This window comes from Corallincola luteus, assembly GCF_004336975.1.
GTDB classification, from domain to species: domain Bacteria; phylum Pseudomonadota; class Gammaproteobacteria; order Enterobacterales; family Neiellaceae; genus Corallincola; species Corallincola holothuriorum.
Genome location: NZ_SJXE01000004.1, coordinates 288,358 through 332,465, shown reverse-complemented (window position 1 = coordinate 332,465; position 44,108 = coordinate 288,358). Strand labels below are relative to the sequence as shown.

At 48.5% G+C, this 44,108-nt stretch carries 46 protein-coding genes (1 of these 46 running past the window's edge); 32 read left to right on the top strand and 14 right to left on the bottom strand.

Annotated features, from left to right (window positions below):
- Positions 1-29 precede the first annotated feature (29 nt).
- The 12 genes from EZV61_RS11085 to EZV61_RS11030 form a co-directional block, all read right to left on the bottom strand.
- Entirely contained in the window at positions 30-956 is a 927-nt protein-coding gene (locus tag EZV61_RS11085) for a lipase family protein (protein WP_131415610.1), read from the bottom strand.
- 25 nt (positions 957-981) lie between these two features.
- A complete protein-coding gene (locus EZV61_RS11080) occupies positions 982-1,545 on the bottom strand; it encodes a DUF6795 domain-containing protein (RefSeq protein WP_131415608.1) in 564 nt (187 codons plus the stop codon).
- 170 nt (positions 1,546-1,715) lie between these two features.
- The gene (locus tag EZV61_RS11075; protein WP_131415606.1) at positions 1,716-2,192 is read right to left on the bottom strand and encodes a DUF6795 domain-containing protein; all 477 of its coding nucleotides are present in this window, start codon (positions 2,190-2,192) and stop codon (positions 1,716-1,718) included.
- Between the two features lie 189 nt (positions 2,193-2,381).
- Positions 2,382-3,047: a maleylacetoacetate isomerase gene (gene maiA / locus EZV61_RS11070; protein ID WP_131415604.1), complete on the bottom strand. Its 666-nt coding sequence runs from the start codon at positions 3,045-3,047 to the stop codon at positions 2,382-2,384.
- Positions 3,048-3,055: 8 nt separating this feature from the next.
- Positions 3,056-4,048, bottom strand: coding sequence for a fumarylacetoacetate hydrolase family protein (locus EZV61_RS11065; RefSeq protein WP_131415602.1), 993 nt, complete (start codon positions 4,046-4,048; stop codon positions 3,056-3,058).
- Between the two features lie 24 nt (positions 4,049-4,072).
- A complete protein-coding gene (locus tag EZV61_RS11060; protein ID WP_130565475.1) occupies positions 4,073-5,218 on the bottom strand; it encodes a homogentisate 1,2-dioxygenase in 1,146 nt (381 codons plus the stop codon).
- Position 5,219: 1 nt separating this feature from the next.
- Complete coding sequence (gene hppD, locus EZV61_RS11055; RefSeq protein ID WP_131415639.1) at positions 5,220-6,299, bottom strand: 4-hydroxyphenylpyruvate dioxygenase; 1,080 nt, start codon at positions 6,297-6,299, stop codon at positions 5,220-5,222.
- A gap of 550 nt (positions 6,300-6,849) precedes the next feature.
- Complete coding sequence (locus EZV61_RS11050) at positions 6,850-7,749, bottom strand: TolB family protein (RefSeq protein WP_131415600.1); 900 nt, start codon at positions 7,747-7,749, stop codon at positions 6,850-6,852.
- A gap of 356 nt (positions 7,750-8,105) precedes the next feature.
- Positions 8,106-8,627 carry a PEP-CTERM sorting domain-containing protein gene (locus tag EZV61_RS11045; protein ID WP_114336808.1) on the bottom strand — a complete coding sequence of 174 codons (522 nt, stop codon included), beginning with the start codon at positions 8,625-8,627 and terminating at the stop codon, positions 8,106-8,108.
- 336 nt (positions 8,628-8,963) lie between these two features.
- Entirely contained in the window at positions 8,964-9,305 is a 342-nt protein-coding gene (locus tag EZV61_RS11040; protein WP_114336807.1) for a 4a-hydroxytetrahydrobiopterin dehydratase, read from the bottom strand.
- Positions 9,306-9,368: 63 nt separating this feature from the next.
- The gene (gene phhA, locus EZV61_RS11035; protein WP_131415598.1) at positions 9,369-10,157 is read right to left on the bottom strand and encodes a phenylalanine 4-monooxygenase; all 789 of its coding nucleotides are present in this window, start codon (positions 10,155-10,157) and stop codon (positions 9,369-9,371) included.
- A gap of 195 nt (positions 10,158-10,352) precedes the next feature.
- The gene (locus EZV61_RS11030; protein ID WP_131415596.1) at positions 10,353-10,655 is read right to left on the bottom strand and encodes a nitrogen fixation protein NifW; all 303 of its coding nucleotides are present in this window, start codon (positions 10,653-10,655) and stop codon (positions 10,353-10,355) included.
- A 507-nt stretch (positions 10,656-11,162) separates the two neighbouring features.
- On the opposite strand from EZV61_RS11030, the gene EZV61_RS11025 reads away from it, so the two are divergent.
- The 13 genes from EZV61_RS11025 (at position 11,163) to EZV61_RS10970 (ending at position 23,301) form a co-directional block, all read left to right on the top strand.
- The gene (locus EZV61_RS11025; RefSeq protein WP_114336804.1) at positions 11,163-11,723 is read left to right on the top strand and encodes a hypothetical protein; all 561 of its coding nucleotides are present in this window, start codon (positions 11,163-11,165) and stop codon (positions 11,721-11,723) included.
- Positions 11,724-11,963: 240 nt separating this feature from the next.
- Positions 11,964-13,154, top strand: coding sequence for a pyridoxal-phosphate-dependent aminotransferase family protein (locus tag EZV61_RS11020; protein WP_114336803.1), 1,191 nt, complete (start codon positions 11,964-11,966; stop codon positions 13,152-13,154).
- Positions 13,155-13,255: 101 nt separating this feature from the next.
- On the top strand, positions 13,256-13,420 hold the full coding sequence (locus EZV61_RS19445) for a hypothetical protein (RefSeq protein ID WP_158537944.1): 165 nt from the start codon (positions 13,256-13,258) through the stop codon (positions 13,418-13,420).
- A gap of 190 nt (positions 13,421-13,610) precedes the next feature.
- Positions 13,611-14,012, top strand: coding sequence for an SMI1/KNR4 family protein (locus EZV61_RS11015; protein WP_131415594.1), 402 nt, complete (start codon positions 13,611-13,613; stop codon positions 14,010-14,012).
- 404 nt (positions 14,013-14,416) lie between these two features.
- Positions 14,417-14,785, top strand: coding sequence for a hypothetical protein (locus tag EZV61_RS11010; protein ID WP_114336801.1), 369 nt, complete (start codon positions 14,417-14,419; stop codon positions 14,783-14,785).
- Between the two features lie 82 nt (positions 14,786-14,867).
- The gene (locus EZV61_RS11005) at positions 14,868-15,602 is read left to right on the top strand and encodes a GntR family transcriptional regulator (protein ID WP_131415637.1); all 735 of its coding nucleotides are present in this window, start codon (positions 14,868-14,870) and stop codon (positions 15,600-15,602) included.
- Positions 15,599-16,477: a methylisocitrate lyase gene (gene prpB, locus EZV61_RS11000; protein ID WP_131415592.1), complete on the top strand. Its 879-nt coding sequence runs from the start codon at positions 15,599-15,601 to the stop codon at positions 16,475-16,477. Before EZV61_RS11005 ends, prpB begins: the two co-directional genes overlap by 4 nt.
- A gap of 119 nt (positions 16,478-16,596) precedes the next feature.
- Positions 16,597-17,730 (top strand): bifunctional 2-methylcitrate synthase/citrate synthase, encoded by a 1,134-nt coding sequence (prpC, locus tag EZV61_RS10995; RefSeq protein WP_205695373.1) that lies wholly within the window; start codon positions 16,597-16,599, stop codon positions 17,728-17,730.
- A 50-nt stretch (positions 17,731-17,780) separates the two neighbouring features.
- On the top strand, positions 17,781-19,229 hold the full coding sequence (gene prpD, locus EZV61_RS10990) for a 2-methylcitrate dehydratase (RefSeq protein WP_130565481.1): 1,449 nt from the start codon (positions 17,781-17,783) through the stop codon (positions 19,227-19,229).
- Positions 19,230-19,419: 190 nt separating this feature from the next.
- Positions 19,420-19,605: a hypothetical protein gene (locus EZV61_RS10985; RefSeq protein ID WP_114336797.1), complete on the top strand. Its 186-nt coding sequence runs from the start codon at positions 19,420-19,422 to the stop codon at positions 19,603-19,605.
- Positions 19,606-19,762: 157 nt separating this feature from the next.
- Positions 19,763-20,068 carry a high-potential iron-sulfur protein gene (locus tag EZV61_RS10980; RefSeq protein ID WP_114336796.1) on the top strand — a complete coding sequence of 102 codons (306 nt, stop codon included), beginning with the start codon at positions 19,763-19,765 and terminating at the stop codon, positions 20,066-20,068.
- A 212-nt stretch (positions 20,069-20,280) separates the two neighbouring features.
- The gene (locus tag EZV61_RS10975) at positions 20,281-22,674 is read left to right on the top strand and encodes a penicillin acylase family protein (RefSeq protein WP_131415590.1); all 2,394 of its coding nucleotides are present in this window, start codon (positions 20,281-20,283) and stop codon (positions 22,672-22,674) included.
- 147 nt (positions 22,675-22,821) lie between these two features.
- Complete coding sequence (locus tag EZV61_RS10970) at positions 22,822-23,301, top strand: FKBP-type peptidyl-prolyl cis-trans isomerase (RefSeq protein ID WP_114336794.1); 480 nt, start codon at positions 22,822-22,824, stop codon at positions 23,299-23,301.
- 67 nt (positions 23,302-23,368) lie between these two features.
- Here the strand turns inward: EZV61_RS10970 and EZV61_RS10965 are convergent, their stop codons facing one another.
- Together EZV61_RS10965 and EZV61_RS10960 are read right to left on the bottom strand one after the other, a co-directional pair.
- A complete protein-coding gene (locus tag EZV61_RS10965; protein ID WP_114336793.1) occupies positions 23,369-24,238 on the bottom strand; it encodes a mechanosensitive ion channel family protein in 870 nt (289 codons plus the stop codon).
- A gap of 143 nt (positions 24,239-24,381) precedes the next feature.
- On the bottom strand, positions 24,382-25,125 hold the full coding sequence (locus EZV61_RS10960) for a hypothetical protein (protein WP_131415588.1): 744 nt from the start codon (positions 25,123-25,125) through the stop codon (positions 24,382-24,384).
- Between the two features lie 548 nt (positions 25,126-25,673).
- Between EZV61_RS10960 and EZV61_RS10955 the strand changes: the two genes are divergently transcribed.
- From EZV61_RS10955 to EZV61_RS10865, 19 genes are all read left to right on the top strand, one after another.
- Positions 25,674-26,678 (top strand): DMT family transporter, encoded by a 1,005-nt coding sequence (locus EZV61_RS10955; RefSeq protein WP_205695372.1) that lies wholly within the window; start codon positions 25,674-25,676, stop codon positions 26,676-26,678.
- 48 nt (positions 26,679-26,726) lie between these two features.
- On the top strand, positions 26,727-28,052 hold the full coding sequence (locus tag EZV61_RS10950) for a pepsin-like aspartic protease (protein WP_131415586.1): 1,326 nt from the start codon (positions 26,727-26,729) through the stop codon (positions 28,050-28,052).
- Positions 28,053-28,161: 109 nt separating this feature from the next.
- The gene (locus tag EZV61_RS10945) at positions 28,162-28,737 is read left to right on the top strand and encodes a GNAT family N-acetyltransferase (protein ID WP_131415584.1); all 576 of its coding nucleotides are present in this window, start codon (positions 28,162-28,164) and stop codon (positions 28,735-28,737) included.
- Positions 28,724-29,515 carry an SAM-dependent methyltransferase gene (locus tag EZV61_RS10940; RefSeq protein WP_240695189.1) on the top strand — a complete coding sequence of 264 codons (792 nt, stop codon included), beginning with the start codon at positions 28,724-28,726 and terminating at the stop codon, positions 29,513-29,515. Before EZV61_RS10945 ends, EZV61_RS10940 begins: the two co-directional genes overlap by 14 nt.
- A 79-nt stretch (positions 29,516-29,594) precedes the next feature.
- Positions 29,595-29,864, top strand: a complete 270-nt coding sequence (locus EZV61_RS10935) for a hypothetical protein (RefSeq protein ID WP_131415582.1) — start codon at positions 29,595-29,597, stop codon at positions 29,862-29,864.
- Positions 29,864-31,630 (top strand): diguanylate cyclase, encoded by a 1,767-nt coding sequence (locus tag EZV61_RS10930; protein ID WP_131415580.1) that lies wholly within the window; start codon positions 29,864-29,866, stop codon positions 31,628-31,630. Before EZV61_RS10935 ends, EZV61_RS10930 begins: the two co-directional genes overlap by 1 nt.
- Before the next feature lie 122 nt (positions 31,631-31,752).
- On the top strand, positions 31,753-32,772 hold the full coding sequence (locus EZV61_RS10925) for an acetylxylan esterase (protein WP_240695188.1): 1,020 nt from the start codon (positions 31,753-31,755) through the stop codon (positions 32,770-32,772).
- A 324-nt stretch (positions 32,773-33,096) separates the two neighbouring features.
- Positions 33,097-33,825, top strand: coding sequence for an esterase family protein (locus EZV61_RS10920; protein WP_131415578.1), 729 nt, complete (start codon positions 33,097-33,099; stop codon positions 33,823-33,825).
- A gap of 50 nt (positions 33,826-33,875) precedes the next feature.
- Positions 33,876-34,472 (top strand): DJ-1/PfpI family protein, encoded by a 597-nt coding sequence (locus tag EZV61_RS10915; protein WP_130565493.1) that lies wholly within the window; start codon positions 33,876-33,878, stop codon positions 34,470-34,472.
- A gap of 51 nt (positions 34,473-34,523) precedes the next feature.
- Positions 34,524-34,718, top strand: a complete 195-nt coding sequence (locus EZV61_RS10910; protein ID WP_114336784.1) for a YwbE family protein — start codon at positions 34,524-34,526, stop codon at positions 34,716-34,718.
- Positions 34,719-34,897: 179 nt separating this feature from the next.
- Positions 34,898-35,902, top strand: a complete 1,005-nt coding sequence (gene trhO, locus EZV61_RS10905) for an oxygen-dependent tRNA uridine(34) hydroxylase TrhO (RefSeq protein WP_131415576.1) — start codon at positions 34,898-34,900, stop codon at positions 35,900-35,902.
- 37 nt (positions 35,903-35,939) lie between these two features.
- Positions 35,940-36,419 (top strand): YchJ family protein, encoded by a 480-nt coding sequence (locus tag EZV61_RS10900; RefSeq protein ID WP_114336782.1) that lies wholly within the window; start codon positions 35,940-35,942, stop codon positions 36,417-36,419.
- Positions 36,420-36,455: 36 nt separating this feature from the next.
- Entirely contained in the window at positions 36,456-36,734 is a 279-nt protein-coding gene (locus EZV61_RS10895) for a polyhydroxyalkanoic acid system family protein (RefSeq protein WP_114336781.1), read from the top strand.
- A 405-nt stretch (positions 36,735-37,139) separates the two neighbouring features.
- Entirely contained in the window at positions 37,140-40,025 is a 2,886-nt protein-coding gene (locus EZV61_RS10890; RefSeq protein ID WP_131415574.1) for a PKD domain-containing protein, read from the top strand.
- Positions 40,026-40,144: 119 nt separating this feature from the next.
- Positions 40,145-40,507, top strand: coding sequence for a hypothetical protein (locus EZV61_RS10885; RefSeq protein WP_130565497.1), 363 nt, complete (start codon positions 40,145-40,147; stop codon positions 40,505-40,507).
- A gap of 267 nt (positions 40,508-40,774) precedes the next feature.
- Positions 40,775-41,413, top strand: a complete 639-nt coding sequence (locus EZV61_RS10880; protein ID WP_165569584.1) for a phasin-related domain-containing protein — start codon at positions 40,775-40,777, stop codon at positions 41,411-41,413.
- A gap of 68 nt (positions 41,414-41,481) precedes the next feature.
- Positions 41,482-41,838, top strand: a complete 357-nt coding sequence (locus EZV61_RS10875) for a phasin family protein (protein WP_114336777.1) — start codon at positions 41,482-41,484, stop codon at positions 41,836-41,838.
- 83 nt (positions 41,839-41,921) lie between these two features.
- On the top strand, positions 41,922-43,364 hold the full coding sequence (locus tag EZV61_RS10870) for a wax ester/triacylglycerol synthase family O-acyltransferase (RefSeq protein ID WP_131415570.1): 1,443 nt from the start codon (positions 41,922-41,924) through the stop codon (positions 43,362-43,364).
- A gap of 36 nt (positions 43,365-43,400) precedes the next feature.
- On the top strand, positions 43,401-44,108 hold the 5' portion of the coding sequence (locus EZV61_RS10865) for an alpha/beta hydrolase (RefSeq protein WP_114336775.1). It continues 240 nt past the right edge of the window; the window shows 708 of its 948 coding nt (coding positions 1-708); its start codon is at positions 43,401-43,403; its stop codon lies off the right edge, out of view.

Here is a 44,108-nt window from a genome sequence, read left to right as displayed (position 1 = left end):
AGAGATGAGGCCTTAAATGATGCACAGGTTCAAAGAGTTAAGAAAGGGTGACCCACCAAAAAACGCGAAGGGCCATAAAAGCCTGCATCTTTTAGTAATGTGATAAGCGCATTGCTGATCCGCTCTTGCCAGTAGACTGAGAAGCTGACCTGATGCCGATCACTGTATTTTAAGCGCACAGGGGTTAGTTGTTTTCCTACTGAATCTATATGCATCTGGGTGTAGTCATTAAACCGCCCAGCATTTTCGATATAGCCATCCATTTTGTGCGCTGCCGGGTTGATCCCTCTGGCACCATCCAATCTGTAATCCGCTCCCGCATGAACAAATGGCCAGACTGGTACCATTGGCACTGGATCAGCACCGTGGACGCAACGGTAGATATTCTCCATTTCACCTTGCGTACTATTGGCATAGTCTTTTCGACCAACCCGTGGTGCTCCGAAGGTATAAACGCTGACGGGCACATGGTAGTTGGCTCGCAGCCAGTTGGCGGTGAGATTGGCGAGTGCGCCGCCGAGGCTATGACCAACACAATGAACAGGGCCAAGTTTTATCCCTGGAGCACTGAAATAGCTTGTCAGGTTCGACTTCATGGAACGGAAGTTGTGATTAAAACCGGCATGGATCCGCTTATTATTTGGCCCATTGGTAACACCGCAGTGCAGATCAGTCACTGCATCACGGCCTGAAGCCGTGCCGCGAATAGCGACGATGTGGTGATTTGCATAGGGAGAGTTAGGTCTACCACGGCCAATCACACCAAAGCCGGTCTTGTGATTAAACAGACGTTCAAGGATCGTACCGCTGACACCTTGGATCAGGTTGCCAGAGAAATCGAAATCATGGGCGAGTATTGGTGGAACGTCATCGGCATTGATTCCATTCTTGGCCGTACGTGATTCATACGCAAATTGTGCCGTTTGCGCCGCAAGTTTGGGGCTGAGAGAGTACATTATCGTCGTCCTTTACGAAGTACATTTAGTATGTTCGGTTGTATTCTTCAAAAATTATAAAGTCATCAGACCAACGAGCTAAGCTAGTTGCGAAAAAATCAATGTTAGAATTTTTATTATTTTTGAATTCAAATTTGACTAGTTTGGATGTCAAGTCGCAGTTAAGAGAACCCAGCTTCCTTTCATACTCTGGACGCTTTTCTATGCCATGGAATGTTGAGCGCCAAAGTTTATATTTCTGGCCACACCTCTCAGCAAAGAGCTCTTGGTAGGTGCGGCTGACATCAAACATGCTTCCAGGCTTACGGGAACGGATGTTTACCTCTGGAAATGAAAATTGCCCGTTATCGTCAGTCGTGGTGTAATCAAGGCGTTCATTCTCGTAGTAATAAGTTAAGCTACGCGTGATCTTTACGCCTGACACTGGCTTGCCCTCAAGCAGTATTTGTCCTTTGACTTCAGGACAAAGATTGACATCAAACTTCTTGAATAATCCGAACATACCGATGTTACCTGTGATGAACAAAAACAGCAGGAAGATGACGTTAAGCGTGTGGGATGGTGCTTTAAAAGTGGGGAACAGCTTCACCCTACTATCGGGGCTGCTTTCACTCCATGAACACGCCGTTTTCTGCGGTCAACTCCTTTGACTGCAGGAAGTCTACGCGAAGATATTTATCGAATCAACGTCACTGATTTATAAACCAAATATTAGCTTTTTATTAGGTTGTCGCGATGCTGTCCTATAGCGTCGTTTGACTAACTTACCCTGTCGAACTCTTCAAAGAGGTTATAGTCATCATCCCAGCGACAAATACTCGTGGCATAGTGGTCTCTATTGGTTTTTTTACTATTAGGGAACTCAAATTTGGCAGGCTTAGATTTTAGCTCACAGACAAGCGAAGCTAATTTTTGAGCGTAATCCGGACTCTTTTCTATCCCATAATACGGGGACAACCAGAGCTTATATTCTTTATCTTTGAAAGATGCGGTAATTTTTTGGAGTGTGAATTCTACGCCAAACATGCTGCCTGGTTTGCGTGAGCGGATATTAATCTCTTCTAAGAGAAAACGTCCATCTGCATCTGTCGACACGCAGTCAACTCGCTTCTTTTCATCCATAAAACCAAGGCTACGGGTGATTTTTATGCCTGCAACAGGCTTGCCCTCAAGCAGTATTTGTCCTTTGACTTCAGGACAAAGATTGACATCAAACTTCTTGAATAATCCGAACATACCGACGCTACCTGTGATGATAAAAAACAGCAGGAAGATGACGTTAAGCGTGTGGGATGATGCTTTAAAAGTGGGGGGAGCAGCTTCACCCTATTATCGGGGCTGCTATCACTCCATGAACACGCTGTTTTCTGCGGTCAACTCCTTTGACGGCAGAAAGCCTACGTTAAGTTATCTATTGAATCAATGTCACTGCGCTTTCAGCAGTAACGGCTCGGCATCGCTTTGCGCCTCGGGTGCGGCTTGTATAAATGCCTCCAGTTCGTTGCACCGTGACCAGATCTCGGTGATGCGAGGGAAGCGTTCCATACCTATGTTAAATCGCTTGGCGTTATAGACTTGCGGGATCAGGCAAATATCGGCAAACGTGGGCGTGTCTCCCACTGCAAACACGCCGCCAGTTTCTGCGAGCTGCTGTTCGATAGGCACAAAACCCTTGTGCATCCAGTGGGTCATCCATCTGTGTTTTTCTGTGTCATTTATCCCTAGGTTTTTTGTTAGGTATTGCTGCACCCGCAGGTTGTTCAGCGGGTGGGTCTCACAACAGATATCTAAGGCCAATGCGCGGCTTTGTGCACGCTTGAGCGGCTGGCAGGGTAACAAGGCGGGGGCTGGGTGACGCTCCTCAAGATATTCCATGATCGCCAATGATTGTCGTAGTACACCGTCGGGAGTGCCCAGCGTAGGAACCAGGCCACTGGCGTTGAGCGCCGTATATTGCTGACTATGTTGTTCGCCACCATGCTTAACTAGGTGAACCGGCTCGGTACGATAGCTCAGCCCCTTTAGTGCTAAGGCGATGCGCACGCGATACGCTGCTGATGAACGCCAATATGAGTACAGTGTATATTCCATGGCTACCTCTATTCTTCCTGTGGAAACGGGATCACGGTTTGTTCAATCGCGCCAAAAATTGAGCGGCCGGCGGTATCAAACATCTCGATGCGAATGGTGTCACCAAAGTTCATAAACGGCGTTGTGGGTTTACCTTCTGCAACGGTTTCCAACATCCGTTTTTCAGCTATACAGCTTGAGCCTGCGCTACGGTCATAATTGCTTACTGTGCCTGAGCCTATAATGGTGCCTGCGCACAGTGGCCGTGTTTTCGCGGCATGAGCAACTAATTCGGCAAAGTTAAAGGTCATATCTGTGCCTGCGTCCGGTTCGCCAAATAGCGTATTATTGAGGTGGCTGGTCAGAGGCCGCAGCACTTTACTTTTTTGCCAATGATCACCTAGTTCATCAGGGGTGATCGCCACAGGAGAAAAACTGCTGGATGGTTTGCTTTGGTAAAAGCCAAACCCTTTGGCTAACTCGCCGGGGATTAAATTACGCAGTGATACATCATTAACCAGCATCAGTAGTTGAATGTGGTTATCCGCATCTTTGGTCGCAACGCCCATCGGCACATCGTCGGTCACCACCGCGATCTCCGCTTCAAAATCGATGCCCCAATCGGTGGATGCCATCGGAATAGGATCATGGGGAGGCAGAAAACAATCAGAGCCACCTTGATAGATCAGTGGATCGCTCCAGAAGCTCTCTGGCATCTCGGCTCCGCGCGCTTTGCGTACCAGCTCGACATGATTAACATAGGCGCTGCCATCAGCCCAATGAAAGGCACGGGGCAGGGGTGATTCACAAGCACTTTCAACAAAGCCAAAGGTATCGGCAAGCACGTTGTCGTTGAGCTGTTGATAGACAGTGTCGAGCGCTGGCCGGACAATTTGCCAGTTATCCAGCGCTTGCTGCAGGGTGCTGGCGATCTCTGTCACGGTCACCGCTTGGCTAAGATCACGACTCACAACGATCAGTTGTCCATCACGAGTGCCGTTTTTCAAACTGGCTAACTTCATTTAGCGCTCCTTTCTGCTTTAACTTCAACCCAGTTCATTGTGATTGCGCCAGCTGTAAACATAGTCAGGGTTCTCCAGTTCTGAAGCTTTCGGTGACACTTCTAACGCATCACGGGTGTCAAGCATCACTGCCACTTCGTCGGTGAACTTGCGGCTGTATTCTTGACCAGCTTTGTACGCCTTAGGATGGGGGCCGTGGGGGAAACCCGCCGGGTGCAGGGTGACCATGCCTTGGGTGATATTGTCGCGACTGAAAAAGTCGCCCGCGTGGTAGAACAACACTTCATCGTAGTCATCGTTACTGTGATAGAACGGTACTTTCAGTGCGCCGGGGTCACTCTCAATCGGACGGGGCACAAAAGTGCAGATAACAAAGTGTTTGGTAACAAAGGTGGTGTGCGCCGACGGTGGCAGGTGATATCTGTGACTCATTAACGGGCGTATGTCGCGCCAATTCAGTTTCACCACCGAAAGATCGCCGTGCCAACCCACCGCATCAAGCGGGTTAAATGGATAGGTGATCACAGATATCTGTTGATGGCGCTTAACATGCACTTGCCAACGTTCTTCGTTTTGTTGATCTAGAAAAGTCTGGTTGATCTGCGGTGTTTTCAGTACCGCAGGGTCAAATAATGCGTGTCGACCCACCATCCCCTTATCGGGCAACTGGTAGCTTTGTTCGGTGGCCTCAATCATCAATAGGCGCATAGGCCGTTGAGGGCAGAGTCGCCACATGGTGCCTCGAGGGATCACCACATAATCACCTTCAGTCAACGTCATATGGCCATAATCGCAGAATATCTCGCCGTCGCCTTCATGAACGAATAGCAGGTCGTCACCATCGGCATTACGTACTAGATTCTCCATCGCTTCGTTGCAGTCCCATAGCCGGTAGCGGCAGTGAGCGTTGTGTAGCAAAGTGGGCGTGCGCCACGGGCTGTCGGGGGCAATACCTGTGATCTTTGCAAAAGCGAATGCTCGGGGGCGGAGCGGGCCTTCCCAGGCCAGCCAACCCGTAGGTGGATGGCGGTGATGAATATGGCTGGCAGAGCCAAAAAATCCATCGCGACCCACCTCGCGTTCATATAGTCCCTCTTCGGGAAAGTCAGCGTGGGCTTGTGCAGAGCACTGCCCCTCTGTGCGGGGAAAGTTGATCGGTTGGCTCGCCATATTACTGCTCCTTGCTCAATGTACCGCGGCGGATCTGATCTTCTTCGATAGATTCAAACAGTGCCTTGAAATTGCCCTCGCCAAAGCCTTGGTTTCCCTTACGTTGAATGATCTCGAAGAACACCGGCCCGATCACCGTATTGGTGAAGATCTGAAGTAAGATCCCATCTTTTTCAGGTGCGCCATCGATCAGGATCTTCAAGGCTTGCAACTGAGCGACATCTTCACCATGGTCGGGAACTCGGGTATCGACCTTTTCATAGTAGGTGTCCGGTGTGAACATAAACTCCACGCCACGATTTTTGAGGGTTTGTACTGTGGTGTAGATATCATCTGTGGTCATGGCGATATGCTGGATCCCTTCGCCGTGGTATTCACGGATAAACTCTTCGATCTGCGATTTGTCGTCAGAAGATTCATTTATCGGTATGCGGATCTTGCCACAGGGAGCCGTCATGGCGCGGCTTTTCAGACCCGTGAGTTTACCTTCGATATCGAAGTACCGGATCTCACGGAAATTACCTAACTGCTCATAGAAGTGTGACCATTTATCCATATTGCCACGCATCACGTTATGAGTGAGGTGATCCAGCTCGTAAAGCCCCACTTGGTGGCTTTCCATCTTGTGCTGCCAGTCTGGATAAAACTTGAAGTCTACTTCGTAGATACTGCTGTCGCCGTAGCGATCAATAAAGTAGAGCGTACTTTTGCCAATACCGTACACGGCAGGGATCTTAAGCTCCATGGCGCCCAGGTTGCCAACATACTCAGTAGCGCCATGGGCGATAGCGCGCTTTAATGCTGCCCCGGCATCGGCAACACGGAATGCCATACCGCATACGCTCGGCCCATGAATACGTGAGAACTGCTCCGCTTGCGAGCCAGGCTCTGCATTAACGATAAAGTTAAGGTCACCCTGCTTATAGAGCCATACCGCTTTTGAGCGGTGCTTTGCCACTTCGGTAAAGCCGAGTGAGCAAAATAGCTGTTTTAACGCATCAATACCGGCGGTATCCGCCGCTGTATATTCGACGAATTCGAAGCCGTCAGTACCAAGTGGGTTAAGAACTGGATCAGTCATCGGGTTGAGATTAGCCATGGGAACAGTCACCTCTTTTTAATGGGCGTTGTAATTGTTTGAACCTAAGTTAGGGCTAATTACTGCAATCTGTCGCGAAAATAGCGGAGGGAGCAAAGTGAGGCGATTTGGTTAAATGGTAAACAAATCGTTACGTCATCAGAGCCGTGCTTCAAACCCCTATATATCGCGGTTTGGCGGCGCAACGTTGTCAATTATCGTTGAAAAAGTGGCAAGTCTAAATGAGCCTAAGTGGGGAGGGATGCAAGTTCCGTGGTTGTCAGCAGTGCTAATGCCTTAGCAATTAATATCTATGCTGTGCTCGGCACGTTGCCGTTGGTTGCGCCAGGGTATTAGCTTCGGAAAGTGAGCAAGAAGGCAGGCCATGTATCTGAACGAGCACTGCCAGTAGTGCGGTGGCAACTATTACTAATAGCTTTCGCGCCTTGAAATCAAAGCAGATGCCTTGCTGGTTCAGTACTTAAACTGCGATGAAGTTGTGTATTGTTTGAGTGATGTATCGGTTGCATCGATGCAACCGACAGCTTGATGCTTACTGCAAGATCGCACTTAGCTTTATCTGATAGAGATTGCCTCGGCCGTTTTCGATACGGGTAAAAAACAGGTATTCGCCATTGGGTGACACGATCGGTGTGAACTCATGGTTTGGCGTATTTACTTTTTCGCCTAAGCTTCTCGCTTCGCTCCAGATCCCATCCACTTTTTCGGCGATATAGAGATCGCCTTTGCCGAGGCTGTCGTTGCGACCGGAGATGCTAAAAATAATGGTGTTACCATCACTAAGCACGACAGAGTCACCGATTTTGGCGTCTTTCCCATAGATATGTGCGGGTAAGGGCTTTGGTTCTTCAAATCCAGCAGGCGTCTTCTTCGCTACGTACATTTGACGTTGGTTATCGCGAAAAGAGGGAAAGTAGAGATCACCGTTGGCGGTGATTGAGGGATACAGGTCATCCGAGTCAGAACTGAGATCTGGCAGGTACTGGGGCGTTTGCCAGACACCTTTGTCTAGCGCTACACGCCAAAGATTCACTGAACTGCTAACTGCCGAGCCGGGCTTTATTGGCCGCTTGGAAACGAAGTAAATCGCTGAGTAATCTTCGTTGTAATAGGCATCGGCTTCTAAATAGCCGCCAGAGAATGGCAGTGCTACGGGCGGTTGCCATTGACCGTTCTTATAATGAGATCCCATCATGGTGCACTGACTGAAGTCGTCATGGCAGCGAGCAAAGATAACGTGATCACCCGCTTTGTTGAAGACAGTGTTGATCTCAAAATTGTCTTTGGTAGAGATGATCCCCGGCGCAAATTCTACCGCCTGCTTAGCGGCTGGCGCAGAGTGGTAAGGTGTGGGCGCTGCGGACAATGTTGAGCCAAATGTGAGAGCGGTTGCGGCAATGGCTAGTGTACTGATGCGGTTGAAAGCTCTCATCTATATATTCCTGATGCTCATTACTTATTAACTGAATTGATGCGTGCCGATAACCACATCTGATTGTTGAGGATGCAAGTTACCGTTAATGGAATTTACAGGCCACTATCGCCAAGCAAAAACAGCAATTGGAATGTCGTACCTTGTGTAAGTGGTTCTGTACATCATGCCTCTACTATCGACTAGAGAGTAGGTCTTTCACCCTGCATAACTTATGTGGTTTTTTAGTGCTGTAACAGCCGGAATGGTTGATGTAAGTGATCGGCCTGTTGCTTCTTTAGTCATCAAGTAATTACAAAGAGACCAATAAAAAAGCTCCCTTACAGGAGCTTCCATATGGCTTGAAGCGAAAACATCTATGCTTGCTTACGATGCCAACCCATTGCAGCAATAACCAGCGCGATCAGCGCAATACTTGCAGGTGCAGGAACCGCCGCGTTAGTACTAGAATTAATATCGAAAATAGCGGTGCCATTAAGTTGTCCGGCAAAGTTGAAATAGGCAGAGCTGGCGTCAAAACCATAAGAGGTGACCCCTAAGGTACTTGCCGCAGCATCATACATTAACGATGTAATGGATAAATCAGAGAGTACTGAAAGCACAAAGCCGTTAAAGCTGCCACTCGCAAAGCTGTTGCCTGAGTGTCCGACGATCACCTGAGTATCACTCACATCAATGCTTACGACACTAAATCCACTGCAGCTTGTTGGATATTCAACCGTAGCGTCTACCGTTTTAGTGCCATTGGAACAATACAAGCTGGTGTCGTTTGGGTAGTAAAAATCTGCGCCTACCGTTGCTCCCATCAAACCTGCGTGTGCAATGCCCGCCCAGCTTGTCAGCAGTAGTACTGATAATACAGAAACGAAATTTTTCATGGTTAAACATCCCTTTATTAGTATTTAGCGCCAGTAGCCCACTTCATCACTCTAGCCTTAGTCAGGCAGAACGCCTTCATTACGACAACGGTGCAATAATAAGACCATTAATTTTAGTTGTTTTAATTCAACGAACTAGAAACGAAGCACTTTGAAGGTACCGCAGCTATGTATAATTTGGTGACGTTGTGAGGGGGCTGAATCTCACGGGGACAGGGATAGCGAATAGCTCAACTAAACCCATTTTTGGATCAGCCTGATCAGGACAGTGCTAACGAATAGTACCGTCCTGATTTTTGGCAGGGGAAGCTGAGGATCGTTAACTCGACACGCCTACTAGTCGGTTGGAATTAAATCGGTCTTTGCAGCCATCACGAAATCATTCTTATGTAGTCCACTGATCTTGTGTGTCCACCATGTCACCGTGACTTTGCCCCATTCGGTTAAAATTGCGGGGTGGTGGCCATACTCTTCAGCGAGATCGCCGACACGATTACTAAAAGCCATCGCTTTCTTAAAGTTACTGAAGCTGTACTGCCGACGGAGCATCAAGATGCTGTCTTCGCTAACGGCTGCCCAATCCGGGATCTCTTTGATTAGGGCTGCTAACTCTGCGTCAGTGACTTTCGGTGCGTCGGCGCGGCATGCTTCGCAGTTAGTTTTTGCAAGATCTGACATAGCTGTTCCTGTGTCCAATGGTGATAACAAATAGCATTAGCGCCGAATGCGCGTTGCTTTAATTTACTGCGCTACGGGGGCAAATCGCGGCGGGAATAGCCCCTGTTTCTGCGCTCGGTCGACTTTAGCGATCAAGTTCATTTCAGCAATTTCGACCAGTTCGTCGATATCATCCAACACATAATAGACCGGTTGCATGATATCAATACGATAAGGGGTGCGCATTGCGTCGAGGATTTTTAACGGCAGGCGCTCGGGGTCTGGAGAGAGTAATGCACGCTCTGTTTCCCCTGGTGATGACAGAATGCCGCCGCCATAGATACGCAAGCCTTCGTCGGTGTTGACCAAGCCAAACTCGGCGGTAAACCAATATAGCCTTGCTAGATATACCCGTTGCTCTGGGGTGGCTGCCAAACCGATCTGACCGTAGCGATGGGTAAAATGGGCGAATGCGGGATTTGTGAGTAACGGACAGTGGCCGACGATCTCGTGAAAGATATCAGGCTCCTGCAAGTAGGCGAACTCTTCTCGGCTGCGGATAAAGGTGGCGACGGGAAACTGCTTGTTTGCCAGCAGCTGGAAGAACTTCTCAAATGGGATCAGTGCGGGGACCGCCACAACCTGCCAGCCGCTGGTTGCAATGAGCACACGGTTAATCTCATCCAGTTGTGGAATACGATCTGTGGGGAGGGCGAGCGCTTCCATGCCTTTAAGGTATTCATCACAGGCTTTACCAGGCATCACCGCTTGCTGCTGACTGATCAGGTCATGCCATACCTGATGTTCTTCGTCACTCCAGATGATAAGGCCATCTGAGTCTGCCTGTTTCGATACATAGCGACACTGTTTCACCGCTGTCCCCCTTAATTGCTTCGGTCTGACGTAGGGCGTCAGCCAACGCTTATAATTTGGACATCACTTTAGGAGTGATTACGCCAAACGCCCAATTTGTGGGGGATAAAGCAGCGCTGTCAAATCGTACTTTATTGTTTACTTTGTGATGTTACTTAATTGAATTAACTAACATTTTAGCTGGTGTCAGGGCTGTTAACGACGATCGCACGAGGTGCATCCATGGCAGGTGGCACGCCCTTCTAAGCGCATATAGTCGCGTTGAATATGGCAATAAGCACGCTTGAGGCAACGACGATAATCAAACCAATCAGTCGGTTGCTGTTGTAATACGTGGCCATTAAAGCGCTTGTAAACCTCTTTGCCGTGGCGCTCTATAAACGTCGTATTAAAGCCGATCTCAAAAAGAGTCAGTAGCTCGGCCATGTTACTCATGCTATTTATCTGTGCAGCAATTTTTGTTGCTTGCGCGGCTTCTGTGTTGCTGTCTGTTGTCATTATCTAGCTGCTTATGCTGACTGTCAGGAGAGGGCGGTTTAGCGTTCCGAACTGTTACCTTAATAGTTTTAACTGCAGTGCCAATTTTTCTCTTCGTGCGGCTTTCAGGTTAGCGGCAACTGCATCTCTAACTCTTGTTAAGCTCTCTAAACTGCTATTAATCTCTTTGAATTACTCTCAGCTTCTATCAATTCCTATCGGTTCCTATCAATTCCTATCAGTTCCTCTATCAATATTGATGCCACTACGGCGTCGAGCCACACCGTTAATCTACATAGTCCCGCCAGCGGGTTAGGGGTTGGGTTGTTTAGCTGGACGGCCAACAATTTGCAGTAAATCAGCCAAATTCCGCGTGTGTTGTGTCAAATCCAACAATAGGTAATAGGTCTTGTTGTCACGCAACATGTTGAAATTTAGCCTAATTACTAAAACTGACTACGGCGGGTAGATGGTTTGTTTCTTGCTGATATAGCAGTGGTATCACTTTAATATTTTAGGAGTTAAATCATGCTGTTGGATAGCTATGAAGCGCAAGGGGCGTTATTTACCACCAACTTTAAGGCGGAAACAAGTCAGGCTGGTCTGCATGCCTATCGTGGTGAGTTGGTGCTGATCGATGGTGAGATCGCCGATGATTCAGGTCGTCGCAAAGCACCAGTGAAGTTGCTTCGCGATGCAATATTACTGGCAGAGGGAGAAAAGCTAAAAATGATCGTTGGCGGCTTCGACGATATCGCAGATATCAGCTTGCTGCTTGAGCGCTATGGTCAGGACTTTGCTGATGATGCGTTTATCTTTTTGTTGGCGCCCAATGCCCATTGTGAAGCGAAGACGGTGATCAATGGTATTAGTGGCTATCTACTACCGTGGGATGCCATGGTGTGGGCTCAGCTTACGGAAGAGCTGCGGTTAGAAAAGAGTGACTTCAAAGGGCTTAAAGCGGCCGACAAAGTATTGAAAGTGTTCGGCGAGTTGAAAGATTACGCGCCGAGATTTGCACAGCTCTCACTGGATGAGATGCTAGCCAATGCTACATCAGCTAAGAAAGAGGTTCATGGCGCTATCTAATTGCTGATGAAGCCATGCCAAGGGTGAGGGAGCGATGGTTTCTCTCACCACTCTTACCATCGCAGAGTCCTACATTAATAAAGATCCCATTCGCAACTTCTTCGATTAAATTCATTCAGCGTAAAACGTAATTTTTTGTTTACTCATTGCTACAAAACCCAGATATGATAGGCGGCTAAATTTACTGCAGAGAAAACTGATACGGCCTGAGTTTCGGGTTGGACAGATTAAGGAAATCAAGTGTTTGTAAAAGCGCCTACCGATATTGTGTCACTGGATAATATTTTGCCTGAAGAGCCGCTATTGATGATGGGAGCGGGCCCTGTGCCTATTCCTGCCCGGGTAGCGGCGGCAAATTCCATTGTGATCAATCATCTGGGTGACACCATGTCGCAGATCATCGAGCAGGTTAAGTCGATGTCGCGTTATGTTTTTCAAACCGAATCCCGTCATATTTTAGGGGTGGCAGGCCCAGGCTCTGCAGCGATGGAAATGGCCGTGGTGAATCTGGTTGCTCCTGGCGATACCGTCCTGAGTATTTGCAACGGCTTTTTTAGTCACCGTTTGTCTGAAATGGCAGAGCGTACCGAAGCCAAGGTGATCCGCTTTGAGGTAGAAGATGGTTTTTGTGCTGATGTAGAACAGGTTGCACAGCTGATCGCACAACATAAACCTAAGGTCTTGACCATAGTACAGGGGGAGACCTCTAATACGGTCTACAATCGTCACTTGCCGGCCATTTGTAAGTTAGCCAAAGCCCATGACTGTTTGGTGATCACCGATGCAGTATGTACTTTGAGCACCATGCCGCTGGCGATGGATGAGTGGGGCGTTGATGCGGTAATTACCGGCGGCCAAAAAGGTTTGTCCTCTATTCCTGGTGTGTCTTTGGTGGCGTTTTCTGAACAAGCTTGGTCGCTGATCGAATCACGTAAAGATACGCTACGGCATTGGTGTTTAGATGCCCGTTTGGCGGATCAGTTTTGGTACAAAAAATCCTATCACTACACGGCACCTGTGTCGGGTATTTTGGCGATGCATGAAGCGTTACGCCTGATCTGCAGCGAAACTTTGCAGGGGCGTTTCGAGCGCCATGAGCGCTGTTCTTTGGCACTGCAGGGGGCGATTGAAGCGTTAGGTATGAGCTTGTATGTCGAGCCTGACAGCCGACTGAATTCGGTGGTTGGTATCAACGTACCAAACGGCACCACCGGGCCTGAAATTCTGGCATTAATGTCAGCTAAACATCGGGTGGAGATATCGGGCTCGTTTGGACCCAATATTATTCGTATTGGCCAGATGGGGGAGCAGTGCCGTACTCACCACCTGTTTAGAACGGTACATGCCCTAGGCTCTAGCGTGAAAGAGTTAGGGGTCAATGTCGATCTACCCGCAGGTGTTGCCGAGCTGGAAAAACGTTTGCAAAAATAACGATAACTATTAATTCGGTCATCGTTTTGTCATCTGCGTTTGTTTGAATGCTTCGCGCATTCAATGTGGGTTCGCCCCACACTCGTTAGAACAGGTGATTTATGAATGGCCGTGCATTTTTTCGTTTACTACGCTTTTACGGTATTAGTATCGCGACGTTCGCAGCTTTTTGCAGAACCAAGGTAGATAATATCTACCTTTTGCAGAAGGCCGAAGCGGTGCCTGAATACTATCAACGTCAGCTTAATGATCTCACCCAGAGCTAAATGCTCTCTTCGATAACTCGCGTCACCACTACAAGTCAGTGTCTCTTTGTCATACTGACTTGATTCTTCGGCACTTGCCCTCCAAAATCGCCGGCATAAGTTTTTATCCATAGAATTAACAATCTTTGTTAATCACAGTTCATACCCCATCTCATGTTGTCAGTGATGGGAATGACAAAAAGGTAGAGCAATGCAAGAAACCATAGAACGCCTGCGCGAAGTCAGCCTGTCCGTGCCGGTTCCCGTTGAACTGCCGGATGACGATGATCTTGTGGTGATTGAGGAAGAGATCCTGCTACCTATGCCTCGCGATCTGAAAACCTTCCTAAAGGAGGTGAGTGATGTCGTGTATGGCAGCATTGAGCCAGTCACCGCTTCTGATCCCTATCTGCACACCCACTTACCAGAGGTCACCGCGACCGCATGGTCAGAAGGGGTAGAGCGCCACCTGATAGTAATTTGTGCTGATCGTGGTACCTATTATTGTATGACGCCGGAGGGGGAAGTCGTTCATTGGGTGGACGGTGAGCTGACTGAAGGCAGCTGGCAGGATATTTGGCAGTGGGCTAGAGAGGTATGGTTAGAGTCCTGATGTTGGCTTGACGAGCGATTTGTTGTGATTATGCCGCTTACAACGAATGATCAGTGCAACATTGCTGTTTGTACTGGTCAGTCCTGATGCCGCAACTGCTTTATATGTGCTCAAACACCGATAGATCTACCTATAAAGAGAGGTCGGAGCGCTATTCGGCGACATGAACATTCGAAAATATTTTATTTTTATTACAATTTAAAAGGTATTGCTGTCCATTTCTTAGCTATGCTTAGTTCCAGGTGTTTAAATTAGAGATGCCTTTAGTTTGTAACCTGCTGTATTCACAATGGTATTTCTTGTTTACCTTGTGATAGGTGCACAAAACGTAATTGAATTTGTTGAGTTCCGGCTCCCGAACAGGGGAGCGCTCTCAATGAGAATTTTCGTTTTCGGAGCATCATATGACGAAGTTTCGCCTTAGCTATTCAGAAGTTGTATCGCGTTTTTCCCACGTATTATGTGAACAATATATTCATTTAGACCAACCGAAATACCACTTAAGTAAACTAAGGGAAGCCGTTGCTCAAAGTTGGGGTTATAGCAGCTACAAGGATGTTCAAAATCACCTAGTCACTGCCATAGATGCTTCAGATTGGCATGATCTAAACGTAAACGGCTTCGACCTGCTGTATTTAAAATTTGCTGAGCAGAAGATGGGTCCCTCTCCGTATCATATTCGTGCCTACCGCAATACGGTTGACCACTTTGTGCAAAGCTCCTGCCTGATCTGTTCTATCTACCAAAAACTGCCTGATAACGACAACCGCTAATTACGACGCATTGTTGACAATGTCTGTTTGATGTCGCTATTTTATAGATAGATATCCTGCATGGGCTTCTATATTGTCAACAATGGTTGCAGATCCGCAAACCCGAAATAATGATGCTTTCTTCCGCTTGCAGGAAGCGATCGTCAAGGGTGAAATTGCGCCTGGCAGTAAGCTGAAGGAGGCTGAACTATCAGCTACCTATGGCATCAGTCGTGGCCCGTTACGAGAAGCGTTAAATCGACTGGAGGGGCGTAAGCTAGTGCGAAAAATCCCCCATGTGGGCGCACAGGTGGTCGATTTAGATCTAAAAGAGCTGGCAGAAATTTACCTTATTCGTGAAAGTTTGGAAGCTTTAGCGTGTCGCTTAGCTGCTCGCCAGATGAGTGACCAGGCGCTAACAGATTTAGGTGAGCTGCTTACTCAACACGCTGAGTATATCGACGCACAAGAGGGTAAGCGCTACTTCAACCAACAAGGTGATCTCGATTTCCACTACTGCATTATCCAAGGCAGCGGTAATCAAAGCCTGATTAATTTGCTCTGTGACGAGCTCTATCAGCTAGTTCGTCGCTACCGTTACACTGGCAGTCACCGTCATTCACGGCCGCAACAAGCGTTGGCCGAGCATCAACGTATCTATGAAGCTTTGCTTGCCAGAGACGGAGAACTCGCCGCTCTATTAATGCAGCGCCATATCCAAACCGCTCGCCGTAATATTGAACGCACCCTTGCAGAAGATATGCCAGATGTTGATGACACAGAGCTGACGCCTGCAAGCACTGCCAAAGCGCCCGATCAAAAGGAAACCAAACTATGAGTTCAGCCGGAGCACGATTTCGCAGTGCCCTAAATAGCGAAACACCGCTGCAAGTGGTCGGTGCCATTAATGCCTATTGCGCCATGATGGCTGAGCAGTCTGGTCATCAGGCGTTGTACTTGTCCGGGGCAGGGGTGGCCAATGCCTCTTATGGTTTACCCGATCTGGGAATGACCAGCCTGGATGATGTATTGACCGATGCTAGACGCATCACGGCTGCCTCAGATCTGCCCTTACTGGTGGATATTGATACCGGATGGGGCGGTGCGTTTAACATTGCCCGCACGATAAAGGAGATGGAACGTGCCGGGGTGGGCGCTGTTCATATAGAGGATCAGGTGCAACAGAAGCGCTGTGGTCATCGACCTAATAAACAGATCGTGAGTCAGCAGGAGATGGTTGATCGCATTGCTGCGGCGGTAGACGCTCGTCACGATCCACAGTTCTTTATCATGGCGCGTACCGATGCGTTTGCCCAGCAGGGGCTTGAAGCGGCGATTGAGCGTGCCCAGGCCTGTGTTGAGGCGGGTGCCGATGGCATTTTTGCTGAGGCAGTGCATACGTTGGACGACTATGCTGCATTTGCCAACGCATTGAATGTCCCTATTTTGGCGAATATGACCGAGTTTGGCCAAACACCATTGTTTACTTTGCCACAGTTAGCACAGTCTGGTGTGGGCATGGTGCTGTATCCGCTCAGCGCATTCCGGGCGATGAATGCTGCCGCATTGAAGGTGTATCAAACCCTTAAGAGCGATGGTGATCAATGTGATCTGGTGCCACAAATGCAAACACGGGAGGAACTCTATCAGTTTCTCAACTATCACAGTTTTGAGCAGCGTTTGGATGCGCTGTACAGCGAGGATAACAACTAACTCTAACATCGAAGCTATATAGGTCGCTGTACCCTACATACAGTGACTTCCATAACAGATAAAAATCGATGGGCGGCACGTATCGCACCATCACAAACAAGTTTATGGAGGATCGGATCATGGTACAAAAAGTACTGGGTGGCGCAGGGCTGCGTGGTCAGGTGGCTGGTAAAACTGCGCTCTGCACCGTTGGCCAATCGGGCTCTGGCCTGACATATTGTGGTTATGACATTGCTGACTTGGCGGCGCATGCGAGCTTTGAAGAGGTCGCTTATCTGCTCGTTTACGGTGAATTACCGTCGCTGACACAGTTGGAAGAGTTTAACGCACGCTTACGTCACCATAGGCGGCTCCCTTTGGCCTTGAAAGAGGTGTTAGAACGGATCCCCGCGACTGCGCATCCCATGGATGTGATGCGGACCGGTTGTTCGCTACTTGGTAACCTGGAAACGGAACAGACATTTGCTGAACAAGACCAAGTGATTGAACGTCTGATCGCGCTGCTACCTGCGATCATCTGTTACTGGTATCAATATTCCCATCACGATAAGCGCATCGAAACAGCGACCGATGATGATTCTGTCGGCGGCCACTTCCTACACATGCTCCACGGAGAGAAGCCGAGTGCGTTGCATCAATCGGTGATGCATGCGTCGTTAGTGCTGTATGCCGAACATGAATTTAATGCATCGACCTTTACTGCGCGAGTTTGTGCCTCCACTTTGTCTGATATGCACTCCTGTATTACCGCCGCCATCGGCAGTTTACGCGGGCCACTTCATGGTGGTGCAAATGAAGCAGCGATGGCATTGATCCAGCAGATGGATAGCCCTGAACACGCCGAACAACTGTTGCTGGAAAAGCTTGCTAACAAAGACAAAGTGATGGGCTTTGGGCACGCGGTATATTGCACCTCAGATCCGCGCAATGGGATCATCAAGGCGTGGTCTAAACGGCTCGCTGAAGAGGCTGATTCGCCGTTGCTTTATCAAGTGTCAGAGCGTTGTGAGCAGGTGATGTGGCGGGAAAAAGAGCTATTTCCCAATGCGGATTTCTTTCATGCTTCGGCGTATCACTATCTGGGCATCCCAACCAAACTGTTTACCCCGATCTTTGTTATGTCCCGCGTTACAGGCTGGGCAGCGCATGTGAAGGAGCAGCGGGCGGATAATCGAATTATTCGTCCAAGTGCCGATTATGTGGGGCCTGAGCCGCGCGCTTACGTAGCGATTGAACAACGCGTAGCCAAATAGTGTGGTTACGCATCTGAATAATAGATAAGAATAGCAATAGGAAGATTCTGATGAGCGCGAATGTAGAGTTAAATGAACGTCCTCCTTACGACGACATTTTGCAGGAGATCGCTGATTACGTACTGAACTATCAGGTAGACAGTGACGAAGCATGGCAAACCGCACGGAACTGTCTCATTGATACGCTGGGCTGTGGCCTGCTAGCGCTGCGTTTTCCTGAGTGCACCAAGCATCTGGGGCCGATCGTCGAAGGTACCCATGTTCCCAATGGCGCACGCGTACCCGGCACCCAGTTAAGACTTGACCCCGTAAAGGCGGCCTGGGACATCGGCTGTATTGTGCGCTGGCTGGATTTTAATGACACTTGGTTGGCAGCAGAGTGGGGACACCCGTCAGACAATTTAGGTGCGATCCTAGCCGTTTCTGATTATCTGTCGCAGAAGCGGGTAGCTTCAGGTATGGCACCATTAGTGATGCGTGATGTGTTAGAAGCGATGATCATGGCCCACGAGATCCAAGGTGGCTTAGCGCTGGAAAACTCATTCAATCGTGTCGGCCTTGATCATGTGGTGTTAGTGAAAGTGGCATCGACCGCTGTGGTTGCCAAACTTCACGGTGCCGATCGAGAGCAGATCCTGGCCGCATTGTCACATGCGTGGGTGGATGGGCAATCATTACGTACCTATCGCCATGCTCCTAATGCCGGTTCTCGCAAATCGTGGGCAGCGGGCGATGCCACCTCCAGGGCGGTAAAGCTGGTCGATATTGTGATGCGCGGTGAGATGGGGATTCCCGGTGTGCTTACGGCACCAGGCTGGGGTTTTTATGATGTTGCTTTTAAGGGCAAATCATTCAAGATGCAGCGCCCCTATGGCAGCTATGTGATGGAAAATGTGCTGTTTAAAATCTCTTTCCCAGCGGAATTCCACTCGCAAACAGCATGTGAGGCGGCGGTATTATTGCACCCGCAAGTCAAAGAGCGCCTGCACGCCATCGAAAAAATTGTAATCACCACCCATGAATCGGCTATTCGCATTATCTCCAAGCAGGGGGAACTTGCTAATCCAGCAGACCGAGATCACTGCTTGCAATATATGACGGCGGTGCCCTTGATGTACGGTGATCTGGTAGCAGAGCATTATGAAGATAGCTTTCATCGAGCTAATCCATTGATAGATGAGTTACGAGAGAAGATGGAGATTGTTGAAGATCCTGCATACAGCAGGGACTACCACGATCCTGAAAAACGATCGATCGCCAACGCGGTACAAGTGTTTTATGACGACGGCAGTTGCTCAGAAAAGATCGAAGTAGAATATCCGATTGGCCATCGTCGACGTCGGGAGGAGGGGATCCCGGTGCTTGAATCTAAGTTTAGAAAAAACCTCGCAACCCGCTTCCCACAAGGGCGGTGCGACAAAATCGAGTCCCTCTGTTTGGATCAAAATGCGCTCGAAGCAACACCTGTCAACCTGTTCTGTGAGCTGTTTGTGATCTAGCACTGTATTCGTTGCTGACTTTGTTTCGGCAATGTGATCGATCAAATGAAATTGGCTACTGATCGTTAAAGTAGCCATTTTTTTGGACACTTTTTGAACTTTTACTGTCAAAGTAAATGTGAAAATTATTCGCTGGCGAGTGAGTAGTCCGCCAACCCAGAGTTCTTATTTGATTTTCAAGGAGGTTCCCTTGGCAAGTGCAAGTAACTTCATTGTGTGGCGTGAAAAGATCGCCCGCTTGGCGGCCGAAAGTGACCCAACCATGGCTGATGAAGCCAGTCAGTTATCCCATCGTCAGCTAGAGCCCCTTTATCGTCGGGGTATGGAAGCCGAAGAGGTTTACCAGCAACTGTTTTCTGGACATGGCCACGAATAGGCCATGTTTGACCGCAAAAAGGCTTCCTGATGGAAGCCTTTTTTTATTAACAACTAAATTAACTTCAATGAGTTAGTTCACATACCAATTATTCAAATTGAACTATTCTTCTCTGGCAACAGTAAAAACACTGTGGATAGCCACGGAGAATAATAAAATGCCCGTTAACCAAAATGATCGTCGCCGTTTCCTCAAATATGCTTCGTTAGGTATTGTTGGAGTCACGGTAGGAACACAACTGCGTCAATTTGCTCATGCTGGCGACATGCCTCACTTGTCGTTAGATGATGCGACGGCGAAAGCACTTAAGTATGTGCACGCCAGTGAAAATGCTGAACAGGACTGCGCTAATTGTATGCATATCACCGGTACCGACGGTGATGAATGGCGTCCCTGCAATCTGTTCCCAGGTAAACTGGTGAACGCAAAAGGTTGGTGCGCAGGCTGGGTTAAAAAGCCTTAATAGCCGAGTCGTAGATGGCCCTTGCTACAAGGGCCATGTTTGACCTTTGTAAACACCGTAAAACTCCTCCTGTTTATTCCGTTGTCACCCCTAATATTGTCGTCATATCAAACCCGTGGCACATTTCTAACTGATTGATTTAAATTAAAGTTAAAACTGCGCTAAGTTTTATTAACGACCTAATTGTTATCTCCTTTGTTTGCGAGTATTCGATGAAAATCATTAAGCGATTGCTGCTGATGGCGTTTGTGCTAACCCTGCTGGCGTTCGGCGGGGTCTATTTTGCGGTGACGGCCAGTCTACCTGTATTAGAAGGTGAGTGGGGTGGTCACCCGCTTACGCAGGCGGTAAAAATCGAGCGGGATAGTCATGGTGTGCCGACGATATCAGCCGCCAATGATGCGGATAGAGCTTATGCCCTTGGTTGGCTGCATGGCCAAGATCGTTATTTTCAAATGGATCTGCTGCGAAGAAACGCTGCCGGTGAACTATCGGAATTGTTTGGTAGCGCAGCGCTGGACTGGGATCGAGAAATGCGCACCCATAGGTTTAGAGCGCGGGCAAGGCAAACCATCGAGGCGCTGCCAGAGGCACAGCGCACTGTGATTGATTCATATACCGCGGGTGTGAATGAAGGGGTGGCCAGTTTAGGCGCGCGCCCCTTTGAGTATCTACTGTTGATGCAATCTGTTCGCCCCTGGTCTGCAGAAGACAGTCTGCTGTGTCTCTATTCTATGTATGTTGATCTGCAGGATCATGATGGTAGCTATGAACGCTCCCTCGACTTTATGCAGACGCAGCTTCCTGCTGACTGGTTTGAATTTCTCAGGCCGCAGCCAGCAGATATTGGTGACGATTCGAAATTCCATTGGGAAGCACCGCTGGCGGGCGACGTTACTACCCGCCTGGCTTTGCCCGAGATGCCAATCGCTGCTCTACTGAACGGCTTAGCGCCAGGTCATACGCTGGCCGCTTATCATTGGGCGGACGAAGGGATCCCTGGCAGTAATAACTGGGGCGTTGCTGGCAGTCGCAGCCATCATGGGGCTGCCATTGTCGCGGATGATATGCATCTGGGCATTCGCGTACCTAATACCTGGTATCGCGCTAGTTGGTATCTGGAGGACGGGCGCCGAGTCACCGGGGCTACGTTACCTGGTACACCCGCTATGGTGGTGGGTAGTAATGAAAAAATTGCCTGGGGTTTTACCAATACCTATGGCGACTGGAGTGAGGTGGTTAGGTTAGTGACGGATGACCGCCGCAGCCAGTACTTGACCCCCACTGGCTGGCGTGAATTTGATTACCATGAAGAGATCATCATGGTGAACAACCACCCGAATCCATTTACGGTGCGTGAAACTATCTGGGGACCGGTGATTGGTGAAGATGAACAGGGGAACCTGCTTGCCTATCGCTGGATCGCTCATGATCAACAAGGGGCTAACTTTGAGATCATGGGGCTGTCTAAAGCGCTGAGCAGTGCTGAAGCGTTAGCGATTGCCAGCCGCAGCGGTGTTCCGGCGCAAAACATGATGCTGGCGGATGCCGAGGGCAAACTTTCCTGGAGTGTATTTGGCGCTATCCCCGATCGCCTTTGGTTAGATAAACAGTGGGTACAGGATTGGTCACAACAGGATGGTAACTGGCAAGGGTATCGTGCGGCAGAAGATTATCCCCGCGTGGTCGCCGATGAGTTAGACGGCTATTTGTGGACGGCTAATTCGCAGGTGTTAATGGATCAACGTTACCCTTTGATTGGTGATGGTGGTTATGACATCGGGATCCGGGCTGGCACCATTGCTGAGCGCTTAGCGGCTAAAACCAAATTGAATGAGGCCGATCTGTTGGCGATCCAACTCGACACTGAAAACCGGTTGCTGGGGCGCTGGGCAGACCATTTGCGGGATGTGGTTGATATTCAACCTGAGCCCGTGTTTGCCGCAGAACTGTTAGCCATTCTAGATGAGTGGGATGGGCATGCCGAAGTGTCGTCTGTCAGTTATCGTTTGGTGAGTGCTTATCGCCAAGCGGTGCTTGAAAACAGCCTAGGGCCGGTTTATCAAGCACTGACATTGAAGGACTACCAAGGGTTTAGCGTAAAACGTATCGACAACTTTATTGATAACCCTTTATGGCTGCTGATCAGTGAGCAGCCCGATCACTTGCTTAATCCGGCGTTTGTGAGTTGGGAAGCGCTGCTGCTAAACAGCGCTCGCACTGCATTTAGTGACCTTACACTTAATGGGTTGCCGGCTGACGAAGCAACGTGGGGGCTAGCTCATCAGCTGCATCTGCAACACCCGTTAAGCAGAGCGGTACCGGGGCTTGGTTATTTTCTTGATATGCCGCAACAAGCAATTGCTGGAGACCGGAAAAACGTAGTTCGGATACAGGGACGAGCGTTTGGCGCGTCACAACGTATGGTGGTAGCGCCGGGTAGGGAAGCTGATGGCATATTTCATATGCCAACTGGGCAGAGCGGACATCCGTTCTCTGAGTTCTATCAGGCTGGTCATCAGGATTGGGTTGAGGGCAACCCATCACCCTTTTTGCCGCAACAGACCATTTATCACTTGAAATTACTGCCTGCTGCCCATAACTAAATGGGATAAGCAAAATGCTGATGCTTAACGGTGTTAGCGGGCTAATTTGAAAGACCGTAGAGCGGATAGCTGTTAGGCGTAGCCTCACTATCTATTTACCATGGGTTTAAGCTCATGAACCATGCACTGATAAGCACAGGAATTTAAATGACAGTTGCAGAGAACAAAGTCGTATCGATTAATTATCAAGTTAAAGACGCCAGTGGTGAAGTACTAGATGCTTCTGCCGAAGGTACGCCGCTTGAGTATTTACATGGCCACGGCAATCTTATCCCAGGGTTAGAAAATGCGCTGACAGGCATGGAAGCGGGTACTGAATTTGAAGTGGTTGTTGAACCAAAAGATGGTTATGGTGAGATCCATGCCGAAATGGTTCAGGAAGTACCTAAAGAAGCATTCCAACAGACTGAAGAGATCGTCGTTGGTATGGCTTTCACCGCTGAAACCAATCAAGGTCCGGTGCGCGTTGTTGTCACAAACGTCAGTGATGACACAGTGACTGTTGATGGCAACCACCCATTAGCAGGCAAGACACTCACGTTTACGGGCAGTGTTGCCGCTGTGCGTGAGCCGAAAGATGATGAACTGGAGCATGGTCACGTGCACGGTCCAAGCTGTAATCACTAAGCAATACTTATTGCCTGAAAAAGCCGACGTTAAGTCGGCTTTTTTGATCTGCGGCAGTACAGCAGGATTAGCTCGCGGGATCCTTGTACTGATGGACAACTCTTTGTGGAAATGGGATCTGGATGTTTTCGCGACGTAAAGCGTCAATGACTGCTTTATTCAGCGCGTATTTGCGCTCAAAAAAGCTGAGACTGGGTACCCAGACCCGATAGCCGATAACAATGGCGCTGTCATCAAAGCGGTCGATACCGATATTCGGCGTTAAAGTGTCGCTCTCTGTGGCTTCACTGTCGTTATTGTTGGCTTTGTCCTGACTATCATCTGTTTGCGCTATCGCTTCTTGGATCACGGCTAATGCCTTGTCGATATCCGTATCGTAGGCAACCCCAACTTCAGCTTCGATCACTCGAGCCGCAGCAGAGTTATGGACTATTTCGCCGACAATGTGTTTGTTAGGGATCAGGATCAGTTCGCCGTCTTCGTTTTCTAACAAGGTGGTGGCAAGGTTTATCTCCTTAACCACGCCGTGAACGCCTTGCACTCGGATGGTATTACCGATAGTAAACAGCCGGGTAAGAATGATGGTTAAGCCTGCCGCATAGTTAGAGAGCATGCCTTGGAAAGCCAAACCAGCACCTAATGATGCGGCACCTATCGCTGCGACAAATGGTGTGATGGCAATGCCAAGTTGATTGAGGGTCATAATGACCACCATCACGATGATGGCGATCTTCACCATATTGGCGAGAAAGTTTGCCAGGGTCACATCAACGTGGTGGCGCAAGCATAGGTTATTGATCCAAATGCCTACTTTCTTAGCGATCCAGAGACCGATCAGCAGAACTACGATGGCACCTAACAGTTGGAAACTGTACTCCACCAAGAAATCAGCGATCAGGTCGTAGTACTTCTGCACATCAGCAATATTTTCTTCCATGGCGGGGGCACTCTAACGTCTATTACTTATTCGTTAAAGGTAAGTCAGAAATCGAAACTATGACAGATAAATGTCGAATTTTTAGAGGGTTGGCATAAAAACAAAAAACCGGGCGAGAGGCCCGGTTTGTTAGCGAGAAACGATTATGGTTGTTCTCTGAACTTGGTTAGTGCGGTCAACGCTCGCTTGCTAACTTCGTCAGATTGATCACTTTCGTATAGTCGATTCAACCGTTGCTCAAGCGCATCACTGTGCGGAGCATGCACCAAGACCTCAAGTGCCGCTAAACGAACTTCACTGGCGTCGCTATCCAACAGCAACACCACTTCATCGAGCATGTACTCTTCGGTGGCTTCGTGCATCACTTTAAGTGTACGCACTTGTTGTGCTGGCTCGTCAATCTCATCCAACTGATCGTGGAAATAGGCAACAACTCCAGGCTGATTTGGCGCGTCTTGCAATTTCTGCAAAGCGTCAGCGATCGCCAGTTTGCTGTCGAAACTGATCCCACTGTCGGTGATTAGTTGGTTAAGGTAAGTCGCCGCAAGGGCAGGCTGACTGAGATCGAAATTAGGCTTATTGGCACCTTCCTCTTCGGAAAAATAGGTTGCCACCATATGCCAACGCTCAGCGTTAGTGAGTTTCGACTCGCTATCAAATGCTTCTAAGAAGGTTTTTTCGCCAGCTTTGCTGGAAGGTATTTCGATGGTTAGCTTGGAGGTTGCTAACTTAGGTTCTGCTTCTTCCACAATGACTGCGTCCACTGCTGCCATTTGAGACACTGGAATTGCTTGAGAAGCGTCTTGGTTACTGGAAACTGAGTTCACAAATGCTGTAAACCCGGCACCAAATAGTACCAAGAAGATATCTCTGTAACTGAGGTTCATTTTGAGCTCCTTGAAACGTCCGCCGCCAACTGCTAACTACTACCGGTGTAACGTACCACTTTCTTCAATGTGTCCTTTCACGCGCCACAAGGACATTCTTTTTACAGTTATCGACCGACTACCAGCCAGGCAACATCATTTTCTATTGTCATCCCTTGTACTGTGCGAGCACTATTTACCTCGCTGGTACACCATTAAAAAGTCACTGACTTGTTAATGTAAGGATGAAACGGAAGGGCGTGTATACCTTGCTCTACCAATTTCTTCCATGTGGAATCTGTAGTCGTCCAACAGACAGTATAGGCGTTTGTAACTATGATGCACATCAATTTATTACTGCAATGTTACAAGTAACAGCGGTGAATGTTAACATTTAGTTACCGCTTTTTCTTGGTTACTTTTAAATCAGTTAGTTAGCTTTTGATTAATTACTACAAATTTCGAGTGATGACTGACAAGTTTTTTGACAGCGATCACTATGACCAAAACTAGCTTTTTAGGCTGTTGTTCATTAGCTTTAGCAACCAAGGTTAACTTACGAGTTGTTGATGGAAGCCAAAACGCCTGTTGAATCAAACTCCTTACTCATCGAGCTTCGTACCGTTGCGCTGACATCCCTCGCTTTGCTGGCGTTTGCAGCCAACTCTTTGTTGTGTCGGCAGGCATTGGCTCCCGCTGCTGAAACAGCGCAAGCGATGGATCCGTATAGTTTTACGTTGGTGCGATTATTCTCTGGCGCAGTGATGTTGGCGGTACTCACTTTACTGCGGCGATGGCTGATTGAGCGTCGTGCATCGCTGGTCTCGGCATGCCCCAGCAAAGACAGCAAAGCGCTTTCTGTCAACAGATCTTGGTTGCGCCGCGGTGCCGCTTTGTGGCTTGCATTATATGCCTTAGGTTTTTCCCTTGCTTATGTTGAGCTGGGTGCCGCCCTTGGCGCACTGATATTGTTTGCCACAGTGCAATTTACATTGATGACAGCAGCGCTAGTGCAACGCGAGTCGTTGAGCAAAAGACAATGGCTAGGTTTTCTATTTGCGTTGGCAGGGTTTGTTTGGCTGGTGCTACCAGCAGTAACCAAACAGAGTGATGCTAGCAACATCAGCTTTATCGGGGTTGGCCTCATGGTAGTAGCGGGGATCGCCTGGGGGTTCTACACCTTGGCGGGGCGCGGCAGCTTAGATCCGTTAAAAGAGAGTCGGGATCATTTTGCAGCCTCTCTGCTTTGGATCGTATTAGTTGCATTGATTTTTGTGTTGTTTGCCTCGCTCTGGTTAGACGAGATCACAATACATATCAATCTCGACGACCGGGGTTTGTATCTTGCCGTTGCTTCTGGTGCTCTGGCATCTGGTGTGGGCTACGCGCTTTGGTATCAGGCGTTACGCTATCTACAGGGCAGTCAAGCTGCCGTTAGCCAATTGCTGGTGCCGATATTGGCTGCTATTGGCGCAGCGCTCTGGTTGCAAGAGCCGATCACTCAGGGTTTGATAACGGCCGGTAGCCTCGTGCTACTGGGTATCGCGTTGATGACAGTAAAAAGCAAGCCATGATGGAAGTCATAGCGATAAACGGATAATGCAAAGACGGAGCGGTACACCATGACGCAAAACAGCCAAGACAAGCAGACTCTCGTGCATTCGCAGGCTGAGCCGCGTAAAGCCAAGGCCGAAACAAGCTTTCATGAAGCGATCGTTATTCCCATCACCATGGCGTACGCCGAAGGCGGCTACACCGCGCCAATATATGTGGGAAGTGAGAAGCGCCTGGTGAATGTGTTGCTCGACACGGGCAGTTCCGCCTTAGCGGTGCGGGCAGACAAAGTGTTGCCCGATCAGGACGCCCACCTTAAACCCACGCCGCTGGCACAGGCGATCGCCTATGGCGCAGGTGGTTGGGCGGGACCCGTGGTGCATTCACAGATTGGTATCGGCCACGATGATGAACAAGTGGTGTTGGATGATGTGGCGCTGGCGCTGATTGTTGAAGAGCCACAACGTAATTTTTTCGAAGCGGATGGCATCTGGGGCTTGGCCTACGCGCCGCTAGACACTGTTCACGACATGTCTGACTACTTGCAACAGCAGGGCCGTGATATCGCCCATACCTATCCATGGCCGTTTAATGCGGTTGCCGATCACAACGAGCTTAAGAGTTTTCAAAAACTGTTTAAGCAATATCCAACCGTGCATATCACCCCCTATTTTACCGCGATGGAAGAGGATGGCCGTTGCAGCAACAAGTTTGCACTGTATACCCAGCGGGCGTTTTACCACATGACGGAAGCCGACGAAGCAGAAAGTGAACTGCTACATGATCCGTTAAATACAGGTTTTCTTATTTTGGGTGGCGGTGAGGAACACACCCACCTGTATCACGGTGAGTTGGAAGCCGTGTCTGTGGTGCATGATGTTTACTACAACACCCGCATTAAGAAGTTTCAGGTAGACGGGTTCGCAGCGATGGACGTAGAGCGGATCCAACCCAAATACGAGAAGAGCTATCAGAGCAACAGTATCTTCGATTGCGGCTCCAGCTTCATGGTGCTGACCGATCCCATGTACCAATACTTCACTGATTGCCTGAGTAAGCTAGAGCCCGGATTGTTGGATCTGGTCGCAGCGGGGCAAAAAGCCGCGCGGCAGTTGACTGGGTTACCCATGAGCAAATTGCATCTGCCCCATTGGCCAGATCTGCATTTTGTCATGGAAGGGGAGTACGGTGACGTCACCTTAACCTGTCCCGCCACCCACTATTGGCAGATCAACGCGCCCGGTGAGGGCGAAGCGATGTTTACTGTGATTAGTCAGCTCGATGGCTGGGCAAACCAGTCGATTCTGGGGTTGCCGTTGCTCAGCAATTACTTCTGCGTGTTTGATCGTAGTGAGCATGAGTTAGGGGTGATTAGAACGGCGAAGCGGAAGTGATCAAACATATTGTGTGAATCCTTCACTGTTTGCCTGTTAATGCATTGTTTAATAAAAAAAACAATGATAGAACAACATAATCTGTTTTGATTGAGATCAATTTGGCTTAATGCAGAGATGCGCCATTAGACAATTGGACGGTCATAAAAAGGATTTTCACCAACAACCTGATCTTCGTAGTGCGGAGAACGGTGTTCGCCTTATTCCTATAAAAAAGTCTGATTTTTCATTATTCTCAAAGCTTTATCAAACCCCTGCAACCATGCGTTTTATTGCCGCACCACTCAAACAGCAAACTACTGAAGCGTTGTTTTCCTATGTCTTGCAACAGCAAAACGTCAAGCAGCCACGGTGTGCTTATTGGACTATTAGCGTCGATGGCAGTGGTTCATGCGGTTTGATTGGTTTGATGTTTGAAGACACCGATAGTGCTGAAATTGGCATCATGTTGAATGGAGTCATAAGAGTTCCGAAGTTGGCCGATAAGGCGATGAGCAGAGTCTTGAGATATGCATTCGAAAATCTGAAAAAGCAGCAAGTCATCGCTCATATTAAGCATGAAAACATTCCCGCTATTAATTTGGGAAAAAGGTTAGGTTTCAGGTTTGTTAAAGCTGTCACAGAAAATGATGGCGATGGTTTATGGTTGGTTGATAAGGAACGGTTTAGAAGTGCACTCAAATAAAGGTCAGTTGGCTGTTGTTGGCACAGGCATGATGCTTGGGGCACACATCACACCCATCGCGAAAAGCTATGTTGAGGAGGCTGACATCGTTTTTGCCTCTGTTTCTCATAGCGCGACAGAGACCTGGCTCAGTTCACTGAACAGTAATTTTGTTAGCTTGCAGCAGCATTATGGTGAGGGGCGGTCACGGGAAGAGACTTATCAATTGATGGTCAATACCGTGCTTGAAGCTGTACGACTCGGCAAGCGCGTTTGTGCTGCTTTTTACGGTCATCCTGGTGTGTTTGCTTGGGCACCCCACGAGTTAGTGAGAGTAGCTAAAGCCGACAATCTAAATGTGGTATTTGAGCCGGGCATTTCCGCTGAGGATTGTTTGTATACTGATTTGGGTATCGATCCCGGAGAGGTTGGTTGCCAACATTTTGCAGCTAGTCAATTTATGTATCATCAGCGGCGAGTTGATTCCGCGGCCTACTTGGTTATTTGGCAGCCAGCGATGGCCGGTGATTTGGCGATGACACGTTTCGAGCCTGATCCCCGATATATTGCGTTATTGGCTGAGCTGCTGATGGAAACCTATCCTGCTGATCATCAAGTTCTGTTGTATGAAGCGGCGACCCTGCCATTTGCAGATCCAAGGGCTGATAGAGTTTACCTTGGTGAGTTAGCAAGTGCTGAAATGGCGATGCACACGACATTAGTGATACCGCCCAGTGAGAAACTAAAGCGTAATCAAAAAATGATAGAACGAATAAAGGCTATCGCTGAAACGGTTTAATTCAGGTTTAACAGTGAGGGATGATTTACTCCCCTCAAAATTAAATATGGCCCTAGGCCAACACATAAAAGGAAGTGTTATGAGCAATTTAATCAAGTTTGCGGTTGAGTTTGGTTCCAGCGCGAAACTGCGAGCAATGACCGAGCGAGAGCTGGTTGAAGCGATGCAGTCCTATGAGCTGAGTCAGGAAGAGCAGGCTGCTATTTTGAGTCGTGAGCCAAAACGTCTTCGCGATTTGGGTAATGGTGATGTCTATTGTGTTTTATTCCCTGAAAACCCTGAAGATGATGAAGGGGAAGAGAAAAAAGATGATAAAGAAGAATCTAAAAGTTATTTGAAAGCGATTTAATGTCTATATATATATCTTTCAGTATGGCGATAGCAGTAATGCTATCGCTTGTCCTCATTGGTAATGCGAATGCAGAAGATATAGATTCTTTGATTTTGGATGCTGATGCTGCAAGGACTAAGGAAATAGATTATTTTAAAGAGTATCTTTCTAAGATTGAATATGTCGAGTCTGAGTTGACTGATGCTCAGAAGGCAGAATATGAATATCTTTTAGCATTCTATTTTTCTAGAACAGGAAAAACAAAAGAAGCTGTAAGAATATACGAGAAGATCGTTAGGCAGAAGCATTCAGTTAGAGCTTCGTTTAAAAGTCTAATTTCTTTGTCAAATATATACAGTGTCCTAGGAGAGACCGAGAGAGCATATCAATATGCACTTTCTTTTTCGAACCAAGAATATTCTGAAGTTGAGTCAAATTTAAGGCATGATGCTACATTATTATTCGCATATAATCTTCTTCGAACTGGGTTGTATAATGAAGCTGATAGCTTTATAAAAGGTTTCGACCTTTCAGGTGTTAAAGAGCGAAGTCGTTGCTTAAAGCTTACAGTGGATACTGAATTAGATTTCAGACTTGAAAGAATGCCAGCTGATCAAAAATGGAATAGTGAAGATATTAATTATTGCCATAATATAGGGGAACATATTTTAGCATATATCGCCACGGTGTTTGTGTCACATAATTTAGTAAAAAACAATAAGTCAATCGAAGCGCTTAAAATTTTAGTTTCTGATCTGGAAGGCGTAATATCTACAGAGTATGACAATCTACTAGGTTATTGGTACTCAACTATGGCTGAAGCTTGGCTGAAGAATGGTGGATTAGAGCAAAGCATAAGATATGCAGAATTATCCTTAGAGTATGATCTTGATAAAAGTAACTACAATGCCCAGATAAATGCTAATAGAGTTCTATTTGAAAGTTACGAAATATTAGGTGATTTAGGAGAGGAAAATAAGCATTTAAAAGCTTACCAAAAGGTTTATGAGTCTGCACAGCATACACGAGTAAGTTCTGCTGTAGCGTTTTACTCAGCAAAGTTAAAAGCTGAAGAATCAGCTAGACAAATTGAGTCTCTAAATGAAAAACTTTCCCTCGCCGATCTCGAGTCTCAAGTTGCCAAAGTCGAAGCTGAAAATAATCGTTTGTATTTATCGATGGCGTTAATTGTGGTTTGTATGCTGATCCTTTGGGTTTATAAAACCAAACTGCATCAGTTGCGCTTAAAAAAACAGGTAGAAGTGGATGCGTTAACTGGCGTGCTTTCCCGTCGCTATTTTTCTGAATGTTTTGAAAAGGCGTTGGTAAGTGCTCAACCAGCGCAGCAAAGTGTTAGCTTTGTCTTGTTCGACTTGGACCATTTTAAACGAATTAACGACAGTTACGGCCATCCGGCAGGTGACTGGGTATTGAAAGCTGTGGGTGAGGTTTGTAGCAGTAGCGGGCGGCGTGCTGATTTAGTTGGCCGCTTAGGCGGTGAAGAGTTTGGTATTCTGCTGCCTGATTGCGATATGGCGAATGCCACCCGCGTCGCCGAGCAGTGCCGACTCGCTATCGAACGGATAGATAGCGCACCTGCTGGCGCTAAGTTTCAAATTACTGCCAGTTTTGGCGTGTCAGCGTCTTCCGTTGTTGGCTATGACAGTCGTGCGTTGATCGTTGATGCCGACAAAGCGTTATATTTATCTAAGAAACATGGTCGTAATCGGGTCACCCTGTCGCCTAACTATGACAACAGTGTGATATTGGGGGCAGGTATTTAACCCGCTTCGAAGATTGGTGAATAGGTTGTGGCAATAGGGAGATATGCCACTTGCTAGTATGGCAGCGCTGTTGATCATTCAGGCCAGCGTTATGGAGGTGAGCCATTAGTGGTGACGATGAAGTGGCAGTCAATCTTGAAACTAAAAGTGGTGAAGTAGAAGGTTTTGCTGCGGTAGACGGCAATCTCATCACAGATCACCCTTATCACTTTGACCCCTCTTATGGCTATTCCCTCGAACAGCTAATGGCCGTTGGCCGCCCCGATGAACCGTCAGATTTTGACCATTTTTGGCATAAACGCTATCAACGTGCGTTGGCTTGCCAGCCACTGCCAGTGATTGCCGATCTCAATCGCGATTGGTTAGGTTGGCGTGTGTTTGATGTTACTTATCAGTCGACAGATCAATTCCCTATTCGCGGTTGGTTACTGCTACCGAAAAGCGGTGTGGTTAAACGGGGCTTTGTGATTGGCCATGGTTATGGCGGCCGAGATGCGCCCGACTTTAATCTGCCTTTTACCGATTCGGCATTGTTGTTTCCCTGCTTTCGAGGGTTGTCGCTAAGTCACCGTGAACCATTGTCCACCAATCCTCAGTTTCATGTATTACACGATATTGATGATCCGCAGCGCTATGTGATTGGTGGCTGTGTTGATGATATTTGGCTTGGGGTTTCCTCGCTACTGCGGCTGTTTCCTAACTTGGCTGGGCATATTGGCTATTTGGGAATAAGTTTTGGCGGCGGGCTTGGCGCAATGGCGACTGCCTATGACTCCCGGATCCGGCGTGCCCACTTCAATGTGCCGACCTTTGGCCATCAACCGCTACGGGTGTCGTTAAAAACCCGCGGCAGTGGTCAGGCGGTTAGGCGCTTCTATCGTCATCATCCTGAAACAACCATGCGTACACTGGGTTACTACGATGCCGCTACTGCGGCTGCGAGAATTCAGGTACCTACACATTTTGCCTGTGCCCGCTTTGACCCTGCGGTTGCACCACCAGGGCAGTTTGCTGTGTACAACGCGGTGCCTCAAAAGAAAGAGTTGCTGGTGCTCGATGCTGGGCATCATGAGTATCCGCGACAAGCGCAACAGAACAATGAGTTGATGGACCAGTTGAACCAGTTTTTTAAGCCACTATAGGGCTGGATCTTGCTTCTTTGAGGTTTGTTTCTTGGCGTATGTCTTGGAAGTAACGCAGTTGCTTGATCCCCTCTCCTAGGGGAGAGGGCTAGGGTGAGGGGGGGGTTAGCTCGTAAGTGTGAAGCAAAGACCCCTCATCCCAGCCTTCTCGACTGGTTCTTGCATTCGCTTTTTAGCGGAGAAGGAGTAAAAGAGTTGTTTTCGCGGTTGCACACGTGCTGCTGATATTTACTGCAGAGGAACCGTCAGTACTAAAGGGTGAGGGTTACAACCCAAACGATATGTAAGCCAATATCAAACAAGTGAGGACACAGGGATGGGACTATGAACCGGGAGTATCACAAGTGGTGGAGTGATCGGTTAGGGCGGGACATGGAGTTACTCGTGTTCGGACATGCTGGTGCCAAAGTGTTGATATTTCCGACTCGTGGCGGGCGTTTTCATGAATATGAAGATATGCGCGTAGTGGCATCGCTGCGGGATAAGATCGAACAGGGGCATTTACAACTGTACTGTGTTGATAGCGTTGATGCCGAAAGTCTCTACTGTTGGTGGGCTCACCCCCATGGGCGTATCGAACGGCAGAAAGCGTACGAGGAGTATATTCTCAATGAAGTGATGCCATTTATGCAGGACAAGAATCAGCATGAATGTGTTATTTCCCACGGCTGCAGCTTAGGCGCGTTTCACGCTGCTAATATCGCATTTCGTCATCCACACCTGTTTAAAAAGCTCGTTGCCTTCTCTGGTCGTTATGATTTGACGCTGAACGTTGAGTACTTTAACGACTTGTTCAGCGGCTACTACAATGATGATATCTACTATCACACGCCCACCCATTTTCTGCCCAATTTACATTGTGATTGGCGTTTACAGCAGTTACGGGCGATGGAGATAGTGCTGGTGATTGGCAGGGATGATCCGTTTAAAGCAAACAACGAGCATTTGAGCCATATATTATGGGGCAAGGGTATCGCCCACCAGCTGTTAACGTGGGATGAGCGTGCCCACCGAGCGTATTACTGGCGGCGTATGGCACCGCTGTACCTATAGAGATTGGTTGTTGATTATCTAGTTTTAGTCGTAGAGGCAGGTTGTCAGGTATGACGAAAATGCGATTAGTGGTACTGATGTTTGATGATGTGGAAGTACTGGATTTTGCTGGCCCATTTGAAGTGTTTGGGGTCGCCAACGAACTGAATCAAAACAGCTTACTTGAAATACAATTGGTGTCGGCCGATGGTATGGCTGTGGTGGCCAAAAATGGTTTGTCGATCAATGTTGACGCCGCTATTGATGAGATAAGTGCAGCAGATCTGCTGCTTGTCCCTGGGGGGGCGGGTACTCGAACCGTTATAGAGCAAACCAAAACGATCCAGTGGATAGCGGAACGTGCTGCGGCGGCAACGCATACGATGTCAGTGTGCAGTGGCGCTTTGTTGTTGGCCAAGGCCGGGTTGTTATCGCAGTGCAAAGTAACAACCCACCACCACTGTTTTGAGCTGTTGCAAGGCTTAGCACCTGACGCCAAGATCTGTCATCAGTCCCGCTTTGTCGATAACGGTCAGCTCATTACTTCTGCGGGCATTTCTGCCGGAATTGATATGAGCCTACACATGGTGGCCAGATTGTTTGGCCCCCTTGCCGCGAAGGCGACAGCGGACTATATGGAATATGCTTGGCAAGCAGAGGCGATGTGATGATGGCACGTTGCGAATTGTCAGCACGCGTTAAATTAAGAGGGTAGATTGATGGCTGTACCTAATAGAAGCGAGTTGCACCCCGGGTTACCTGTGGCCATAGTGCAGAAGCAAGATCAACGTAGCGGCCAGTTAACCGAAGGGGTGATCCAATCGTTACTGACCAAGTCTCCCAGTCATCCCCATGGTATCAAGGTCAGGTTAGATTCCGGTGAAGTAGGACGGGTGCAGGCGATTTTGGAATAGTGCATTGCTTCCATATTGGCACCCACGCAACACCTGTTCGAGCACCGCTGTAACAGAGCGCTTTGGCGGCGCCCATTAAGCTGAGAGACATCCGAAAAACCTTCCTTTATAATACTTGAGCTTTTTGCTCTGGAATTACGCTCCAGCTCGCTGTTTTACTGAATATAAGGGACGCTGTTTTGTCTGATATTGTTGTCTGCGCACTGTATAAATTTGTATCTCTGCCCGATTTTGAACAACTCCGTCAACCGTTACTCGATACGATGAATCAACACCAGATCCGCGGTACTTTGCTGCTTGCGGCCGAAGGCATTAACGGCACTGTAGCGGGCAGCCGCAAAGGTGTGGATGGTTTGTTGCAGTGGCTCAGCCAGGATCCCCGTCTGGCGAATATTGAACACAAAGAGTCTTTCACTGACCAAGCTCCTTTCCACCGCACTAAGGTCAAGTTGAAAAAAGAGATTGTCACCATGGGGGTTGAGGGGATAGATCCTCAGCAAGTGGTGGGCACCTATGTCGAACCCAAAGATTGGAACGAGTTGATCAGCGATCCTGACGTGGTGCTGGTGGATACCCGTAATGATTACGAAATCCAGGTCGGCACATTCCAGGGGGCGGTGAACCCGCAAACTGAAAGCTTCCGTGAGTTTCCTGACTATGTTGCGAAGAATTTAGATAAAAAGCAGCACAAGAAAGTCGCCATGTTTTGTACGGGTGGGATCCGTTGTGAAAAATCGACCGCTTACCTGAAAGAGCAAGGTTTCGATGAGGTTTACCATCTGAAGGGCGGCATTCTGAAATACCTGGAAGAGGTGCCTGAAGAAAATACGTTATGGCAAGGCGAGTGCTTTGTCTTTGATGAGCGGGTCACTGTTAATCATCAAATGGAGAAGGGTAATTACGACCAGTGTAATGCCTGTCGCTTGCCGATCACTGAGCAGGATAAACAGAGTGAGAAGTTTGCGCTGGGGATCAGTTGCCCACATTGTTATGACAAAGTGACCGATGAACAGCGTGCGCGCTTTGCTGAACGGCAAAAGCAGGTTGAGTTGGCAAAGCACCGTGGCGAAGCGCATATAGGCGCCGATGCGGCTGAGGCGATTGCGCAGCGCAAACAACGCAAGCAGGCGCAGAAGTTGGCGCAGAAAGCGCAAACAAGCGCCGCTGCGAGTTCTAAGCGCTAACTGTGGCGCAGCGGAGTGCTAACCGAGGTGATGGTTGATGGATAACACCAGTGTGAGCTGCCCTTGTGGCTCCAGCAACGCTTATAGCGAGTGTTGTGGGGTTTATCATTGCGGTCAGGCATTGGCGCCGACTTGTGAAGCGTTAATGCGCTCCCGCTTCTGTGCCTTTGTTAAGCATGATGGTAACTACCTCTACGCTACGCATCACCCTGATTTTAGAGGCACTGACACTGCCGCTGATTTTGTCGCATCGGCACGAGAAACCCAATGGTTACGACTGCAAGTGTTGGCGAGTCAGGGTGGGGCTTTGGATAATGATGGCTGGGTGAGGTTTAAAGCCTGGTTTATGCAGCAGGGAAAGGTGTATGTTCACGAGGAGCATTCGCAATTTACCCGCCTTGAGCAGCGCTGGGTTTATACCCAGGGTGACTTTGCCCCCGCCGCCGTGGTAAACATGGGACGAAATGATCCGTGCCTTTGCGGTAGTGGTAAAAAATTTAAGAAGTGCTGTGGTTAAATCTGACTTTAATCCAGCTTAGAGAAAGGGATACTGATGGCTGCTATTTTGCTCGTTCGAGCGCATGATTTAGGACACGATAAAGTCAGAGAATTGAGTGAAAAGGTTGCTGACAAACTGGCCGAAAAATACGGCATAGAGTGGCAATGGCAGGAAGAGTTGCTGATTTTTACCCATGATGGCGGCGCCGATGGCCATTTGCGTCCAACGGAGCATCAGTTAGAGATCTCTATCAAACTGGGCTTTATGCTATCGCTGTTTAAAGACAGCATCGAGACATCGATTAACGAGCAATTGGATAGGCTGTTGAGCTGATTTTCTAAATGCTGTTTTCCTAAGTGCAGTTTCCCCTCATCAACTTTTTGTATCGCCCTTTTGTGACGGAAAGGGTGACAGCTTGTTACGGATAATTCTCTTTACCACCCTAGTTTGCGCTGCGTAACGCGAGTTAGTGTGGTGGCGATTTGACTGTTCAGACCTCAACCCAAACATTTGCTAATGGATCGCTAAGCGGCTAATTACCTTACTATTATCAATTTTTCTTAATGCCTATTTTGAGGCGATCCCTCTTTCTCAAGAAAAATCATTGAAACATTCCATTTACAACTCATTTACATAGCGCTAGCCTGTCCGTGATATCGCTCACATAATTTATCTGTGTTGTGATCTCCATTGTTCTTCGTGGCTATTTAAATCGTGGTGTTGTAAGGAGTGGTTTCAATGTCGAGGATAGGCGTTTCATTATTTATCTTGATTACCTTTATGGGGTTACCGTCATTTGCGAATGCATTTGAGCAGACGTACCCGCAGTTAAATTTACGTGGTACTTCCAATGGCTGGTCAGTGACATCGATGTCATTGGTTGCGGATCATACTTGGCAAGTGAATGCCCAGTTTGCTGCCACTGATACTGAGCGCTTTAAGTTTGATGTGTATGGCGATTGGTCAACCAACTTTGGCGATAATCAAGCGGATGGTTACGCTGATGCGTCTGGCGGTGACATTGCTGTGACGCAAGGCGAGGGGACCTACCAGATCACCTTAAACGACGAAACGCTGCAATACAGCGTGACAAAACAGGGTGGAGAGAACCTGCTCCCAGTGGCTGATGCCGGTGAGGACATCAGCCTGAATGTCGGTGACACAGCCTTTTTCAACGCCGGATCGTCTTATGATAGTGATGGCCAAATTGTTAGTTATACATGGTCAAACGGTTTATCTGGCGTCGCACCGTCACTGACTTATGAGCAGGCGGGACTGTATACCGTTGTTCTCACTGTGACTGACAACGACAGTGCCTCCGCCACGGACTCCGTGTTGGTTAATGTCACTGCAGCTGACGCAGAGCATAACTTCGAGGCATTGTCTTTACGCGGTACCCATAATGACTGGTCTACAACTGCCATGGTTGCGGTGGCAAACCACAGCTGGGAAGCCACAGTTACTTTTTCTGGCGACGCTGACGATAGATTTAAGTTTGATCGTTTCGGCGATTGGTCTGAGAACTATGGTGATAGCAATGCCGATGGTATCGCAGAGATCGCAGGTGGCGATATTCTGATTGATCAGGGCGCTGGCGATTATTTCATCACGTTTAATGATGCCACGTTAACCTATTCTGTTAGCAAAGCGGGTGAGAGTAACCTGCCTCCGGTAGCTGATGCCGGGGATGATATTACTTTACTGGTTGGTGAAACGGCCTATTTCAGTGCGGCAGGATCCCGTGATAGTGATGGCGATATTGTTGCTTACGCTTGGTCGAACGGGCTGCAAGGTGTCAATCCTACGCTGACCTATCCAAATGCCGGCAGTTACCAAGTCACGCTGACGGTCACCGATGACGATGGTGCAACGGCTACTGACACAGTGGTTGTGACAGTGAAGGACGACAGCGTACAACAGAACTTTACCCACCTTTATTTGCGCGGTACCCACAATGGTTGGGCGACCGGTGAGATGGCGTTGGTGGAGGATAACACTTGGCAGGCAACAGCCACCTTTGCAGCTGGCAGTGAACAGCGTTTTAAATTCGACCAGCTCGGTGATTGGAGCCTCAACTATGGTGACAACGAAGCCGACGGTTGGGCTGAGCAAGCGGGTGAGGACATCTTTATTACACAGGGACCAGGGGAATACCTGATCACTTTTAACGACAGTAACTTTAGCTATCGTGTAGAAAAAACTGGTATCGACAACCAAGCTCCTATTGCGGAAGCTGGCGCGGATATTACTATTTCAGTAGGTGATGTTGCCTATTTTGACGGCTCACTGTCTCAAGACCCTGACGGCGAGATCGTTAGCTACCAATGGTCAAATGGTCTGTCTGGTGTTGCGCCTAGCTTGGTCTACGGCACAGCAGGTGACTATGTTGTCACATTAACGGTCACGGACGACGGTGGTTTAATTGCCACTGATAACGTCACGGTACTTGTTAGCAGCCCAGATGCGGCACCGGACGCTTGCCGAAGCGATATCAACTTTTTGGGTGACACAGACAAAGATGGGCTCCCCGATTGTGCCGAGCTGGATGGTATTCCTTACTTTGAAGAGTACTACTATCAACTGGGTGCTCGTGTAGGTACGCCTGATCTGTTTGTTGAGATCGATTGGATGGAAACGACAGATCTCGGTGTTATTCCGCAACGTGAAGCTTTAGAGAAAGTGAAAGCGTCTTTCGCTGCTGAAGGGATCGCGATCCATTTTGATACTGGCTCTCTCTACCATGCTGATGCGGGTATTAGCCCCGACGATTTCGATTTGGGGGGCGGTAACGCGTTGCCGTTCACTAAAACCATTCAACTGCAATACAGCTCAAATCCAGACATTGCGGGTTTATATAATCTCAAGATCGAGCATATGAGCTATGCCCGTCGCTTTAACGCCCCTTGGTACTACTTGGTGTTTGGCAGTTCACGTAACTTGACTGGTTCAGCGGGTAGTTCAGGTGTTGCTTGGGTGAATGGAAAAGAAGCGATTGTCTCCTTAGGCCAGTGGGGACTTAATCGTAAAACCACACGTAACACCAACTTGTTGATTAACTATCAGGCTGGCACTGTGATGCATGAATTTGGTCATAACTTGGGGCTGCTTCATGGTGGTAATGACAACGTTAATTACAAACCAAATTACCTAAGCACAATGAACTACATGCACCAATTGGATGGCTTGCCGACAATCGGCCTGGACGAGGGTGACCGCCTAATGCGCCGACTGCATGGCAGCGTTTGTGTGCCTTATCTAAGCAATGCGCCGACCGATGATTATCGTCACTTCCGTATCAGTTACAGTCATGGCCTGAGTATCGATATGGATGAGACCGGTGATGCACCGCTGCATGATGCGGTAGGTTTTGGTCACCCTAACTCGGGCGCAATTGATTACAACTGTAACGGCTATCCTAATGATATTGAATATGGTTTGGATGTGAACAAGGACGGCGCCTACACTGTGGTTAGAGATCACGATGATTGGGGCAGCATTAACTTCTACTTCTATAAGGGTGACGGCGGCGTTGCCGGTGCGCGGGCTTTTGTTGAGCCGGTGGCGATAGAGGAAGAGGCGCCAGATGCTGAATTCTTTAATCAGCTTAAGGCGATGATGGATTAAGCAGCACTGCGATATCGGCATGGTGACCTCTTTCTGGTCATCATGCCTGTTTTATCTGGCAAGTGTTGTTGGTTGTTTGACTCGCACTGACTGAGGCTTATGTTTGTGGTGGAGGGTATATGATAGGAGTGAAGTTGTTATTCGTGAGTGTGCTTAGCTTTGTTCTACTGACAATGCCTTTGCGTGCTGCCGAGATATGCCAAGCGGGATTGGAGCTGGACTATGTTTCCGTTGAAGAGTTGGAGGGTGGACTCACACCAGAGGGCAGTGTAGCCAAGCGTTGGCATCTGCAGTTTCGCTTTCCTGAAGTGATCTGGTCCCATGGCGATATGGTGGAACATGGTCGATTAGTTTGTGATGGTGAAATTATTACCGCAGAGTTTGCTAATAACGAACTGGATGTCACTGTGGTGCAAGAGCCACAGCTAATTAACATGGCCGGTGTGGCTTATTCTTTGAGCACATCGCAGGTTGAGCCTTAAACTGCTTTCAAGTTAAAGCAAAACGCTATTACTTAAATAGATACACTCTCATTGAGTGCCCAGCTGCCTTTCAGCTGAAAGTGCGCTGTCTGGTTTCTGACCCGCTTTTATTATCTCCCCAATTGATCCAGATCAATTCTCACGCTGACTTTAGAGAGAGCACTCTAATTCTCTGGCGTACCTTCAAAGTAGGTTAAAAAAGCGCCTGAAAAACCTGTGTCGTAGTCCAATCAGCCCATGCACAGTCAAAACAGGCAGGGAGGAAATATGAGTAACCTAATTGGAAAAGCCAGTGCAGCGGTGAAAAAAATTGGTTCAATACGCGAGACCATGGTGCATAACATCTGGTTAGCAGGACTTGGTGCATATGCTAAGAGTGCTGAAGAGGTAAGTGGTTTATCGGCTAAGAGCCAGTCGCTGTTTGAAGAGTTAATAGCGCGGGGCAAAGAGGTAGAGCAAAGCACGAAAGAGAAGGTGGCTGATGCGGCCAGTGAAACGTCTGGTGCGCTTGAGCAACGGGTTAATCATCTGATGCAGAAAGCCTCCGGCTTAGATGTCATGCAGCTGAAAGCTATGGACAAAAAGCTAGACGATTTGACCAAGCAGGTTGATGCGTTATTGGCAAAAGATAAGAAGCCTGTCGCCAAAAAAGCACCCGTGAAACGTGCTGTTGCAAAGAAACCAGCAGCCAAACCCGCGGCAAAGCCGGCAGCCAAGCCAGCGGCAAAAGCACCTGCGACAGCGGCAAAGAAAACGGTACGCCCAGCGGCTAAAAAGCCAGCGCCGAAAGCAGCAGGAAAAGTAGCAGAGGTTAAAGCGCCACTGAAAGCTGTGCCTAAACCTGCAGCGAAACCGGCAGTTGCGAGACCTGCGGCGAAAAAGCCGACAGAGACCGAAACCGCTTAGAGCGATATTCCTAACGTAGCAGGGAGCGAAGGCCGCGCCCAGCTACCAGATAAGAGGAGGGCGACATTATGAGCGCCAATAATGTAAAAGAAACCGCAAAACGCGTGATGGAGAATGGTGAGCAGCTTGCCCGTAACATCTGGTTGGCTGGCTTAGGGGTTTACAGTAAAAGTTTGGAGGAAGCACAAGGCCTGAACGGCAAGACAACCGAGCTTTTCGAAGAGTTGGTGACTCGTGGGCAGGAAGTGGAATACGCCACCCGCCAGAAGTTGGAAGATAAAAAAGAAAAAGCGTCTGACAAGCTGGAAACTCGGGTGAATGACCTATTCTTGAAGTTAAGCGGTATCGACCGTAAGCAGCTTGAAGATATGAACGAAAAGCTCGACAAGTTGGCTGACGCAGTTGAATCACTGTCCAAGAAATAGTCGGAAGGTTATCTGTAATGGCCTGACTCTGACCGGGGTGTGAGCTTAGGTTCACACCCTGATTTCTAATCTAAGGAGGTTACATGCCGGGACTTTCTCTCATGGATACGGCATTCGTTTGGTTTGAGTCCAGCGATACACCGATGCATGTGACCGGCTTGGTGTTACTAAAGCCCCCTGCAGATCAACAGGGTGAAAGGAGTAGTTTTGCCCGCCGCCTCTATTCAAAATTGTTGACCAAACAGCATATTGCAGCGCCGTTTAACTGGCGATTGCAGATGAAGTACAGCAACTTGCCGCAGTGGCAGGTGTGTGATCATGTTTGTTTATCTGATCACGTGCGATTAGAAACGCTGGCAGAGCCTGGTGATCGGGCGCAATTGAATGCACTGGTTTCACGCAATCATGCCCGTTGCTTGGATCGTAGTCGTCCATTGTGGGAACTCACGGTCATTGATGGTCTCGACGATGGTCAGGTTGCTCTGTCATTGAAAGTGCATCACGCATTGGCTGATGGTATGCGTGCCAGTGGTATTTTCATCAACGCCTGTAGTGAAACTCCAGACGAAGAGTTTACCGCGTTTTGGGAAAACGCCATGGTGCCTGAACGGCACTGTGATGAAGATGAAACCGGTATGGTTGAGGCTTGGCTGGATGCTGTCTACAAGCTTTCCAAGCAGGCGTTTACCTTGCCTGGCTTGTTCCGTATTGGCAGTACCTTGGCGATGAGCGCGCTTAACCTCAGATCATCTGCATTAACTACCCCTTTTACGGCGCCAAAGACGGCGTTCAATCGTAAGCCGGGGCAGGGACGTTCTATCTGTGTTGGTCGTTTTCCCATGGCCAGCTTCAGGCAGGTGAGTCGTTTGACTGGTGCGTCGATGAATGATGTGGCGTTGGCAGTTTGCGATATCGCATTGCAGCGTTATTTGCACATTCAACAGATGCAGCCGGAGAAACCATTGGTGGCGTTGATGCCGATTAACCTGCGTGCCAAAGGGGATCTGAGTTCCGCATGTAACAAGATGTCGATCGGTTTAGTGGAGATGGGACAGCCTGAAGATACGCCACTGGCACGTCTAGCTGCTATTCAGCACTCTTCCCAAGGGGTGAAGCAAGAAGCGTTGGATCTATCGCCGAAGGCATATGTGAACTATTCCATCTTGGTAAACGCGGCGGCATTATTAGGCGGTAAGCTTAATATTAACGGCGTCGTTCCGCCGGCAAGTAACCTGATTATCTCCAATGTACCGGGCCCCAATGCACCGCGTTATTACATGGGCGCGCAGATGACGGAGGTATACCCTTTGTCACTGTTATTGCCGGGTCAGTCGCTGAATATCACGCTGTATAGTTATGACGGTTGGGTACATTTCGGCTTAGTGGGTTGCAATACCTCGCTACCGAATTTTGAGCAGATATCCGACTACCTCACAGACGCCTTGGCTGGATTAGAGCAAGATGTCCTTAACACCGCGGTGGATCTCGTCACCGATCAGTTATTCCTGTTACAAGAAACGGAATAGCGCAGTTCAAACCAATAATCGGTTTATAGGGTGATAATGGCCAGTTGGCAAAGCAAAGCATTTAATCAACTCCTGTTTCGGGTGATGCGAAACCGCCTGGAACGTTGTGACAATGTATTTGATATGCGTAAAGTGATTGATGGTATGGATCGGCTAGGTTCTTTTATCAATCACCCCTCCGATATGTTTACCATTCCGTTTAAAGCTGGTTCATTGAAGTGCGAATGGATTGAGATGCCTGATTGTCGCCGAGATGGTGTGATCCTGTTCTTTCACGGTGGTGGCTTCTGTTTTAAAAGTCCGTTGGTGCACAATGCTGTACTGGCACGCTTGAGCGAACAGACGGGTCTGCGCGGTATGATGGTGGACTATCCATTGGCACCTGAGCATCCGTTCCCCTGTGCCCAAGAAGCCTGCCTGGCAGGTTACCGCTGGTTATTGGCGCATGGTGTGCCTGCTGCGTCGATCATTATGGCGGGAGATTCTGCTGGCGGTAATTTGGTATTAAGCTGCTTAATGAAATTGAAGCAGGATAGGCAACCTTTGCCTGCGGCGGCCGTGTTGTTTTCACCGTCAGTGGATCTGGCGATGACAGGTGAGTCTTCGTTCGCTAAACGTAATGTCGATCCTTTCTTTGCTTTGCCTACGCTGTTGTTGATGCGTAACAGTTACCTCAATACTCACTGCCCGTGTGATCCTTTAGTGTCGCCGCTGTATGGCGATCTCTCCGGTTTACCGCCGATG

Excerpts from the sequence above, each read along its gene's own strand:
- EZV61_RS11085 (WP_131415610.1), bottom strand. The coding sequence starts at position 956 with ATGTACTCTCTCAGCCCCAAACTTGCGGCGCAAACGGCACAATTTGCG.
- EZV61_RS11075 (WP_131415606.1), bottom strand. The coding sequence starts at position 2,192 with ATGTTCGGATTATTCAAGAAGTTTGATGTCAATCTTTGTCCTGAAGTC.
- maiA (WP_131415604.1), bottom strand. The coding sequence starts at position 3,047 with ATGGAATATACACTGTACTCATATTGGCGTTCATCAGCAGCGTATCGC.
- EZV61_RS11065 (WP_131415602.1), bottom strand. The coding sequence starts at position 4,048 with ATGAAGTTAGCCAGTTTGAAAAACGGCACTCGTGATGGACAACTGATC.
- EZV61_RS11060 (WP_130565475.1), bottom strand. The coding sequence starts at position 5,218 with ATGGCGAGCCAACCGATCAACTTTCCCCGCACAGAGGGGCAGTGCTCT.
- hppD (WP_131415639.1), bottom strand. The coding sequence starts at position 6,299 with ATGACTGATCCAGTTCTTAACCCACTTGGTACTGACGGCTTCGAATTC.
- EZV61_RS11050 (WP_131415600.1), bottom strand. The coding sequence starts at position 7,749 with ATGAGAGCTTTCAACCGCATCAGTACACTAGCCATTGCCGCAACCGCT.
- EZV61_RS11045 (WP_114336808.1), bottom strand. The coding sequence starts at position 8,627 with ATGAAAAATTTCGTTTCTGTATTATCAGTACTACTGCTGACAAGCTGG.
- EZV61_RS11040 (WP_114336807.1), bottom strand. The coding sequence starts at position 9,305 with ATGTCAGATCTTGCAAAAACTAACTGCGAAGCATGCCGCGCCGACGCA.
- EZV61_RS11030 (WP_131415596.1), bottom strand. The coding sequence starts at position 10,655 with ATGACAACAGACAGCAACACAGAAGCCGCGCAAGCAACAAAAATTGCT.
- EZV61_RS11025 (WP_114336804.1), top strand. The coding sequence starts at position 11,163 with ATGCTGTTGGATAGCTATGAAGCGCAAGGGGCGTTATTTACCACCAAC.
- EZV61_RS19445 (WP_158537944.1), top strand. The coding sequence starts at position 13,256 with ATGAATGGCCGTGCATTTTTTCGTTTACTACGCTTTTACGGTATTAGT.
- EZV61_RS11015 (WP_131415594.1), top strand. The coding sequence starts at position 13,611 with ATGCAAGAAACCATAGAACGCCTGCGCGAAGTCAGCCTGTCCGTGCCG.
- EZV61_RS11010 (WP_114336801.1), top strand. The coding sequence starts at position 14,417 with ATGACGAAGTTTCGCCTTAGCTATTCAGAAGTTGTATCGCGTTTTTCC.
- EZV61_RS11005 (WP_131415637.1), top strand. The coding sequence starts at position 14,868 with ATGGTTGCAGATCCGCAAACCCGAAATAATGATGCTTTCTTCCGCTTG.
- prpB (WP_131415592.1), top strand. The coding sequence starts at position 15,599 with ATGAGTTCAGCCGGAGCACGATTTCGCAGTGCCCTAAATAGCGAAACA.
- prpC (WP_205695373.1), top strand. The coding sequence starts at position 16,597 with ATGGTACAAAAAGTACTGGGTGGCGCAGGGCTGCGTGGTCAGGTGGCT.
- prpD (WP_130565481.1), top strand. The coding sequence starts at position 17,781 with ATGAGCGCGAATGTAGAGTTAAATGAACGTCCTCCTTACGACGACATT.
- EZV61_RS10980 (WP_114336796.1), top strand. The coding sequence starts at position 19,763 with ATGCCCGTTAACCAAAATGATCGTCGCCGTTTCCTCAAATATGCTTCG.
- EZV61_RS10975 (WP_131415590.1), top strand. The coding sequence starts at position 20,281 with ATGAAAATCATTAAGCGATTGCTGCTGATGGCGTTTGTGCTAACCCTG.
- EZV61_RS10970 (WP_114336794.1), top strand. The coding sequence starts at position 22,822 with ATGACAGTTGCAGAGAACAAAGTCGTATCGATTAATTATCAAGTTAAA.
- EZV61_RS10965 (WP_114336793.1), bottom strand. The coding sequence starts at position 24,238 with ATGGAAGAAAATATTGCTGATGTGCAGAAGTACTACGACCTGATCGCT.
- EZV61_RS10960 (WP_131415588.1), bottom strand. The coding sequence starts at position 25,125 with ATGAACCTCAGTTACAGAGATATCTTCTTGGTACTATTTGGTGCCGGG.
- EZV61_RS10955 (WP_205695372.1), top strand. The coding sequence starts at position 25,674 with ATGGAAGCCAAAACGCCTGTTGAATCAAACTCCTTACTCATCGAGCTT.
- EZV61_RS10950 (WP_131415586.1), top strand. The coding sequence starts at position 26,727 with ATGACGCAAAACAGCCAAGACAAGCAGACTCTCGTGCATTCGCAGGCT.
- EZV61_RS10945 (WP_131415584.1), top strand. The coding sequence starts at position 28,162 with ATGCAGAGATGCGCCATTAGACAATTGGACGGTCATAAAAAGGATTTT.
- EZV61_RS10935 (WP_131415582.1), top strand. The coding sequence starts at position 29,595 with ATGAGCAATTTAATCAAGTTTGCGGTTGAGTTTGGTTCCAGCGCGAAA.
- EZV61_RS10930 (WP_131415580.1), top strand. The coding sequence starts at position 29,864 with ATGTCTATATATATATCTTTCAGTATGGCGATAGCAGTAATGCTATCG.
- EZV61_RS10920 (WP_131415578.1), top strand. The coding sequence starts at position 33,097 with ATGAACCGGGAGTATCACAAGTGGTGGAGTGATCGGTTAGGGCGGGAC.
- EZV61_RS10915 (WP_130565493.1), top strand. The coding sequence starts at position 33,876 with ATGACGAAAATGCGATTAGTGGTACTGATGTTTGATGATGTGGAAGTA.
- EZV61_RS10910 (WP_114336784.1), top strand. The coding sequence starts at position 34,524 with ATGGCTGTACCTAATAGAAGCGAGTTGCACCCCGGGTTACCTGTGGCC.
- EZV61_RS10900 (WP_114336782.1), top strand. The coding sequence starts at position 35,940 with ATGGATAACACCAGTGTGAGCTGCCCTTGTGGCTCCAGCAACGCTTAT.
- EZV61_RS10895 (WP_114336781.1), top strand. The coding sequence starts at position 36,456 with ATGGCTGCTATTTTGCTCGTTCGAGCGCATGATTTAGGACACGATAAA.
- EZV61_RS10890 (WP_131415574.1), top strand. The coding sequence starts at position 37,140 with ATGTCGAGGATAGGCGTTTCATTATTTATCTTGATTACCTTTATGGGG.
- EZV61_RS10885 (WP_130565497.1), top strand. The coding sequence starts at position 40,145 with ATGATAGGAGTGAAGTTGTTATTCGTGAGTGTGCTTAGCTTTGTTCTA.
- EZV61_RS10880 (WP_165569584.1), top strand. The coding sequence starts at position 40,775 with ATGAGTAACCTAATTGGAAAAGCCAGTGCAGCGGTGAAAAAAATTGGT.
- EZV61_RS10875 (WP_114336777.1), top strand. The coding sequence starts at position 41,482 with ATGAGCGCCAATAATGTAAAAGAAACCGCAAAACGCGTGATGGAGAAT.
- EZV61_RS10870 (WP_131415570.1), top strand. The coding sequence starts at position 41,922 with ATGCCGGGACTTTCTCTCATGGATACGGCATTCGTTTGGTTTGAGTCC.